Genomic DNA, 56,167 nt, shown 5'->3' with positions numbered 1-56,167 from the left:
GATTTCGCGGAAGGCATTCTGCCCCGGCAGCCAGACTTCGAGATCGTAGGTCTTGCGCGAGCCGAAGCCCATGTCGCCGGTGCAAAGCGTCATCGTGCGGAAATGCAGCCCAAGGCGCTTCAGCACCTCCTCCGCGCAGGCGGTCATCCGTTCATGCTCGGCAATGGCGCTCTCGGCATCGGTGATCGAGACGAGTTCGCATTTCCAGAACTGGTGCTGGCGCAGCATGCCGCGGGTGTCGCGGCCGGCCGAGCCCGCTTCCGAGCGGAAGGACGGCGTCAATGCAGTGAAGCGCAGCGGCAGCTTTTCCTGGTCGAGGATTTCCTCGCGCACCAGATTGGTCAGCGTCACCTCGGCGGTCGGAATGAGATAGCGGCCATCCGTCGTCTTGAAGAGATCCTCTTCGAATTTCGGCAGATTGCCGGTGCCGAACAGCGCTTCAGCGCGCACCATCAGGGGCGAGCTGACTTCGGTGTATCCGTGCTCACGGGTGTGGAGATCGATCATGAACTGGCCGAGCGCGCGCTCGAGCCTGGCGAGCGGCCCGGTCAGCACGGTGAAGCGCGAGCCGGAGAGCTTGGCAGCGCGCTCGAAATCCATGTAGCCGAGCGCTTCGCCGATTTCGAAATGCTCCTTCGGCGTGTGGTTCCAACGCGGTTTTTCACCGACGATGCGGCTGACGACATTGTCGTGCTCGTCCTTGCCGACAGGAACGTCGTCGAAAGGCACGTTCGGGATGCGCGAGAGAGCGTCGTTGAGTTCGGCCGTCAGCTGACGGTCCTCTTCCTCGATCGCCGGCAGCAGGTTCTTTAGTTCGGCGACCTCGGCCTTCAGCTTCTCGGCAAGCTCGCCGTTCTTCTGGGCCATCGCTGCGCCGATCTCCTTGGAGGCCGCGTTGCGGCGGGAGAGCAGATCCTGCGCCTTTTGCACGGCCGCGCGGCGCTTTTCATCGAGGGCGACGAGACTTTGGGCCAGAGGCTCCGCGCCGCGCTTGGCAAGGGCGGCATCGAGCGCTTCGGGATTCTCACGGATCCATTTGATATCGAGCATCGTCGTTCCAGGTCGTTGCAACAGAAATGACCCGGCCAAAGCCTGACCGGGCCTCGACCGGATGAGACGGCGTCATAAAAGGGCTTCCGGATCGCCTCAGACGCTGTCGGTCTTGGCAACGTCCGCGGATCCGGTTTCCTTTTCGAGCGCCTGCCGGGCACGCTGGCGCTCCACGAGTCGCGCCGCATAGATGGAAATCTCGTAGAGAAGGATCGTTGGTAGCGCAAGACCGATCTGGGACATCGGATCCGGCGGTGTCAGCACGGCGGCGACGACGAAGGCGAGCACGATGGCGAACTTGCGCTTCTCGGCGAGCCATTGTGACGTCAGCAGACCCACGCGGGCAAGCAGGGTCGTGATGACGGGCAGCTGGAAGACGAGGCCGAAGGAGAAGACCAGCGTCATGATGAGGCTCAGATACTCCGAGACCTTCGGCATCAGCGAGATCGCCACCTCGTCATGACCCGGCGCCTGCTGCATCGACAGGAAGAACCACATGACCATCGGCGTGAAGAAGAAATAGACGAGCGCAGCCCCCATCAGGAACAGGACCGGCGACGCGATCAGGAACGGCAGGAAGGCCTGGCGCTCGTTCTTGTAGAGGCCGGGCGCCACGAACTTATAGACCTGGGCGGCAATGATCGGGAAAGCGACCACCAGGCCGCCGAACATCGCCACCTTGACCTGGGTAAAGAAGAACTCCTGGGGCGCGGTATAAATCAGCTGGGCCTTCTCGACGTCGAGATGCGCCCATTCCACGGCCGTCTTGTAGGGGATGACCAGATAGTTGAAGAGATGCTTGGCAAAAAAGAAGCATACAATGAAGGCGATGAAGAACGCCCCGATCGACCAGATCAGCCGCGTGCGCAGCTCCATCAGGTGCTCGATCAGCGGCTGCGGCTTGTCTTCGATGTCACCGCTCATGCCTCGTCCTTCTTCTTCGTCTGCGCCGGCTTCTTCGGCGTTGCAGGCTTCCTGACTGCCGCGGCCCGCTTCGGCTTTTCCACCGGTAGGGCAACGGCTGCGGCAGCATCGACCTTGTCGGCAGCCTTGACGCGTGGCCTGCGCACGGCCTTCGGCTTGTCGGCGACGGTATCGGCCCGGGCAATCGCTGCTGCGACGGGCTCAGGCTGCGCAGGCGCCGGCACCAGGGGCGGCGTTTCCGGCAGGCTCATCGACGGCGTCGGGGCCGAGACGGCAGCCGGCGGCACTTCGGTCTTGTTTTCCGGAGCCGCAGTCGTCTTCTGCAAGTCGGCCTTGATCTCGTTGCCCATCTGGCGAAGCGGGTTCATCGCCTCGCGCAGGCTGTTGACCGGGTTGAGCTTCTGGGCGTCGCTGATCGTCTGGCGCACGTCGTCAAGCTCGGCTTCGCGCAACGCTTCGTCGAACTGCGCCCGAAACTCACCTGCGACCTTGCGGGCGCGCTGCGTCATCTTGCCGAAAGCGCGCAGCATCGGCGGCAAATCCTTGGGACCGACAACGACGATCAGCACGACCGCGATGACCAAAAGCTCGGTCCAGCCAATATCGAACATGCAAGGCTCCTGGACGGGAAGCGCGGGGGCTGCGCTTTTTCCCGGACTTGATTACTTCGTTTCGTCGGCCTTGTGATCGACGGTCTTTGCCGTTTCCGGCGCGTCCTCGTCCGTCATGCCCTTCTTGAAGCTTTTGATGCCCTTGGCGACATCGCCCATCAGTTCCGGAATCTTGCCGCGACCGAACAACAACAGCACGATGACCAGAACGATCAGCCAGTGCCACATGCTAAGAGAACCCATCACTCTAACTCCCTGTTTCGATGTTCCCACGATGTAAGGATTTCTAACACCGTTTCCAACATCAAGCCCTTTGAACTGCGCTTAATGTCACGGTATAGCCCTTTATGACAAGCCACTGACCCGTCGAAAAATCGTGCGCACCATTGTTTTCGTCATGCATGGCAAAAGCAAGACGAAGTCCTTCAATCGTCGGAGGTAGAACGCGGGGCAAGCAACCCCAGTTCTTCGAGATCCATCTGGGTAATGGGGTCTTCGTCCTCGGTCAATTCGTCGTTCATCGACGGCGAGGGAATATTGAAGTTCGCCGGGATACGGCCAGACAGCAGGCCCGCTCCCTTCAATTCTTCGAGACCCGGCAGATCGCGCAATTCTTCCAGGCCGAAATGGTCGAGAAAATCGCGCGTCGTGCCCAAAGTCACCGGCCGGCCGGGCGTGCGCCGGCGGCCGCGAAACCGCACCCAACCGGCTTCCATCAGCACGTCGAGCGTGCCGCGCGAGGTCTGAACGCCGCGGATATCCTCGATCTCGGCACGCGTCACCGGCTGGTGATAGGCGATGATCGCCAGCACTTCTAGGGCAGCGCGCGAAAGCTTCTTCACCTCGTTGTCGTCGCGGCGGATGACGAAGGAAAGATCGGCGGCGGTGCGGAAGGCCCAGGCGCCTTCGACCTGGACAAGATTGACGCCCCGCGGCGCATATTGCTCCTTCAGGCGCAGCATGATCGCATGCACGTCGGCGCCCCTCGGCAGGCGCTCGGCGAGGAAAGCTTCGGAAACCGGCTGCGAGGAGGCGAAGACCAGCGCCTCGGCAGTACGCTCGGCCTCGATCTCGGCCTGCAGATCGCGGCCCTCTTCCTCGAAATCCTCTTCACCCTTCAGATCGATCAAGCCGGCCGCTCCTGTTCAACCACCTGCAGAGTCGCATGTTTCGGGCCGCGGCGCATATAGATCGGCTGAAAGGCTCCGTCCTGACGGATTTCGAGCTTGCCCTCGCGCACCAGTTCCAGCGACGCAGCGAAGGCGCTGGCGATCGCCGTGACGCGCTCCTCGGGCGCGGCGAGATAACGCAGCAGATAATGCTCCATCGCCGTCCAGTCGCCGACCTCGCCGATCATCTGGGTGAGCAGCTCGCGGGCATCGGTCAACGACCAGACATTGCGCCTCTCGATCGTCACCTGGGTGATGGCGTGGCGCTGGCGCAGCGCCGCATAGGCGGTCAGGAGATCGTAGAGGCTCGCCACATAAGCCGACTGCTGCCGGTCGGGAATATGCTCGGGCGCGCCGCGCGCGAAGATATCGCGGCCGAGACGGTTGCGGTTGACGAGGCCTTCCGCCGCCTGGCGCATGGCTTCGAGACGTTTCAGGCGGAAGGCAAGCGTTGCCGCCATCTCCTCGCCCGAGGGGCCATCATCCTTGACCTGCTGAGGAATGAGCAGCCGCGACTTGAGATAGGCAAGCCAGGCCGCCATGACGAGATAATCGGCGGCAAGCTCGATGCGGATGCGCCGAGCGCTTTCGACGAACTGCAGGTATTGTTCGGCGAGCGCCAGCACGGAAATGCGCGACAGGTCGACCTTCTGGTTGCGGGCGAGATAGAGCAGCAGGTCGAGCGGGCCTTCGAAACCGGCGACGTCGATCACCAGCGCCGGCTCGTGGCTGGCACGCTCGGCGCCGTTGTCCTGCCACAGCTTGTCCATCGGCGTTGCCGCCTGCGGACGTTCCGAGCCCTTGACCGTGCTCACCACCCTGCTCTCCTACGATCACACCGACACAAACATCGCCTCGAATTCCGCCCTCAACTCCGCCTCATCGGCAGCATCCGGAGCGGCAAAGCCTGCTTCTACCGCTTTTGCGCGGGCAAGCGAAAAACCGGTGAGCGGCGGAACATTTGCCACGACATCCCGCATCTCGTCCATATGGCCATTGCAATGCAGCACGATATCGCATCCTCCTGCAATGATATTCGCCGCCCGTTCACCGATCGTGCCGGAAAGAGCATTCATCGAACTGTCGTCGGAAAGCAGCAGACCGCTAAAACCGATGTGCTCGCGGATAACGCCGTCGATCACCTTGCGCGAGGTCGTCGCCGGATTGCCAGGGTCGATTGATGTGAAGACGAGATGGCAGGTCATTGCCATCAACTCGTCCTTCATCGCGATGAAAGGCGGGAAATCATGGGCCTCCAGCTCATCGCGCGAGACGGTGACGACAGGCAGCTCCAGATGTGAATCGGCAAAGCCGCGACCGTGGCCGGGCATATGCTTCATAACAGGCAGCAAGCCGCCGGCCTTCAGCCCCTCGCCGGCCGCCCGTCCCATTGCGATAACCGTCTTTGGATCGCCACCATAGGCGCGGTCGCCAATGACGTTGCTGCTGCCTTCGACCGGCACGTCGAGAACCGGCAGGCAATCGACATTGATGCCAAGGTTCGACAGGTCGAAGGCATGCAGGCGCGACATCACCCAGGCGGCGCGCAGCCCGAGCGCCGGGTCGCGGCGATAGACATCGCCGAGCGCCTGGCCTGAGGGATAACGCGGCAGAACCGGCGGACGGATGCGCTGGACGCGACCGCCCTCCTGATCGATCAGCACCGGCGCATGCCAGCCGACGCTGTCACGCAGTTCGGCGACGAGATCGGTGATCTGGCCCGCTTCGGAGATATTGCGCCCGAAGAGGATGAAGCCCCAGGGCCGTTCGTCCCGGTAAAAGGCCTTTTCTTCGGATGTGAGGGCAAGGCCACTGCAGCCAAGGATCATCGCTTTTGATTCGGTCATAGAAGAATCATAAACAGCGGCTGGCCAAATGCGAGCAAGCGCGGGCGCGATGCACAAAAAAGAGCGGCGGGCCGATCCGGCTCGCCGCTCTCATAACTCAATGGCCGATGTTATTTGGAGATCAGGCAGCTTCCGCCCGCTGCGCGATACTGTTCGCAGAGCGCTGCGGCCTCATCCTTGGAGCCGACCGGGATGCGGACACGGTAGAAAGTGCCCTTGCCGGCGATATCGGCCCTGCGGATCTCATGGGCGCGGCCGCCAAGCACGCCCGCGAATTTCTTCGACAGGTTTGCATAAGATTTATTCGCCTCGTCCTCCGAAGGCAGCGAAGCGATCTGGAGGCCGTAGCCGCCTGCGGATGCGGCTTGCTGCGGCTGGGCGGCGGCCGGCGTTGCCGAGGCGACCTGCGTCGGCTTCGGCTGCTGCGCGGGCGTGCGGACATTGCCCTTATCGGTAACAGTGCTAACGACGTTGACAGGCTGATCGGCCGGGCGGGCGATCGGAACCGGGGCCGTATCGGCGATCGTTGCCGTCTTGACCGGCCGTACCGGCGCATCGACCGGTGCGGGATTTGCCGCCTGCCCATCGGCACTTGCGGCAGGCGACGGCTGTGCCGGCGCGGTTTGAACTGGTGCTGCAGAACGCGCATCGGCGGAAGCAATCTCGGCGCTTGCCGGGAAGCTCGCAGCCGATCCGGCAGCCGGCGGCGCAGACGGGGCCGACTGCGCCGTAACTGACGGCATCGGCTGAGGAGGCGGCGCCGGCTGGTCGACCGGTGCGGACTCCTCGCGGGCGACCAGTGTGCCGTCAGGCTTGACGATCATCGTGCGGACCTTGCGCGGCGAAACGGATGGCGTCTTGTCGGCGTCACTTGCAGAAGCGTCGTCGGCGTTGGCGTGGTTCGGCAACAGACGCGGATCCTCCGTCTCGCCAACTGCGGTCGGCGTGACCCGATCATCAGCGCCGGCGCTCTCGTCATCTTCCGGCAATGCTTCCGGCGTCAAGGTGCGCTGGACAACATCGACCGGCGCCTCGTCCGAGGAGACGAGCGCCTTCTGCTTCGGCTCCTCGGCAGAACCCGCAACGCGGTCGTAGACGGCCTTATCCTGGTTCGGCACCGTCTTACCGCCGGGATTTTCCGGAACGACCTTGACCGGCTCCTTGTCGGCCGTGATCACACGCGGCTCGCCGGAAGAGACAATGCCGAGCCCTTCGCCGTTCCAGACGGAGGAATAGACGCCATAACCGACGCCAGCGAAGACCACCAGCACGACGGCCCCGGCCAGCAGCCGGCGCATCGACCGGGCGCGGCTGAAATCAGCGGCCTGGCTTGCCGACTCGATATGGACCTCGGAGGTCTCCCGGCGTTCGACCGGCTCGCGCACGCTGCGGCGGAAATCCTCCTCCAGCGCCCGTTCGAAATCGTCGAGACCGTCGGCAATGGTCGGCTTGACCGGCGTTGCCGCAGCGGCAGCCATATTACGGGCGGACGCCGCCGTTTGGCGCGGTTTGGCCGGCTCGAAAAAGCTCGCAATCTCTGCATCGAGATCGAAATCGAAATCTGCGGTTTTCGCGATCGGAGCGGGCTGCTCGACCGGCGGCAGCGCCGGCACATGCATGTCGTCCACCGTCTCGGGACGATCCTCCGGATCGGAGATCATCGCCGGATCGAAGGGCAGATCTTCGGTCGATTCAGCGGCGGACGCCTCTGCGGCAGGTGCCCAGTTGAAAGCCGGAGCCGGAGCTGGGGCCGGCTGCTCGGAAACCGGGGCCGGCGCGGGCTGCGCCGGGACAGTGGCCTGCGGGTACTCAGGCGTTGCCTGCTGGGGCGCGGCGGGCGCCGGCTGCGCCTTTGGCCGCGGCGCAGGCTCGGCTGCTTCGGAAAAATCGAGATCGGCAAGTTCCAGCTCGATACCGGCGAGGTCCAGTTCGAAATCGTGGCCCGCGAAGGGATCATCGGCTTCCGGCGCGGGCTGCGGCGCCCGTGAATAGGCCGTTGCGACAGGTCGGGGCTGCGTGACCGCGGCAGGCTGTGGCTCGACCGGCCTTGCGGCTTCGGCAGCATAGGCAGGCGCCATTTCGATCGGAGCGGACAGGATCGGCGCGGGCGCGATCGCCTCGGGCTGGACCGGTGCGGCAGCTACCGGGGCGACTTCGACGGGAGCGGGCTCCGGCACAGCCGGCGCCAGATTGGCGCGCTGCAATACCGGGCGGGGCACAGGATAGCGCGAGACGTCGGCCAGCAGGTCGTCGACATCGAAGGTGCCGGCGGTATGCGGAACTTCAGGTCCGACCTCGGTCAGCGCGGCATCGGCCTGGATCTCGCCGTCGATGGCGGCTGCAAGATCGAAACCGGCGTCGGAGCCGAACTCTTCCAGATCATCCTCGACTTCAACGAATTCCTCGGCTTCAGCAGTTTCTTGCGGCGCAATTGCCTCATCGTGGCGATCGAGCTCGGCGGGGAAGCCGAACGACGGCGTCGCGGATTCGAACTCCTCGGGAGGTTCGACAGCGGCAACGGGCGCCGACTGCTCGATAACGGGCTCCGGCTCCGACGAGGCAAGATCGGCAACCGCTGCTTCAGCCATCGGTTCAGCGACTGCTTCGGTCGCAGGCGCAGCGACTGCTTCGGGGGCCGGCTCGACAACCGTCACCGGCTCCTCACGTTTCGGGGCGTGGAAATTGGCGAGCGGCAGCCTGATGCTCGCAGCCGACCATTGCGGGGCTTTGGCGGACTGCGCCAGCGAAGAGACCGGCGCCGTACCGATCGACAATTCGAGTTCCTCGATCAGGTCGCGGGCGCCGCCGAAAGCGGTTTGAGCTGGCACCTCGGAAACAGGATCGACGGACAGCTGCTGCGGACCGGCCGCCCAGTCGGCAGCGGCAACGTCCCAGTTCCTTGCCGAAGGCTGGGCAGCTGCTTCTGCGGCGACGGGACCAACGGAGACGGGCTCCGGAACATCCACGCTTACGGCAGCGGGAGAAGCATCGAGAATGGGCGCGACATAGTCTTCGGAAGCGACGCCGTCGGAGATCGGCTCGGCCGGCCGATCGAGTTCGGCCAGCGGACGTGGTGAATCGTAGCGATCGAATTCCCGCCCGAGCTCATCCTCCAGATCGAAGGCAGGTTCGCGCCGGGCGGCGTCGCTTACGGTATTCGCTGCAACACGCGGCTCGAAACCGACGATCCGGGCAAGTTCGGCCAACGGATCGTCGTCGGCAAACAGATCGTCTTTTCCGCGCGTATCATACGCAAATTGTTTCTCAGCCATGCCTATCCCACTCGCAAACGCCAACGCTCAAATGCCAGCGCATTGTGGGTAAATGGTGACGTTATCGCATTTCGTCAGGTGCGGCAGTGCCTGTAATGGCAAGTCCCGACTTCAAAACCGACGCGACGGCGTACACCAGCCCAAGTCTGGCAATACTTGATTCTCGGTTTTTATCATTAACAAATCGTAATTCCGGCTGATCTTTACCTTTGTTCCAGTGCGCGTGGAACGCACTGGCGAGGTCGTAGAGGTAAAATGCGATGCGATGCGGCTCCTGCGACTGGGCTGCCGCCTCGACGATACGCGGGAATTCGGCAAGCTTGGCGACCAGCTGCAATTCGGCCGGATCGCCAATGCCTGCAACGGCTTTCGCAAGATCCTCGGGCGAAACATCGAGGCCGGGAAAAGCCTCTCTTGCCTGCCGGAAGACCGACATGCAGCGGGCATGCGCATACTGCACGTAAAAAACCGGATTATCCTTCGACTGCTCCGTCACCTTGGCGAAATCGAAGTCGAGTGGTTCGGAATTCTTGCGGTAAAGCATCATGAAGCGGACCGAATCACGGCCGACTTCCTCGACGACGTCCCGAAGCGTGACGAAATCGCCCGAACGTTTCGACATCTTCACCGGCTCACCGTTGCGATAGAGCTTGACGAGCTGGCAGAGCAGCACCGTCAGCTTCGCCTTACCCTCCGAAACGGCGCGTGCAACCGCTTCCAGTCGCTTGACGTAGCCGCCATGGTCGGCGCCAAGCACATAGATCATCTCGTCGAAACCACGATCGAACTTGTTCTTGAAGTAGGCGACGTCGGCGGCGAAATAGGTATAGGAGCCGTCCGACTTGATCAGCGGCCGGTCCATGTCGTCGCCAACCTCGGTCGAGCGGAACAGCGTCTGCTCGCGATCTTCCCAGTCTTCAGGAAGCTGGCCCTTCGGCGGCGGCAGCGTGCCCTTGTAGACGTAACCCTTGAAGGTCAGGTCGTTGATCGCCGTGCGGATCGCCGCCGCTCCATTGGCATGCAGGGTGCGCTCGGAAAAGAAGATGTCGTGATGGACGTTCAGCGCCGCCAGATCTTCGCGGATCATCACCATCATCGCGTCGATGGTGCGATCCTTGACGATCGGCATCCATTCCTCTTCCGGCATATTGTGCAGCCGGACGCCGTAATCGGCGGCAAGCGACTGGCCGACGGGCACGAGATAGTCGCCCGGATAGAGACCCGACGGGATTTCGCCGATCCGTTCACCGAGCGCTTCGCGATAACGCAGGAAGACCGAGCGGGCCAGCACGTCGATCTGCGAGCCGGCATCGTTGATGTAATATTCCTTTTCGACGCCGTAACCGGCAAAGGCGAGCAGGTTGGCGAGCGCATCGCCGACGACGGCACCACGGCAATGGCCGACATGCATCGGGCCGGTCGGATTGGCCGAGACATACTCGACATTGACCTTGCGGCCTTCGCCGAGGGTCGAGCGGCCATAGTCGATGCCGGCGCCGATGATGGAAGTCAGCAGCCGCTGCCAATAGCCGACGGCGAGACGGATGTTGATGAAACCGGGACCTGCCACGGAAACATCGGCGACGTCGGCATCCTCCTTAAGCTTGGCGATGATGACGTCGGCAAGGGCCCGAGGATTGGTGCCGAGCGGCTTTGCCAGCACCATCGCGGCGTTGGTCGCAACGTCGCCGTGACTCGCATCGCGCGGTGGTTCGACTGCGATGCGGCCGAAATCGAGTTCAGATCGCTTTTCCCTGACCAGATCGATCTGTTCAAGGGCGGTTTTGATCCTGGCTTCGAAGTCGGTAAAAAGGTTCATCGCACTCTTCCATGCATAGGCTGTGCCAAAGGCGCTAATCGGCCTTCGGCGGGCGACCGCTGCCTATCGCAAATCCGGAGTGTGGTCAAACAATCGCCTGTGGGCACTGATCGCATAGGTGTCGGTCATGCCGGCGAGGTAGTCGCCGACATGGCGAGCCTTCGGCGCATCGGCGAGCCCCGCGATATGATCGACCCAATAATGGCTCTGCATCTCCTTGGGACTGGCCATGTAGGCGGCAAAGAGGTCCGTGACGATCTGGGCAGCACCGGCGCGGATGCGCATGATATCGGGATTGCGGTAGATGCGCTTGAAGAGCATAGCCTTAATCTGCCTGTCGGTTTCGGCCATCTCTTCGGAAAAGGTGGCGATAACCCGGTCGGCGCCGCGGATGTCGGCAGCACTCTCGGGACGAAGAAGGGCAAGGCGCTGCTGCGCGACGCCGATGACGTCCTCGACCATGCGGGTGATCTGGCGGCGCATGATCTCGTGGGTGAATCGGCTCGGTTCCAGATGCGGATAACGCCCCCTCACCTCCGCCATCAACTCGGCAAGAAAGGGAATTTCCTCCAGCATGTCGAAACTCAGATAGCCGGAGCGCAGGCCGTCGTCGATATCATGGGTGTTATAGGCGATGTCGTCGGCGATCGCCGCGACCTGGGCTTCCAGGCTGGCATAAGTCGCGAGTTCGAGATCGTGCAATTCGCAATAATCGAGGATCGGCTGCGGAACCGGGCCCCGCGTGCCGGCCCCTTCCGGCGTCAGCAACGGACCATTGTGCTTGACGAGGCCTTCGAGGCTTTCCCATGTCAGATTGATGCCGTCGAATTCGGCATATCGCCGCTCCAGCTTGGTCACAATGCGCAGCGATTGGGCATTGTGGTCGAAGCCACCATAGGGCAGCAGCACCTCGTGCAGCGCGTCCTCGCCGGTGTGGCCGAACGGCGTGTGGCCGAAATCGTGCACCAGCGCCACGCCCTCGGCCAGATCCTCGTCGAGTTTCAGGGCGCGGGCAAGCGCACGGGCAATCTGCGCCACCTCGATCGTATGCGTCAGCCGAGTGCGGTAGTGATCGCCGTCCTGGGCGATGAAGACCTGGGTCTTGTGCTTCAGCCGGCGGAAGGCGGTGGTATGGACAATGCGGTCGCGGTCGCGTTGGAAATCGGAGCGAGTCGGACTGCTGTCTTCCGGATAGAGACGCCCACGCGTCGTCCACGGGTCGGCCGCATAGACCGCCCTCTCGCTGCCGCCGAAACCTAAAGCTCGCCTGTCAACCGTCATTCTTCACCGTCATTCTGCCTGTTGCCGCATCTGCCCATTGACGCCGCGTTGCCCTCTTCATACCTATAGCCCGACGAAACGGCAAAGCGGTGTTCGCCGACCGCTTCGGCGCATCATGGCCTTTTCGCGAAGATCATGGTAAGTTCCTTTGATATCAGGCATTTGAACATTCGAGTGCCAAAACCCATTCTCTCCGGATCTTGACCCCGGCAGGAGGAAATATGACGGATACGAGTGTAACTCTTTCGGATGCCGCGGCAAAGCGTATCGCCGCCATCATCAGTGCTGAGGCCGGCAAGAGCGCACTGCGCGTTTCCGTCGAAGGCGGCGGCTGTTCGGGCTTTTCCTACAAGTTCGACCTTGCCGACAGCGCTGAGGATGACGACGTCGTCGTCGAAAAGAATGACGCGAAGGTGCTGATCGACAGCCTGTCGCTCATCTATATGGCAGGGTCCGAGATCGACTTCGTCGACAACCTGCTTGGCCAATCTTTTCAGATCAAGAACCCGAATGCGGTGGCAAGCTGCGGCTGCGGCACCAGCTTCTCGATCTGAATATCCGAACATACAGCGTTGTCCCCAACGACCGGCGGAAGAATTGCTTCCAGCCGGTTTATCGGCTTGTCCAGCGGCGAAAGACCGCGATAAAAGGAGCGCACTGAAGCGCGTCGCGATCTTTCAGATTCGCTTACCACGCTTTAGCTCTTTGATTTTCCGCGTGTCGTGAATCGCAAAAACCGCCGCACAGTTTTGCGCGACATGCCCTAGCGAACGGGACAGAGCATGAAGATCGCGACCTGGAACATCAACGGCGTCAAGGCGCGCATCGACAATCTCACACAATGGCTCAAGGATTCCGATCCCGATATCGTCTGCCTGCAGGAGATCAAGACGATCGACGAAGGCTTTCCCCGGCTGGAGATCGAAGCGCTCGGCTATCATGTCGAGACGCACGGCCAGAAGGGATTCAACGGCGTCGCGATCCTCTCCAAGACTTCACCTTTTGAAGTCAACCGCGGCCTGCCCGGCGACCCGCTGGACGAACAGGCGCGTTTCCTGGAAGCGGTGTTCACGCTGCCCGACACGCGCATCCTGCGCGTCTGTTGCATCTATCTCCCGAACGGCAATCCCGCCGACACCGAGAAATACCCCTATAAGCTCGCCTGGATGGAGCGTCTGAGGAGCTTTGCGGCCGAACGGCTGGCCTATGAAGAGATGCTGGTGCTTGCCGGCGATTACAACGTCATCCCCGAACCGCACGACTGCTTCGATCCCAGGGTCTGGGAAAGCGATGCGCTGTTTCTGCCGCAGACGCGGCAGGCATTCCGCAGACTTGAAAATCTCGGCTTGACCGATGCGGTGCGCGCGACGACGGACGCGACGCGTCTCTATTCCTTCTGGGATTATCAGGCAGGTGCATGGCCGAAGAACAACGGCATCCGCATCGACCACCTGCTGCTGTCACCGGAAGCGGCCGACCGGATGACGTCGGCGGCAATCGAAAAACATGTACGGGCCTGGGAAAAGCCGTCCGACCACGTACCGGTGATCGCCTATTTCGATTTCGCAGCATGACATTCCGAGCCCATGGCTGCGCGCGATGGAGATGCACCGTTGAATGCCGCGTGGCGCTGAACGGAAGCGTCAGTCGGAACCGCTCGCAATGGCGTGCGACAGCGAAACTGCCGTGCGACGGTCGGCCTCATTGGCAACCGAGAAGGCCTGCTCCTGCAGCGCCTCCATCCAGCTGCAATCCTTCGGCTTGCAGCGGTCGAGAGCGGCGGTCATCAGCGCGAGACCGCGGGCCGTCTGGCCTTCGTCGAATAGGATATTTCCGAAAATCGCCATGGCGCCGGGATGGCCACTCTTACGAGCCTGGTTCAGCCATTTTTTCGCCTGCTGCGGACTAGCGTTGCCGCCCTCGCCGGCCAGCATCATCTGCGCCAGCTGGAACTGTGCTTCGGGAACGCCGAAGGTGGAGGCCACCTGGAAATAGAGCTGGCGCGCCTGAGCGAGATCGATCTTGACGGGGCTGCCGGCAATACCATGCTTGTAGTAATTGGCGAGCGAGAGGAGCGCGTTGACGAAGAAGCCGGTATCTTCCGATCCGGGTTCGACACCCTGCTGGGCGATCTCACTGTAGATCTTGAAGGCTTCAAAATCGTCCTGGGTCACACCGTCACCGTCGGCGTACATGTTGGCGAGCGCCCAGCGCGAGCCGGTATGGCCTTTTTCGGCGGCGTATTTGTAGGCTTCGACCGCCTCCTCTTTCTGTCCGTTTTTGTAGGCCTTGAAGCCGAACTTGAACAGATCGAAAGGACCGGACTCCTTGCTGACGTCGCTCTTGATGTCGAAAGCGTAAACCGGGCCGGACAGCGATATTGCCACCCACATGCTCACCAGCATGAATTTGAACAGTTTGAACTCGGACGTTACCATTTCAACCGATTTCTTTCGTTCATCGCGCGCAGCCGGCGCTGACGCCGGGCATACCGCGGATGTGTTCTTTCAAGGCGAGCGATCCCGCGGTGAGCTCCATGGCCCCTTTGCCCGCGTCGCATCCAGCCCATAGGCCTTTTCTAAAAGGCCGAATTTTCAGCACATCATTCAGGACCACCCGGCTCCCGGCACGGCCCGCCTGCAACCTTCTCGGCGCTCTTTCGACGGGGGCGCCATCCGCCTTCCCGCCTTTATCGCATTCGTAATTACCAAATGTGACCAAACCGGTATCGGCATCTGCCGTTAAGCTCGCCTGCCTGTTCGAACGGGCAGAGAACGACGGCAATGGATGGATAGATGGCATGATCGTGAGGTCGAATTTATGGTCGCAATAGCCTTGTCCGGAAAGAAAAACGGCCGCAATCATGCGGCTGTCGCCACTTGCGCCGTATGATCTGCTGTTACCGGAAAAAAATCGACTCATGCTACTGATTACACGCACCGTAAGTCTGCCATCACCTCGCCCGCAAATACCGCTGCGCTCTCTTTGTGGCGGGAAATGGACAAATTCACCCCATCGCCACCATACGCCATTCATCGTAAAAAACTGTTGCTGAATCGTCACAAAACGAGACCAGAAAATAACATGATTAATGGGTGCACATAAAGAAGAGCCCGGCAGTGCCGGGCTCCTCAATTCTTCAAAACGTGGAATTAGAACTTGATCTTTATGCTTGTCGACAGTGCAGCGACCAGATCATCGTCAAAGGAATAGGAGACATCATCTCCGTATGTGACGCCATTCCGGGTCACAGCACCAGACGAACCGCTCGTCAACACGCCCACGGCACCTGCAAAGCGCCATTCGATATGTTCGGTCGGCGTATAGGCCGCACCGAGACCGAGCGTCCAGCTGTCTGTCTGCGCGCCATAGCCCTGGCTGGTGCCGCGATCCCATGTCAGGCTGACTGCACCGGCCCACTGCTCATTGAACTTGTGGCCGACGCCGCCGGAGATCGTCCAACCATCACGATAAAGAAGGTCGAGCGAGGTTAGACCACCCGCGGGGCAAGGCAAGCCGTTGGTCGGGCAGAATGCTACCGACTGCAGGACGCTCCAATTCGTCCATTTAACCGATCCGAATGCAAGCCAATCCGGAGCAATACCGCTTTGCAGCTTCAGCTCCAGCGAATCCGGCGCTTCGGCGGAACCGGAAACAGGTGTGACTAGGCCGCCATATAGCGGCACAACCGGAACCTGACGGAGATCAACAGTCCCGGACAGGTCATCGTACTTGACGCGACTGTTATAGACGAGGCTCGCACGCATCGCATATTCCGGAATCTCGTAAGCAAGACCGGCGCGCCAGCCCCAGCCGCTATCGTCGATATCCAGGCGACCGACGCCGGTGCCAGTCCCGAGCAGAAGCGGAAGCGTTGAAACCAGACGTTCCTTGAAGCCTTCGACTTCCTGATAAAAAGCGCCGCCAATGAAGCGAAGCTGCCCAGGGCCGACATCAAAACGATAGGAGCAGGTGCCGCCATAATTGCGGGTTTTGATCTCTGTCTCAATGTTATCGTTGGCGCCGGCCCAGTTCACGCCGGGGTCGGTATGTGCGCCGAAGGGCTCCGAATAGTCAACGAGGCAGTCGACTGCATCGCCAAAACCAGCCTTAAAACCAATATAGGGGATGGTGTAATTTGAGGTATCGTCAGCCGTGTCTGGACGGCTGTTCAGATTGCCGCCTCCTGTCAGTATCGACGTATTCGTGTCTCGGACATCCTTCAGCTTGCGCTGCGGCGTGACGTAGGTCACGCCCGACTGAAACGAGAAAGGCGACGTATCGAACAGCTGATCGATGTTATAACCGCCGCGCTCCAGGCCGCCGGCAAAGGACGGCGAGGCAAGCGACGAAAGAAGAACGAGCGACGTTACGCCCTTGGAAAACATACGCGATGCCATTGTGTCTCCCCCACTCCAGCAATTGATGCACGCCACTTTAGTAAGCGTTCACTCGACATGGCAACGCGCCCCACGGCGGCGCTCCCAGGCATTGCAGTGGCTAACTTACGTAAAGAAATTGACGGACACGTCAAAAAATCTGGTTAATAAAATTTTATTCTAGAGCTATCGATTTTGAGGTGGGCTTTTGGGTTTTCATTCCAAACATTGCAGAAGCTGTATCAATCCGACAACAGTGGCAGTTTTCACCAAATGGATAGTCGTAAAGCCAAAATCCACAGGCTCAGCGCCTCAAATCAGCCGCGCTCCACACCGAATCAAGCGTGCCTCACACGACAAAAGACGCGCCCGAAGCGGGCGCGCCTTTGAAATAACTTACCAAAATCGACAATGAAATTTATCCGGCTTCGCTGACCCTGGAAAGCGCGGTTTTCAAGCTGGCGATCTGCCCCTTCAACTCATCGAGACGCTCGCGCTCGGCCTCGACCACCTCGGGGTTGGCATTGGCGACGAACTTCTCGTTGGAAAGCTTGCCATTGATGCGGGCGATTTCTCCGTCCATCTTGGCAATCGCCTTTTCCAGGCGCGCTTTTTCGGCAGCAAGGTCGATCAGATTGCCGAGCGGCAGGCAGACGGTGGCTTCGGCGACGACGATCTGGGCCGCGCCCTTCGGCGCATCGTCGGAGAGCGATATTGCTTCCACGCGGGCAAGCCGCTTGATGGCGGCGTCGTGGCGGAACAGCCTTTCGCGCGTGAGATTGTTGGCCTTGACGACGACCAGCGGTGCGGTCGCCGACGGCGGCACGTTCATTTCGGCGCGCACGGAGCGGATGCCGGAGACGAGATCGATCAGCCAGTTGATCTCGTCAGCGGCTGCGTCATCGGCATAGGACGGCGCCGGCCATTCGGCATGGCAGACCAGCATGTCGCGTTCCTTGCCTTCGCCTGCGGTATGCGCCCAAAGCTCTTCGGTCATGAAGGGCATGAAGGGATGCAAGAGCTTGTAGATCTCTTCGAGAATATAGGCGCTGCAGGCCTGGGCTTCGGCCTTGGCGCCCTCGTCATCGCCACTGAAGACCGGCTTCAGAAGCTCGAGATACCAGTCGCAGACTTCGTTCCAGACGAAACGATAGAGCGCGCCGGCGGCATCGTTGAAGCGGAAGGCTTCAAGCGCTTCCGTAACGTCACGTTCCGTACGGGCAAGCTCCGTCAGGATCCAGCGGTTGATGGTGAGCTCGGCGGCCTCCGGCACGAAGTGTGGATCGCTCTTGGCACCGTTCATCTCGGCAAAGCGCGTGGCGTTCCAGAGCTTGGTGCCGAAATTGCGGTAGCCGGCGATGCGGGCAGGATCGAGCTTCACGTCGCGGCCCTGTGCGGCCATGATCGCCAGGGTGAAGCGCAGCGCGTCGGCGCCGTATTCGTCGATCAGTTCCAGGGGGTCGATGACGTTGCCCTTCGACTTCGACATCTTCTGCCCGTTCTTATCGCGCACCAGTGCGTGAATATAGATCGTATGGAAGGGTTCGACGGGGTCGCCATTCTCGTCCTTCATGAAATGCAGGCCCATCTGCATCATGCGAACCACCCAGAACGGGATGATATCGAAACCGGTGACGAGGACATTCGTCGGGTAGTAACGCGCAAGTTCCGGCGTCTCGTCGGGCCAGCCGAGCGTCGAGAAAGGCCAGAGTGCAGAAGAGAACCAGGTGTCGAGCACGTCCTCGTCCCGGGTCAGGATCTCACCGGGCTTGAAGTTTTCGAGCAGGTCCTCGACATAGGCCTTCATCGGCCCTTCGTGCGAGAGGTAATGCTGGATCGCAGCCTGCAGCGCCTCTTCCTCGGTCTTTTCAACGAAGACCTGACCGTCGGGACCATACCATGCGGGAATCTGATGGCCCCACCAGAGCTGGCGGGAAATGCACCAGGGCTCGATGTTCTCCAGCCAGTTGAAATAAGTGTTTTCCCAATTCCTCGGAATAAATCTGGTTCTTCCCTCCCGAACGGACTCCAGGGCAGGCTGCCCCAATGTCTTGTTGTCGACAAACCATTGTTCCGTCAGCCGCGGCTCGATCGGCACGCCGCCGCGGTCGCCATGCGGGACCATATGCTTGTGCGGCTCGATCTTGTCGACAAGGCCGGCCTCTTCGAAGATCTCGACGATCACCTTGCGCGCATAGAAGCGGTCCTGCCCTTCCAGACGGTCCCAGGCGCCATGCAGCGCCGCAGGATTGTCGAGACCTTCAAGGAAATCTTCATTGTCCTTGATGGCAATGGTGCCATCGACGTTCATGACGTTGATCGCCCGCAGCTTCGCGCGCTTACCGACTTCAAAGTCGTTGAAATCATGGGCAGGTGTGATCTTCACCGCGCCTGTGCCGGCCGTCGGATCAGCATAGGAATCGGCGACGATCGGAATCCTGCGGCCGACGATCGGCAGGATGACGTGCTTGCCGATGATCGGCTTGTAACGCTCGTCTTCGGGGTTCACGGCAACGCCGGTATCGCCGAGCATCGTTTCCGGCCGCGTCGTGGCGACGACGATATAGTCACGCGTCTCGAACTCAGTCGGCTTGCCTTCCTCGTCGAAGGCGATTGGATATTGATAGGTGACACCCGGCTCGAGCGGATAACGCAGATGCCAGAGATGGCCCTTCACCTCGTGTTGTTCGACCTCCATGTCGGAAATCGCCGTCAGGAGTTTTGGGTCCCAATTGACGAGGCGCTTGTCCTTGTAAATCAAGCCTTCCTTATAGAGTGTGACGAAAACCTCGAGAACGGCCTGCGACAGGCCTTCGTCCATGGTGAAGCGCTCGCGTGACCAGTCGCAGGACGCGCCGAGGCGCTTCAGCTGGTTGAAGATCAGGCCGCCCGATTCTGCCTTCCACTCCCAAATCTTGTCGATGAAGGCTTCGCGGCCCATCTCGCGGCGGCCCGGCAGCTGCTGCTCCATCAGCTTGCGCTCGACGACCATCTGGGTGGCGATGCCCGCGTGATCCATGCCCGGCTGCCAGAGCACGTCCTTGCCGCGCATGCGCTCGAAGCGCACCATGATGTCCTGCAGCGTATTGTTGAGCGCGTGCCCCATATGCAGCGAACCGGTGACGTTTGGCGGCGGGATCACGATGGTGAAGGTCTCGGCCCCCGGTTTGGCGTTCGCGCCGGCGCGGAAGGCATCCGCCTCATCCCATTTCGCGGCGATTTTCGGTTCGACGGCAGCGGAATCATAGGTCTTGTCGAGCATTTTCTGACCAATTTCGAGGTTCGAGGATGGGCGTTTGTAAATAGGATGGCCACGGCCAAGTCAATAAAAAAGCCGCCCCGGAAACCGGAGCGGCTTTTCCAGGAAAAATCAATCCGATCAGCGGCGCGGGCCGCGCGCCACGCGCTCGATTTCCTCGCGCACCAGCCGTTCGACCAGAGTCGGGAGATTGTCATCAAGCCATTCACGCAGCATCGGTCGCAGCATGTCCTCGGCAATCTCGTCCAGCGAGCGGCGCTCGGCACCGTCGATCGCCGCGGCAAGCTCCTCGAAGGAGCGGCTGATCTGCAGACCGGCATCTTCCGAAAGCAGGGCCGGCTGGACCTCCTCGACAACGCTCGGCAGGAAACGCTCGGTCGACGAAGGAGCGGGCTCCAAAGCCGGCGGCGCAGTTTCGGCGGCAGCAGCGGCTTGCTCGGCGACGGCGACACGCGGTGTTTCGGTAAGCGTCGGTTCTGCCGGCTGTTGGACGGGACCAGAGGAAACGGGTGCTGCCGCAGCGGCAAAAACGGGCTGTGTCGGCTGCGGCTGTGGACTTGTAGCGCGCGGCGGCTCCGGCATCACGGCCGGCTGCGGCTCCGGCTGGCGGAAGCCGCTCGGAATTTCTCGCAAGGCTTGACCGGCCTGCACGGCGCTGCGCTCGGAGGCGGCGCGCACGCGGGCTGCGACATCGGCAAGCGACAGCGCGCGGGCCGGAGCTTCGGCCTCAGGGGCAGTGCCGGCCGAATTGGCGGCCACGAAACGCGGATCGGAAGAGCGCATGGCCGGTTCGGAAAACTCCACGCCGGCATAGGTGTCATCCACCGTCAGATGGATTTCGGAGCCGTTTTCGTCGTCGTCGGCGCCGTAAACCGGCGGCACGGAAGCTGAAATCGCCTTGCCGGCGCCGGGTTCATTGCTTTCGATGATCTGGCGGATGGAGGCCAGAATTTCTTCCATGGACGGTTCACGCGCTACACTTGGCTGAGCCATATCTATCCCCGTTATCCCAACACAACGATCGGACGGTGTGGAGCGTTCATCCGAATCACCACGACTTTAGAATACCCCAGACGCGAAAAAAATCATCGCGAATCAATTGAATGCGGCCATGCACAGTTTTGTTACCCAATGCTTGCCGCCGGCATTCGGAGACGACAGCCTCAGAATAAATGATGTTTGTGAAGGCTTTTCCGCAGCACTGACAAAAACGGGCGCCAATGGCGCCCGTCGCTCGAATCCAACTGGGAAAAGAGTGTCAGAAAACGAATTCGCGCGCCTTGGCGAAACCCGGCAGCGGCTTGACCGAAGCGTTGAAGAAGACGTTCTCCGAGATGGCGCCGCGCTCGGCGACGAAGACCTTGGCACGAGCGGCATTGCCGTGCCCTTCGACGGTGACCAGACGGCCGCCATCGCGCAACTGACCGAGAAGAGCGGCCGGAACCTCCTCGACCGCGCCGTTGACGAAGATCAGATCATAAGGGGCGCCGGCGGCGTAGCCCTTTTCGAGAGGGCCGGTCACAACCTCGACCTTGCCATAGCCGGCAAGCTTTGCCTTCGCTTCGGCAGCCAGCGCCTCGTCGCATTCGAGTGCAATCACCGAGCCAGCGATGATCGACAGCAGCGCCGATGTATATCCCGTGCCGCACCCGACCTCGAGCACGAAATCGTCTTTGCCGATGGCGGCCAGCTGCAGCAGCTTGGCGAGCGGCGAGGCCTCCATCAGGAAGCGGGCCGGCTTGCCCGGTGCGGCGGCCGATATTTCGACGTCGTTGTCGATATAGGCGAGAAGCTTTGACTTCTCCGGCACGAAAGCCTCGCGCGGCACCGTGAGAAAAGCTGTCAGCACGGAATGCGAGGTAACATCCGTGGTGCGGATTTGGGTGTCGACCATCTTTGCGCGCGCTGCTTCGAAATCCATCATGTCCTCTCGCTCTTGAAAAGCGGTTCCTGTCCCTTGTCTCTTAATCTCCGCCACGGATGCTTTCAAGGCTTGGCAACGGTCGGCGAAAAGAATCCGCCAGGCGGCTCTTTCGCGCCACACAGGAGGGCAAGGGCTGCAACGCAAGCGTGGAACGCCCTGCCCCTTCATGTTATGATTTGCAGCGGAGGAAATTAGGAGGAGCAGGCCAATGTCTGCGATTTTCGAATATTTTACGCTGTTCGATTTCCTTATCGTCGCAGCGCTCGTCGGCATCTTCTGCTGCGGGCTGCTGGACGGTGAAACGACCTGAGGAGATCGAGCGCCGAAGCAACTCCGGCGAAGCTTGCATGAAGCCCGCGACAATCCGAGGCGGGCGACGCGGTTGCGTGCGCTTGCCCTTAAAATAGTGCGGCCGAGCAATCGCCTCCAAAATCAGCGAGGTTTCGCAACTCTTTAGCAGCGATGAGGAGAAATTGGAGGCCTCGCCGGGAATTGAACCGGGGTACAAGGATTTGCAGAATTTATTCCGCCATTGTTTTCAAAGCGTTTTTTGCCGCCATGTCGCAGTTATGTCGCACTGAACAAGGTGTTTGCCGTTTGCTCCATTTCTTTCCCATCATCAGAACGCGGGAACAGATGCCCATAGACATCCGTCGTCATGACGATCGAAGCATGCCCTAGCCGATCCTGCACCATCTTCGCCGGCAGGCCGAGACAGCCATCCTCTTTGCGGTTGACCAGCCAGCTCGCATAGAAATGGCGGAGCGCGTGCAAGCCCGCTTACTTAAAAAGCAATTGCCTAATACGTGTTATTGACTTCGGCTAAGACGATAAGGGGTCCGAGTAGCAACGGAGCAGATAACCTACATAAGGATTTCACGCGTCATGCCCATCGGGGTTGATGGATCGCGCAGCGGTCGGAGTTCCCCGCTGGCGACAAAATCCGGCAGTGTGAATACGTATCGACAGAGCATGTTGATATGTTTGCCCGAGGGGCGACAGTTTATCGGCTAGAGGTGCACGGGTATTATGAATTTGGCGGCCTTTCCAACGGATTTGCGATCGGCTCCACATCAACGCATTAAACCCGGGTTTGTTGGAGCGGAAGCGGCGGCTGGAATCGACCCATTTCTGTCAATCGGAGCTAGTTCGTGGATTCCAGAAAGCTGCCGTTTATCACAACAGAGCGATGCCAGCTTCGCGCTATCGGCGCTGTTCCGGGCCCGACAGCCCCGGCGGCGAGGCAGGTTTTCCGCTTATGGGACCTATGCCGCACTTGGCCTTGGCAGCTTGCCCCGCGCGTTGGAAGAAACGGATTTCTGTGGCGATGCTTTCGCGGAACGGATCAGTTTGGTTGAAGTAGTCGCGGTCCAGACCGAGCTTTGCACCGTCTGCATCGCCCTCGTAATAGGTGCCGAACAAATGATCCCAGATCGGGAAATAATTGGCGAAATTCTTGTCGTGATGTTCCGGCACTCGGGAGTGATGGATGAAGTGGTCGCGTGGTGACTGGATCACGTATTTGCCAAACCATCCATGCCAGGGAATGGCACTGTGCTTGACCAGACCAATGGCGCCAAAGGTGATGGTCACGATGGCGAATTCGGCTGTTGGCAGGCCGATAAGCAGCGCCGGAACGACCATAATGGCCATGTTTATGGCCTTCTCCAGCGGATGCTCCCGCGACGAAGTCAGCGCGTTGAACTCTTCGGCTGCGTGGTGAAATTCGTGCAGCCGCCATAGTACCGGCAGCTGGTGCATCAACCGATGCTGCCAGTAGCTCAAGAAGTCTGACAGCACTAGGAACAAGAGAACATGTGCCCAGCCTGGCAGCCTCCGGGCAAGGTCCAGGTGGGGGGCATCCTGAGCCGCGCGGATGATGGCATAGGACAGACCAAATGATGCGAGCGCCGCGAATAGCGTAATCATTCCCGTCGCCTGAAGGACGAAATAGACGATGTCGGTGATTGTGGATTTGCTGCGTTCGAAGAAAACCCGACGGAACCCGGAATTGCCGAACCCCACATAGGTGAGTTCCACCGCGAAAACCGTCAGAACCAGGCCAATGGAAATGGCGAAACTGAGCGCCATTGCCCTACCATTCAGATAGTAAGTGCCGTAAAAAAAGCTTCCAAGCTTGTGCAGGCAGTATTCGACCAGCTCCATGGCCCTGCTCCAAACGCGAACTCGTACAGCTTAGTTCTGACGATGCGCTTTTGCCAGATTGCTCAAAGGACGATCGGGGCGTCCTTTTGATGTATTACCGGCGGTGGAAGTGCAGTCCCGGAGGCATGTAGGAGGGTCGAGGAGCACTACGAAAAGCTGCTGGAATTACATGGCCGGCCGAAAGGCTTATAAAAAGAACTACATAGGCACCGCCGATCGTAAGACCTCGGGCCGTGCTGAGATTTGTTCCACAGCAGCCGCTCGACACTTCGATGTGCGGCCCATCGCAACCCATAACCAGCCCCGTCCTACCTAAGGCGGGGCTTTTTTTGTCATTGGCGTTTCGGCAGAACATGGTCGATAGATCCGGCATCGACATTCCAACGCAACATCACCTTTGTCGTCGGCAAGGCGGAGAAGGTGGTCGATCAGAGCAGCTTCCAGTTTCGGGGCGCCGATGACCAGCTCGCGGCGATAGCGCTTCCTTAACGTTTTAGGGTCGATTTCTAGCGCGCGGCCGAAGGAAACGACCCGACAGCTCGACGCCATCATCGCGTCACTGGCGAAAAACAAGGTGTGTGAAAATATCGAAAGTGCCGGGTCGCGCGGAGCGTCGCTTTGGGAGCTGACCGGAAAATTGCCTCCGCACGACCCAACTCTAGGATGGGGTGGATCGCTAAGAGGAAGGCATTATGCGATCTGAAGGTACTGGCTTTCTCCCGCGATCCGGGGAGTTAACCATTATTGTCCCGATGCGGTTCCGGAGCTGGACAAAAAAACCCCGCCGCAGCTTAGAGGGTGGGCGGCCATCCCCTTTCGACCTCAGCCACACCAATCGTTGCTTCGCCTCGGGTTCCAGCTGCGAGCAATGCCTTCCGTCAGCAGCTTCTTCCCGATCTCCTCCCCGTTCATTCGATAGATGTTGACGGCGGATCGCGCCGCTGAACATCACCCTCAGGCATGTGCCGTGGAGCTGCCGGGAGCCAAATGTGCCTCGCGGGAAATTCGTTTTAATTGTTGGTAAAATTTTGTGGCACGCATGAATGGCACATGAAAGGCCCCGGAAGCCCGGAGCTTTTGCTAAGCCGCTGCTTTTCTTAGGGAATTTTTTGGAGGCCTCGCCCGGAATTGAACCGGGGTACAAGGATTTGCAGTCCTCTGCGTCACCACTCCGCCACGAGGCCTCACCTGTGACCGACATCGAAAAATATCGTGTGGTGGCCGCGATTTAGACCAGCTCTAGAATGAGCGCAAGACCTTTCATTCTGAATGTGATCCTTTTTTCATTTCCAATAGGCGTTTGCGGACAATCCTGCGTGGCCGGCTCTATCTTGGATGATGATAGCCGATTAACTATACACCAATAAAAGTCCGGCCTCTCGGCATCACCCCAAATAGTTACGATTGTAATGCGAACCGATTTGGTTGATCCCCATTTTCTGGGGAGAAATCATGCACGACGCGACATTCGGCGGGACCGCCAAAGACATCTTCTTTTCACTGCTTGCCACGCTCAAACGCATCTCGATGATCTATGTGAACGGAGGCAAGGAAGACGAGTGGGGCTATGCCCTCGTTACCGAACCTGTCACCGACATCAACACGAAGATGCCGATTACCGGCCACGTGATGCGCAAGGTCGTCGACGGCAAGTTTGTCCACCGCCAGATGACAGAGGAAGAGTGCGAAGATTTCGACGCCGGCCGATCCTGGTGAATTGCCTGCCACTCGGGACACGAAGAACCACCGGCGGCATTTGAACAAATTCCCAACTTGACTTAGAGCGCCTGCCCGCCATCTTATCGCCGTGGGAGGGATAGGAGCTGCGATGGAATGGGCTGCCCTCAAAGAAAGGCAGGGACGTGCGGCATATGATGTCGAGACCCGGGATCTCCACGTAAAGTTCGCTGGTTCCGCGCCGGTGAGACATGCGAACATTCCGCCACATGTCTACCAGAACCTTCTGGAAACGGACGATCCACACTTCTATTACCGGTATTATATCGCGCCATCGCGCGTCTCACCGGCCCGTCGACAACCGGTCTCGATGGCAGTCCACGGACTGAAGCTCGTTCTGCTTCTTGCCGCCTGCAGTCTCTTGACGGCAACCGAGCTCGATCAGGGCCATGGCGGGATTTTCGAGGAAAGCGAACTGCGATCGAATTAGAATCGCATTCATCCGGATGCATACAGATCGAACTTGACAACCGGACCTGCGTGATCAGCCAACGATGATACCGACGCTCTCAAGCGAGGTCCTGTGCTGGGAACGGAAGCGGCGATCGTCCCGACCACGATCGTTGCTGCCGTCGCGCTCGTTGCGGCCGTTAAAATTGCGATAGTTGCGAGGCCCGTTATAGCCGCCTTGGCCTTGATCGATGACGCAGCCTTCGGGGCGGCGGCAGATACCGCTTGCGTCAAAACCGCGACTGTCGACGGCCTGGGCCTCGGCTGATGTGGCTGAGACGATCGCTGCCACCGAGAAAACTGCAATAAACAACGGCTTCATATCCTCACCCGGATCATCGTGGTGCGTTTCAGCTCCATAAACCACCAATGCAGAAAACGATCCACGGTTCCCGCAGGACGTCTCCGGCGACCGCCGCTACCCGGCCGGCTTTCGCCGCCTGTGCCACCAGACTGCCAGCCGGCGCCGAAGCCGGCGGGCAATGGAAAGATCATGCGAGAGCACCAGGAGGCCAAGCGGCAGCATCCAGAAACCGAGGACCGGCAGGAAACCCAGCAAGCCACAGAAAACGAGGGCCGTGCCGATTGCCATCCGCCCGATGCGTGAGCGCGGCATGCCGATGCTGAAAGAGCCGAGCACAAGCCTGTGGTTTACGTGGTCGATACCGAAGCGCCCTCCCCGCCTTCTGCGCTTTTCGTTGCCCATTGTCTCTTGGCGATCATTCCTAATTGTCATTTCCCAGAGATGGGCACAGGCCGTCCAAATACAAGTTCATTTCATTTTTTTGAAAAAACCGCTTGGCAAATCGGGCAAGCATTTGTATTAGCCCACTCACACCGCGCCAAGCAGTGATCCCTGGTAGCTCAGCGGTAGAGCATTCGACTGTTAATCGACAGGTCGCCGGTTCGAATCCGGCCCGGGGAGCCAATTCTAGAAATAAGTGCCTGTTTGTTGAGCAATCCGAAGGCAGGCACTTACTTCGCCCGCTTTCCCTACCCACTTTTGCCAGCCGTTTTTCGTTGATCACGTCAAGCGAAGCGAATTGTTGCCTGATGGCGTGCGGATGAGGAACCGGCTGTCAGCGGTTATCGCTGAGGCGGGCGAAAGCATCAACGAACGAATTTTTGGGACCGGATCGAGCGCGAACAGGGCAGTCTCATTGGCCGCAGCTATCTGTCGGAGATGGATGGAGGTGCCTTCATCTGTCCCCTTTATTGCAAGAGCGAGAATCGGCAAAGCCGCCGGCCGGTGAGACCGGCGGCGCGCTTCCGTGGCATTGCCGACTAAAAATCGAAATACACGGTCACACCCGACTGATGACGATAGGGATAATAGTCGCGATAGCCGTAATAGTCGCGGCTGCCGTAATACCGCGGGCGATAGCACGAGCCGTAATACCGGCAGTCGCGGTAAGCGTACCGGTGTTTCTTCCAGTGACCATACGCATGTCTATTGCCGTGGCGACGGTGTTTGACCTGCTCGACGTCGGCGGTGTGCGTAGCTACCGCTTTCGACACGACAATCGGCGCGGCGTTTAGCGGCAGGGCGAAAGATGCAGACAAGACAATGGCTGCAAGCGAGGCAAAAAGCATCTTCATCGGCGCATCCTTTCAAGCCGCGATTCTGGGTTAATAAGCATTAACCTCCCATGAACGACGGCCCGCTCACAAAAAACACCAGCCGACGCGCCGCTGGTGTGGACGCTGTGATGCTCGAGCAGGCCATTAGTGTTCATGCTGTGCGCAGGCGACAGAACAAGCGCCCACGGGCAGTCAGCCGGCCGCGACTGGCTATCGACGCGGCGCGCACGCGCTGCTGGCATCTGTCGGATATAGATGCGAAAATGACACGCCCATCAAATTGGGCGTGTCGATTGACCGATCCGTTCCCCCGATGATGCGAATTACCAGGTCTGGCGATTGTACCAATCGTCAATGTCTCGCCGGGTACGGTCTTTCTCGTAGCCGTAGCGCTCCTGGATCTTGCCTTCGAGCTGATCGCGCTTACCGTTGATGACGTCAAGATCGTCGTCCGTCAGCTTGCCCCACTGCTCCTTGACCTTGCCTTTCATCTGCTTCCAATTACCTTCGACGCGGTTCCAATCCATGGCTTATTCCTCCTGTTGTTAGGATAGAGGAACGGAGAGGAGCGATAAGGGTTCCGCTTCGGCAAGTCGCCAACCATTGCAGAACCAGCGGGTGACAGGATTCGCCCTCGATCGCTCATGCCGCCGGAGGGCTCGATATCGGGTTCTATGTCCGCATCAGATTTGAAGCGGCGCCTGACCTAATAGCTGCACGAACGGCCGTCGCCGGGTCGGAAGCCGTCCGCGCAGGCCGGGTTCATGGAATCGCCCGGCTGGTATCCCGATGCCGAGCCATATGAATTTGGCGGTGTCGAGCAAGCTGAGGCAATGACAGACAGGCCAATTGCTCCGGCTGCTAAAAATGCTCGAAATCTGCTCATGGATGATTCTCCCATTCCGCTGCGCTCGATTAGCGAGAGCCGCTCCTTCGAGAACCACGGACGTGTTTCCCGGGGTCATCTTTTCCGAAATCGCTCTGCGCCTGAAGATATAGGCGCGCCTTTCAACGGACGTCAGCCCCAGCCGCTAAAATTCGTGCCAGTCGGGATAAATTTGCGTGCAATACGCTGATATCGCTGGCCGTTCCCCCGATATTACAAGATACCACGACGCAAACGACGCCCCGGAAGCGATACTGATTTCCGGGGCAAATTGACGAAGCGACGCCAACGTTCAACGGCATGCATTTGCCGCGTCGGGTTGTGTCGAGTTATTGCCGGAGGTGGGAGCCGGGTTGCCGGTGCCGCCGGCCTGCTGGCGCTGACAGTCGTTCGGATCGCCGCCGGAGCCGGTCGCACCGGTCGCACCGGCGCCGATAGTCGTATTTGCGCCGGCACCATTGGAGTTGGTGTTGCCGGAACCGCCAGTATCCGAACCAGACATGGTGCCGCTGCCGGAACCTGAAGCTCCGCTGCCGCTGCCCGATCCCGAGCCTCCACCTGATTGCGCCATTACCGACGTTGCCAGGCCAATCGTGATTGCTGTTACTGCCATCACTCTCAGAAGCATTGGATATCCTCCTCGCTGCTTCATTGCCGATAGGCAGCAAACAAAAGCCTCTAGAGATTGTTTCAGTTCGAAAGCGTACAGGAACGTCCCTGCGTCGCGCACCGCCTCGGTTGCTGACCGAACGGTCCGCGGAAAGGCCTTCATTCTTGACTCGGAGACCGATGAGAACATAATAGGAACATCGGCGAGGCGGCAGGTGAAAATCGGATTGAAAGCTCTGAAGGAGATAAAGGTCGTGCGTCCGCAGGCAGCCGAGAAATTGGCAGAAGAAACACTGAGAGAAGAAGTCGACGCAGTTGTCGCTTTTCACCAAGGGGACAGCCGTGCCGCCATTACGACGCTGCTGCTGGATTGCCATCATCTGCGACTTCAGCTTGCCCTGAGAGATAAGGACGTGAGCCGCGGCATGGCATGTGAACGGACACGTTTTGAAGGACCATGAGACATCGTCGCGGTATCGGCCTCGCGCCCCCTGATCGCCACGCCGTCGAAATCGAAAAGGCAACATTGGCGACGTTACCGGAGTGGTTCGTCATTTATGCCCGTTGCCGCGCATGTCGCCGCCAGACGTTTATCGACCGGCGGGATATTGCCCGGCGCTGCGGCCAGAACCTGTCTCTCGCCAGTCTGGCCAAACGCCTTCAATGCCAAGGATGCGGCAACCGCTCCGGCAATCTGCTGCTCCTTCAAATGCTGCCGCGCGATTGACAGGAAATCGCGCACGTCAAACCGACCGCTCTCACCGGCCGGGAACAAACGCTTTGCTTAAAAGTTGTGTGGCATCAACCACGTAACGTCGCCTTTGACAGGAGGTCTCTCATGGGTCGCGGTATTCTACTTTGGCTGCTCGGTGTTCCACTGCCTATCATCATTCTTCTGGCTCTGTTTATGCGATAGGAACGGATCATGTCGGTTTCAATAACAGATTCCGGAGAGGTTGCTGCTCCGGTCGAATCCTCCAAATCCGCCATGACATGGGGTCCCATCTTCGGTGGCGCAGCCGCCGCGATCGGAGTGACCCTCATCCTTCTGCTTCTGGGATCCGGGCTTGGGCTGACGATGGTGTCGCCCTGGTCAGGACAAAGCAGTTCGCTCGGCACGCTCGGCATCACAGCGGCGATCTGGCTCGTCGTCGTGCAATGGCTCTCCTCCGCACTCGGAGGCTATGTAACCGGCCGTCTGCGCACAAAATGGGCCGCCGTCCATACCGATGAGGTTTTCTTCCGCGATACCGCGCATGGTTTCATAAGCTGGGCTCTGGCAACGATCTTCGTCGCCGGCTTTCTAGCATCGTCGCTGACATCGCTTGCCGGTGCCGGTGCACAGGCGGTGGGATCGACCGCGCAAGCCGTAGGCTCGGCCGCCGGTACGGCAGCGGCATCGTCGGCAACTTCGCCGCTGGATCTTTCCACCGCCTATTTTACCGATGCATTGCTGCGTCCTGACCAGGCGCGTGCGGCAGCGACATCCAATGATGCTGCGGCAACATCGGAGGTCTCCCGCATCCTCCTCAATGGCGCTGCCGAAGGACAAATTCCGGATGACGACAAGGCCTATCTTGCCACCATCGTCTCTGCCCGGACCGGTCTTTCCGAAGCCGATGCGCGCGCCCGTGTCGATACGGTGCTGAAACGTATCGACGATGCCAAGGCCGCCACCCAGAAGGCTGCCGACGAGGCACGAAAAGCCGCCGCGACCACGGCATTGCTTGGATCCTTATCGCTTCTGGTCGGCGCTTTCATAGCCGCTGCGGCCGCGGCCCTGGGAGGTTCGCAACGCGACGCAGAGGAAGATCTCGTCGTCACTTCCCGGATCTGATGGATGCACCCATGGGGCGCAAGCTGAATGCTGCGCCCCTCAGTTGGATATCCCGGCTTTCCCGAAGTTGGATTATCCGCGACCATCCGGGCAACTGCCGCGCAAAACCAGGCCGCGTTTTGCGGTAACGACATGCAACGCGCCTTGGTTGATGGACACGGCCCCGATCTGCTCCATCTTCCCTTATACGGGCTGTGGAGAGCCGTATGCGCTGGCGCTTTCGACAGATTTCTGACCTCGCCGTATCATGGGCAGGGCATCATGTGCTTCCTGCCGCGCTGATCGCGTTCACAGCTATATGGACCGCGGTGGGTTTGATCTTTTCCTTTCCCCGGCAGTGGTTCTTGCTGACCAACATGGTGGGGACACTCATTACATTCTTCATTTTGCTGCTGGTGCAGCACTCCCAAAATCGGGACATGAAGGCACTCCACACCAAGCTCGACGAACTGATCCGATCAAGTGAGGCGGGGAACCATTGGATTGCGGCGGAGAAGAAAGATGTCGGCGCCATTGAAGACATGCGCCAGCAGCATCAAGATCAGATTTCGCAGAATCGCGCCTGAAGCAGTGCACCGCGTTTAGAGCGGCGTGCGTCCTTTCGGACGAGCCGATGCGCTAGCCGGACGCCTCTGCGGCGGATTTCTCCTCCGCCTTTTCCTCGACGCTTTCGGCCTTTTCTGCAAGCGTCTTGCTCATTTCCCTGAGCTCGCCCTCGTCCAGCTTTTCGATGCCGACGAATTTATTGGCGGCCTGACTCGTCAGAATGAGCTCGTCAAGCTTGGCCTGCAGAGCCTTTCCGTCACGGTTCTGGCTGTTCTGCAACACAAACACCATCAGGAAGGTGATGATGGTGGTCGTCGTGTTGATCACGAGCTGCCATGTTTCGGAATAGTCAAAATAAGGGCCTGATATCGCCCAGAGGAGGACGAGCATCAGAGCTGCGACAAAGGTGAACGGCCTTCCCGACAGCTCGGCGACGGCGGTTGCGAAGGATGAGAAGAAGTTGGATTTGTTCGACATTCGAGTAGGCTCCCGCAGCGTCAATGCTGTCAATCGACAACATCAACTCCAGATCCGGGCGGAAGTTCCTCATGCCGTCGAGGTCGATCCGGACCGTCTGCTCAATGCATGAGATTGCAGGTCAGACGCGTCGGATTCAACCTGATGAATCAGCGTTTCCGCGATTTGGCAACGGCCTGCTTCTGGTGGCTGAGGACCAGTTCGATCTGGACATCTTGTTGAAACTCCATCACCCGCTGGCCGACATCGCTCTCCGGCATTCCCGCGGCGAGAAGCTGATCGGCAAGCCTGCGGCACTCTGTCTTCCAGAATTCGATCGCGTCCGCGCCATGCCGGCGGCCGAGTTCCCGAGCGCAGCGCTCGACATTGGCAGTTCCGGTTGCGGAGGGAAAAGCAATAATCTTGCCGTCGTGAGAGGCGGCGGGGCGGCAGGTCGTTTCAGTGGCCATCGAACACAGGTTTCCTTTGATCCTATATGCTGTCTACGGGACGATGGTTAATGCTTTCTATTCGTTCGCCTCTTTCAATGGCCAGACTCTGCGTCACTGCCGTCAGATCATCGCATCTTCGGCCTTGACGCCGCCACGCCGATGCGCCGACAGTCCCCATCATGATCGACACATTGAGGCAGCAGAGACCACCGATGACGATAACCGCCCCCCGCGATTTCCTGAAAAGCCTGTTCGACGTGGCGGTTCGCGCCGCCGATCCGCTGACCGGCATCAAATCGCATCTGCCGGAGAAACCGAAAGGAAGAACCGTCGTGATTGGCGCCGGCAAGGGCGCGGCGCAGATGGCGCGGGCGCTCGAAAGCGCATGGGAGGGACCGATCGAGGGATTGGTGGTCACCCGATACGGCTATGGCTGCGAAACGCGCTTCATCGAGATCATCGAGGCAGCCCACCCGGTGCCCGACGCTGCGGGGTTTGCTGCCGCGAGACGGTTGATGGAAACGGTGAACCGGCTGACGGAAGACGATCTCGTGATCGCGCTGATCTGCGGCGGCGGCTCGGCACTGCTGCCCGCTCCGCCGGAGGGGCTGACGCTCGAAGACGAAATTGCGCTTAACGAAATGCTGCTTGCTTCAGGAGCGCCGATCTCGGCGATGAATGTGGTGCGCAAACATCTCTCCACCATCAAGGGCGGAAGGCTGGCGGCGGCGACGAAAGCGAGAGTCGTCAGCCTGATTGTTTCCGACATTCCAGGTGACAACCCGGCCCATGTCGCCTCGGGGCCGACGGTGCCTGACGGTTCAACACGGCACGAAGCGCTCGAGATTATCAGGCAATATGGATTGCAGCTGCCGCAGGCCGCGCTCGACCACCTGAACTCGCCGAAAGCCGATGCGCCGCGGCCGGACGATCCGGTATTCCTGCGGCACGAGCATCACATCATCGCCTCTGCCGGCGTTTCGCTGGCGGCGGCCGCCGCCAAGGCGAAATCGCAAGGGATCTCGCCGGCAATCCTCTCAGATGCCATCGAAGGCGAATCACGTGATGTGGCGCTGGTGCATGCGGCCATCGCCCGCGAGGTCCTGGGGCGGAACAGGCCATTCTCGAAGCCGGTCGTCATCCTGTCCGGCGGCGAGACGACGGTGACGCTGAGAGCCAAGGGCGGCAAAGGCGGGCGCAATGGCGAATTCACCCTTGCCATGGCGCTTGCGATCGATGGGCAAGACGGCATTGATGTGCTGGCTGCCGACACGGACGGCATCGACGGCTCGGAAGACAATGCCGGCGCCTTTGCCGATGGCGGCACGGTGAAGCGTCTGCGCGCCGCCGGGCTCGATCCGCGCCCGCTGCTCGCCGGCAATGACAGCTACTCGGCGTTCCAGGCGATCGGCGATCTCTTCGAGACCGGTCCGACCGGAACCAACGTCAACGATTTCCGAGCGATCCTCATCCGTTAGAGCCCATGAACGATTAACTGGCGATCAGGTCTTGATCCGCCCCTGCCCGACCAGCCAGCCGACTGATTCCTGCACCGCCTGTAGGGAGGTATATCTCGGTGCGTAGCCCAACAGGCGCCCGGCTTTGGCAATCGAGCAATTCGGGCTGCGGGCGATATGCTCCCATGTCGCTTCCGCATCCTCGGCCGTCTGGCCTTCGGCCCAGCGGTCGAAGGGCGAGAAGGTGAGCTTCGGCTCATGCCCGAACCATCGCGACATCGCCTCCGCATAGCCGCGAAGCGTCAACGCCTGTTCCGAAACCGCATGGAAACTCTCGCCGATCGATGCGTTCCAATGGGCGATCGCACCCATGAACATCGCTGCGACATCATCGGCATGGACATGATGAACGGTCTCCAGACCGAAATTGGGCAGCGCCAGAGCCTCTCCGCGGGCAAGGGTCGAAAAGACCTGCAGATTGAAATTGCCGGCCGGATTGAGCGGCGCCCATCCGGTGCCGACAATGTGGCCGGGATGGATGACGGTCGCCGGAAAGCCCCGGAGTCTTGCCTGCTGCAGCAGATAGGTCTCGATCGCCGCCTTTCGGATGCCATAGTCACCGAACGGAGACTTCGGCGCTTCCTCTCGTGTCGGCACGGCCACCGGATATCCATGTGTCCAGATCGTGCCGGTATGCAGGAAATGGCCGACATGCCCTGACAGCGCCGTCACCAGCCGCTCGGCGCTTTCCAGCGTGAAGCAGATCATGTCGATGACGACATCGGCTTTCACTCCCCGCACGGCCGGACCGAAATCACTCTCCCGCTCCATCTCTACCCGATCCATCTGTCGCTGATCGACGGAGGCCCAGGCGCGGTTTGCCGTGTAAGGCTTTGCCGCGCCGCGGCTGATGGTGACGACGTCGTGACCCGCCTCCACCAGACGGGGAATGAGATAGGTTCCGACGTGGCCCGTTGCCCCGATGACCAAAACGCGCATTGTCTTCCCTCCCGATGGCATGACGCGCTGCGACTATGCTGCGCCGTCCGGCGATCCTGCAAGCAGACTTTTCGCTGCGAATGGGGCAGGCCCGCTATTGGTTCCTGAAAACGAGGCAGGTGCCGCCATGCTTGCGGATCTGATTGCAGAGGTCGTTGGCCTCCATGCGTGTCTGCCGGGCGATACGGGCGGCATAACGCGGTCGAAAGCCGAAGCTGCGATCGCGCTGGCGCAAGATCAACGGCTGCTCCGCATTCAATGGCGCCGGTAGATCCTGCACGGCATCGCGAAACATCCGCCGGACCACCGCTATATCGGCATTCGCCGCAAGTTGAATGCCCCAGGGAGCCCAAATGCCCTCCTGACGCCAAGGCGTGTCCTTCAATATTCGGCTTTCGGCAAGCGCCACGCAGCCGTCAAGGAAGGGCTTGTCCTTGTCGAGCGGGACGGCCGCATCCTGAGGCGGATTGTCCTTCCACTCCTCGACTGTGTGTGCGGTGATCGCCATCACGTAGCCCCGCGTCTCGTAGGGTAACCTCCCTGACGTAAGATAAGTCGCAAGACCGTTTTCGCCGGCATTATAGGCGGCGGCGGCAAGGCCGAGATTGCCAAAACGGTTGCGCAGTTCGTCAAGATATTGCGCCGATTTCCTCAAGGCTTCCAGCGCCTGATAGCTGTCCTCGAGGCCGCGAAGTTTGGCCGTTCCAGGCATGAACTGCGCAATGCCCTGCGCTCCCTTGAAGCTGACCGCGTCGGGGCGAAAAGTGCTTTCGCGCCAGATGAGCCGAGCGAAATAAGCTGGCGGCAACCGACTGGCCTCGGCGAAATGCTCGATCGCATTGCAGAGGTCACGATTGAAACTCTCTTTGCGGATGCAGAGCCTCTCGCCCGATCCCGAGGCCGAGGGTCCCGAATAGAGACAGGCCGGCTCGGCAGCACTCTCTTCCGGCTGAGCTTTCGGCGTATCGATGACGGAAAATAGAAAACAGAGCGAAAGCAGGGCCTTCGCCGATCTCCTCAAAATGCCGGACTGACGCTTTCGCCCTATCATCGGATCTCAGCAGGTTAACTTCCATCGCGACGCTCATGTTAGATAACATCGATCAGGGCGCGAAGCTTCCCCATTTGGCAATGCGGCATGAAAAAAGCCGCCGGGCAATCGCCGCGGCGGCTTCGGGAACGGATTTGAAAGCCGTTTTCAGGCTGATGGCTGCTTCGTCTTCCTGAGGTAGGGCAGAACCGTATCGAAGGAGCCGAAACGCGCGATCGCGTCGTCGTTGGAAACGGCGGCGGTGATGATGACATCTTCGCCCTGATTCCAGTTTGCCGGCGTCGCCACCTGGTGCTTGGCCGTCAGTTGGATGGAGTCGATGGCGCGCAGGATCTCATTGAAATTGCGGCCCGTCGTCATTGGATAAGTCAGGATCAGCTTGATCTTCTTGTCCGGGCCGATGACGAAGACCGAGCGCACCGTCGCATTGTCGGCAGGCGTGCGGCCTTCGGAACTGTCGCCGGCGCCGGCCGGCAGCATGTCATAGAGCTTGGCGACCTTCAGGTCCTTGTCGCCGATCAGGGGATAATCGACGTCGAAGCCGGTTGCGGTCTTGATGTCACCCTTCCACTTGGCGTGGCTTTCGACCGGATCGACGGAGATGCCGATGATCTTGACGTCGCGCTTGGAAAACTCGTCGGCGAGGCCGGCCATGGCGCCCAGCTCCGTCGTGCAGACAGGCGTGAAATTCTTCGGGTGCGAGAACAGGACGGCCCAGCCGCTGCCGATCCAATCATGGAAGCTGATCGGTCCCTGTGTGGTGTCGGCGGTAAAATCGGGGGCAATATCGTTGATACGTAAGCTCATGGTCGGCCCTCCAAAGCCTTGTGTCCAATCTTATTCATCTCAAATCGAGGCCACAGGATCTGTCCGCCGGAAGCGGCCGTGAGATTGCGACTCTTTAATCGCACCCGCCGAAGGCAAATTTTTCCCAGCCCAGGATTTTAAGTAAGTCATATACCACGATAACCGAAGGCATGCTCTTTCGATTTCCGGCCTGCTGCGGCATTATTTTTCCGGCAGAGATGCGTGACGAAAGAGACGCGGGCGAAAGATCGCCTCCGCCAAAGCACACGACCAGCGCTGACCGTACGGTGACGATCGACCTCGTCGCCGAGCCCGAAACTGCGGCATTTGATTATTTTTTATGCATACCATTTTATGCACATTTTTCAGGCGAACACCTTGCAAAAATTGCTGCAGCGCGTCATAAATATACGAATGACGCATCGCGATCTGACAATTCTGGTGATCGACGAAAATGCCATACGCGCCTCCATCATCGAGGAAGGACTGCGCGAGGCAGGGCATGCGCGCGTCACCGTCGTGCATGAGGTCAACGGCATCGCGCGAACGATCGAAACGCTGATGCCCGACGTGATCATCATCGATATCGAGAATCCCAACCGCGACATGATGGAACACCTGTTCCAGCTGACGCGCACGGTCAGCCGCCCAATCGCCATGTTCGTCGATCGCTCCGATACGGCCTCGATCGAGGCCGCCGTCGACGCCGGCGTCTCGGCCTATATCGTCGACGGATTGAAGAAGGAGCGGGTCAAGCCGATCCTCGACATGGCCGTCAGCCGCTTCAATGCCTTCAGCCGGCTGCGGCGCGAACTCGCCGATGCCCGCTCGGCGCTTGAAGAACGCAAGCTCATCGAGCGCGCCAAGGGCATACTCATGAAGATGCGCGGCCTCTCCGAGGAAGAGGCCTTCGCCCTGCTGCGTCAGACGGCGATGAACGAAAAGAAGAAGATGTCGGAAATCGCCCAGAGCGTTGTCACCGCCGCGGGGCTTTTGATGTAATGGCCGACTGTGCGAATTTCCGGAGGAAACCGGAGTGGATATGATGACGAAGACCGCCAATTCCGGCGGGCTGCCCTTGCCCGCACGCGTGAACAACGAAGGCCCCAAGGTGCTGCGAGCCGGGTTCATTCCGCTGGTCGACGCATCGATTCTGATTGCGGCGGCAGAATTCGGTTTTGCACGGAAAGAAGGCCTGACCCTCGATCTCGTCAAGGACGTTTCCTGGGCGAATGTTCGCGACCGCCTGGCGTTTCGCCAGTTCGACATCGCCCATATGCTTTCGCCGATGCCGGTCGCCTCGATGATCGGCCTCGGCTCCAACCCATCGCCGACGATCACACCTTTTTCGTTGGGGCGCGGCGGCAACGCCATCACCCTATCGGCCCGGTTCTTCGAGAGGATGCGCGAGGACGCGCGCCTGCCGGAAACGGCAGGCGCGCTCGACAATGCCCGCGCCCTGGCAATGACATTGGCGGCAATGAAGGCGCGCGAAGAGCCGCTGCCGACCTTCGGCGTTACCTATCCTTTCTCTTCCCACAATTACGAATTCCGTTACTGGCTGGCGGCGGGCGGCATCGATCCCGACAACGACGTCAAGCTCGTCGTCGTGCCGCCGCCGATGACATCAGACGCGCTGGCGGCCGGTGCGATCGACGGGTTCTGTGTAGGCGCCCCGTGGAATATGGTTGCCTCGGAGCGTGGGCTCGGCCGCATCGTCGCCGCCAAGCAGGATATCTGGCCCTCGGCTCCTGAAAAGGTGATCGGCATGCGGCCGGATTGGGCCGAAAGCCATCCCGAGACCGTTTCCCGATTGATCGTGGCGCTCGACGCTGCAGCGCGCTGGTGCGACCGCCCGGACAATCACGACGCGTTGGCGGCCGCCCTTGCCGATCCCCGTTACATCGCCGCCCCGGTAAACATCATCCGCAGCGTTCTCGCCGGCGAATTCAACCTCGATGCCAGGAGCAACCGCCGCGTCATCCCGGATTATTTCCAATTCCATTCCGGTTTCGCCAACTATCCGAGGCCGAGCCATGCCCTCTGGATTTACAGCCAGATGATCCGCTGGGGACAGGCGGAGACCAGCCTCAACAAGGCACGGGCCGCCACCTCCGCCTATCGCCCGGATCTCTATCGCGCAGCTCTGGGCGACAACAACGCGCCTGTTGACGCCGATATCCGCGTCGAAGGCGGCGAAGAGAACGATCGCTTCATGGATGGTCGGATCTTCGATCCCGCAGAGCTGCCGGATTATGTCGCGGGCTTTGCCGTCAGGAGCACCCTGCCCTTCTTCTCCGGCAACGACGAAACCTGATGCCATGCCGGCCTGCACAAAACGCCAGCACGGATCGGCACTCACCCTATCGCAACGCACAAAAGATTTGCACCTCTGCAGCTGCTCGAAAAACAGGCAAAGCTAAAATCTCCCTCGAAAAGCTTTTATTTCAAAGACTTGAGTAACACGTAGAAAATTGGCACGCGGTTTGCATTGCTTGTATTGCACGGATCAACGGCGATCGGGGCAAAATGGGCACACGCAGGCGCTCATCAAGACACGGGCTACGTTGCGACATGCAGAGCAAACGGTAGCCGATCAAATTCAGCAACCCGGTGTTCGGATTGCTTTGAGGTAGAAAGGCCGGAAGGCCAATGATTGGGCGTCCAACGGCGGGCGCCACCAGCAAAGCCGCTGATCAGGATATTCGCGCGCCTCGTGCAAGCGCGTCCTGACCAGCGGCTTTTTGTTTTAACCCCCAGCAATGGATCGGCACGACCTTGTCGGGCCACGGAGAAGCTATGTCTGCCATTGAGAAAGTGCAGCCCATGTCAGCCGGCGAACCAGCCAAAGCACTGTGGATCTCCACTGTGGCCTTCACCCTCTGTTTTGCGGTGTGGACGATCTTCGCGATCATCGGCATCCGCATCAAACAGGAACTCGGGCTGAACGAGGCCGAGTTCGGCCTGCTGATCGGCACGCCCGTGCTCACCGGTTCGATCGTGCGCATCGTTCTTGGCATCTGGACTGGGCGTTACGGCGGTCGTCTCGTCTACACGCTGACGATGCTTGCCGCGGCAGTGGCGACGTTCCTGCTTTCCTACGCCCACACCTACACTCAGATGCTGATCGCCGGCCTCGGTGTTGGCCTTGCCGGCGGCTCCTTCGCAGTCGGCGTCGCCTATGTCTCGCCTTTCTTTCCGGCCGAGAAGCAGGGCACGGCGCTCGGCATCTTCGGCGCCGGTAACGTCGGTGCGGCCGTCACCAAATTCGCGGCCCCCTTCGTTCTGCTCGCCTGGGGCTGGCAGGCGGTTGCCGAGATCTGGGCCGTCTGTCTGGCGCTGATGGCAATCGTCTTCTGGTTCACCACGACCGATGACCCGGCTTTCCGTCTGCGCCGCGAACGCGGCGTCGCCTCCAAGAGCCTGGCCCAGGAATTCGCGCCGCTGCAGAACGTTCAGGTCTGGCGATTCTCGCTCTACTATTTCTTCGCCTTCGGCGGCTTCGTCGCCCTGTCCTTGTGGCTGCCGCGCTATCTCGTCGGCGTCTACGGCTTCAACCTGGAAACGGCCGGCATGATCGCGGCCGCCTACTCCATCCCAGGCAGTATCTTCCGCGCCTTCGGCGGCGTACTGTCGGACAAGAAAGGCGCGCGCAGCGTCATGTACGCGATGTTTGCCGTGTCGGCTGTGGCCACCCTCATCCTTTCGCTGCCGGCCACAGCGATCACTCCGGTCATTTTCATCGTCGTCATCTTCGTGCTCGGCTTCTTCATGAGCCTCGGCAAGGCCGCCGTCTACAAGCACATTCCGGCCTATTACCCCGACAGCGTCGGCGCCGTGGGCGGCATCGTCGGTATGATGGGCGGGCTCGGCGGCTTCATTCTGCCGATCGCCTTTGGCCTCCTCAAGGATATGACCGGCCTTTGGTCCAGCTGTTTCCTGCTGCTTTTCGCGATCGTGGCGATCTCGCTCATCTGGATGCACCTGTCCGTCAAGCAATTGTCGCGCCAAGGGCACCCTGCGCCCGTGGCTGCAACCTGATCCAAGGACTGTAAATATGACTGAAAAACTGGTTATCATCGGCAATGGCATGGCGCCCGGGCGCATGCTGGAGCACCTCTTCGAGCGGGCGCCCGGACGCTATGAAGTCACGATCTTCAATGCCGAGCCGCGCGTCAATTATGACCGCATCATGCTGTCGCCGGTTCTCTCCGGAGAAAAGGACTACGAGCAGATCATCATTCACGGTGACGGCTGGTACATCAAGCACGGCATCACGCTCTACAAGGGCCACAAGATCATCAACATCGATCGCGCCGCCAAGACGGTCACTTCCGACCACGGCGTCACCGAAAGCTACGACAAGCTGGTGATCGCCACCGGCTCCGTGCCCTTCATCATCCCGGTTCCCGGCAAGGATCTGCCCGGCGTCATCACCTATCGCGATCTCGACGACGTGCAGGCCATGCTGCTTGCCGCCCAGTCGCGCGAAAAGGCGGTCGTCATCGGCGGCGGCCTGCTCGGCCTCGAAGCGGCGGCCGGCCTTGCCCAGCGCGGCATGGACGTCACCGTCCTGCACGTCATGCCGACGCTGATGGAGCGCCAGCTCGATCCCGCCGCCGGTTATCTCCTGCAGAAGGCGGTCGAGGAACGCGGCATCAAGGTCATCTGCAAGGCCAATACCAAGGCGATTGTCGGCAATGGCAAGGTCGAGGGCATCGAGCTCGACGACGGCCGCATCATCCCGGCAACCCTCGTCGTCATGGCCGTCGGCATTCGTCCGAGCGTCGGCCTGGCGAAGGACGCCGGCCTTGCGGTCAATCGCGGCATCGTCGTCGATGCCGGCATGCAGACCTCGGACGGCGATATCTTTGCGCTCGGCGAATGCGCCGAGGTGGGCGGCATGGTCTACGGCCTCGTCGCGCCGCTTTACGAGATGGCCCGCATTGCCGCGGCACATCTCTCGGACGACCGCACGCCTGCATTCGTGCATGCGGACACGCCGACCAAGCTGAAGGTCACCGGCATCGAACTCTATTCGCTCGGTGATTTCGCCGACGGCGATGACCGCGAGGAGATCGTCCTGCGCGATGCCAGCGCCGGCGTCTACAAGCGCCTCGTGCTGAAGGACAACAAGATCATCGGCACGGTGCTGTACGGCGAGACCGCCGACGGCGCCTGGTTCAATGATCTGAAGAAAAAAGCGACCGATATTTCGGAGATGCGCGAGACGCTGATCTTCGGTCAGGCCTACCAGGGAGGGTCGCCGCTGGACCCTATGGCGGCCGTTGCAGCCTTGCCGGATGACGCGGAGATCTGTGGCTGCAACGGCGTATGCAAGGGCAAGATCACCTCGACGATCACGAGCAAAGGGCTGACGTCGCTCGACGACGTGCGCGCCCATACCAAGGCCTCCGCCTCGTGCGGCTCCTGCACCGGCCTCGTCGAACAGCTGATGGCGCTGACGCTCGGCGACGGCTACAATCCGGCCGCCGTTCAGCCGATGTGCACCTGCACCGAACTCGGCCATGACGACGTTCGCCGCCTGATCAAGGCAAAGGGTCTAAAGAGCATTCCCGCGGTCATGCAGGAATTGGAATGGAAGACCTCCTGCGGCTGCGCCAAGTGTCGGCCGGCGCTCAACTATTACCTCGTCTGTGACTGGCCGGACGAATATGCGGACGACTACCAGTCGCGTTTCATCAATGAGCGCGTCCACGCCAACATCCAGAAGGACGGCACCTATTCCGTCGTTCCGCGCATGTGGGGCGGCGTCACCAATTCGAACGAGCTGCGCGCCATCGCCGATGTCGTCGACAAGTTCGAGATCCCGATGGTGAAGGTGACGGGCGGCCAGCGCATCGACCTGCTCGGCATCGAGAAGGAAGACCTGCCCGCCGTCTGGGCCGATCTCGGCAAGGCCGGCTTCGTCTCCGGCCAGGCCTATGCCAAGGGCCTGCGCACGGTGAAAACCTGCGTCGGCTCGGACTGGTGCCGTTTCGGCACCCAGGATTCAACCGGTCTCGGCATCCGCATCGAGAAATTCATGTGGGGCTCGTGGACGCCGGCCAAGCTGAAGATGGCCGTCTCCGGTTGCCCGCGCAATTGCGCCGAAGCAACCTGCAAGGATATCGGGGTGATCTGCGTGGATTCCGGTTTCGAGATCCATTTCGCCGGTGCAGCCGGTCTCGACATCAAGGGCACCGAGGTGCTCGGTCTTGTGAAGACCGAGGACGAGGCGCTGGAGCATATCGTGGCGCTGACGCAGATGTACCGCGAGCAGGCCCGCTACCTCGAGCGCATCTACAAATGGGCCAAGAGGGTCGGTCTGGACGAAATCCGCCGCCAGATCATGGGCGATGCCGAAAAGCGCAAGGCCTATTACGACCGCTTCGTCTTCTCCCAGAAATTTGCCCAGGTCGATCCCTGGTCGGAGCGTGTTTCCGGCAAGGACAAGCACGAATTCAAGCCGATGGCGACGATCGGCTATCCGCAGGCAGCCGAATAAGGAGATGAACATGAATTGGCCCAATGAAAACTGGCATTCGATCGGTGACATCTCCGATATCCCGCTGCGGGGCGCGCGCTGCGTAAAGACGCCGCAGGGCAAGATCGCCGTCTTCCGTACGGCCGAAAACGAGGTGTTTGCCATCGAGGATCACTGCCCGCACAAGGGCGGCCCGCTCTCCCAGGGCATCGTGCATGCCAAGGCCGTCACCTGCCCGCTGCACAATTGGGTGATCTCCTTGGAAACCGGCAAGGCGCTCGGCGCCGATGAGGGCGAGGTGCGGACCATACCCGTCCGCAACGAGGACGGCGCCCTCTTCATCGCGCTGGAAAGCCTGTTGATGGCGGCTGAATAATGGCGGCTGAGGTCAAGACCACCTGCCCCTATTGCGGCGTCGGCTGCGGCGTCATCGCCACCGTCGACGAGGCCGGCGCCGTCAGCGTCAAGGGAGATCCCGAGCATCCGTCGAATTTCGGCCGGCTCTGCTCGAAGGGTTCGGCGCTTGCCGAAACCATCGATCTCGACGGCCGGCTTCTTTATCCCGAAATCGTAGGCGCGCGCAGCGGCTGGGACGAGGCACTCGATCTCGTCGCCCGGCGCTTTTCCGAAACGATCGCCGAACACGGGCCGGATTCGGTTGCCTTCTACGTCTCGGGGCAACTGCTGACCGAAGATTATTACATCGCCAACAAGCTGATGAAGGGTTTTGTCGGCTCAGCCAATATCGACACCAATTCCAGGCTCTGCATGTCCTCGTCTGTGGCCGGCCATCGCCGCGCCTTCGGTGCCGATACGGTGCCCGGGAGCTATGAGGATATCGAGCTTGCCGATCTGGTGGTTCTGACCGGCTCCAACCTCGCCTGGTGTCATCCCGTCATCTACCAGCGGCTTGCCGCCGCAAAGGCGGCGCGACCCAACATGCGCATCGTTGTCATCGATCCGCGCCGGACGATGACGTGCGATATCGCCGACCTGCACCTCGCAATTCGCCCGGACGGCGACATCGCGCTGTTCATGGGGCTGCTTGCCCATCTCGCCACGAGCCCGGCGATCGATCAGAATTATATCGCTGCCCATACGGAAGGCTTCGGCGACGCTTTCGCGGCAGCAGCCGAGCTTGACATCAATGATCTCCTGGAACGGACCGGCCTGCCGGTCATGCAGATCCGGGAGTTCTTCCGCCTGTTCGAGACGACTGAGAAAGTCGTCACCTGCTACAGCCAGGGCGTCAACCAATCCTCTTCCGGCACCGACAAGGTCAATGCCATTCTCAATTGCCACCTGGCGACCGGCCGCATCGGCCGCGCCGGAATGGGGCCGTTCTCGCTGACCGGCCAGCCCAATGCCATGGGCGGGCGTGAGGTCGGCGGCCTCGCCAATATGCTTGCCGCCCATATGGCGATCGAGAATGCGGATGACCGCGACCGCGTGCAGCGCTTTTGGAATTCGCCGATCATCGCCGCAAAGCCCGGGTTGAAAGCGGTCGACATGTTCCGCGCGGTGGCAGACGGGCGCATCAAGGCGCTCTGGGTCATGGCCACGAATCCGGTCGTTTCGATGCCGGATGCCGACAACGTCGAAAGCGCCATCGCCGCCTGCCCCTTCGTCGTCGTATCGGACATTCTGAGAGAGACCGATACGACTCGGCACGCGCACGTGCTTTTGCCCTCGCTCGGCTGGGGCGAGAAAAACGGCACCGTCACCAATTCCGAGCGGCGCATCTCACGGCAGCGGCCATTCCTTGACGTCCCCGGCGATGCAAAGGCCGATTGGTGGCAGCTTGCGGAAGTCGCCCGCCGCATGGGATTTGCAGAGGCCTTCGATTTCGAGGCGCCGGTCGAGATCTTTGCGGAACATGCCGCCCTTTCCGCCTTCGAAAATGACGGCAGCCGCGATTTCGATATCGGCGCCCGCGCCGGTATCAGCGGCGGCGCCTACGACGAGCTGTCGCCCTTTCAATGGCCGCAGCCGGCAGGCGTCGTACCCGGCGTCACCCGCTTCTTCGCCGAGGGCGGCTTCTTCCATCCCGATGGCAAGGCGCGCTTCGTTGCGGTCAAACCACCGGCAACCGATCGCACCAATGCCGATTTTCCCTTCACCCTGAACACCGGCCGCATCCGCGACCAGTGGCACACGATGACAAGAACCGGGAAGAGCGCGCGGCTTTCCGCCCATATCGCCGAACCCTTTGCCGAGATCCATCCGCGCGATGCGATCGAGAACGGCATATCAAGCGCCGGCCTCGTCGAGATCGAGAGCCCCCATGGCAAAGCGATCGTGCGAGCGCTGGTGACCGACCGCCAGGCGCGCGGCGGTGTTTTCGCACCCATGCACTGGAACGACCAGTTCGCAGCAAAAGCGCGGATCGACGCCGTGGTCGCGCCGATCACCGACCCTCTTTCCGGCCAGCCGGCGTCGAAGAACGTTGCCGTCGCCGTTCGGCCCTTCCGCGCCAGCCATTACGGTTTCGCGGTCTCGGCCATCAAACCGGACAAACCCGACGCGGCCTATTGGGCGGTGGCGAAGGCTGCCGGCGGCTGGCGGCTGGAACTTGCCTTCACCGAGGCTGTCGAAGACTGGACGGCCTGGTGCCGGAGGGTGTTCGCCATTCCGGCCGAGATCGAACCCCTGGGTTACGCCGACCGGCAATCGGGCGATCTCAGGCTCGCCTTCTTCGATGGCGAGATCCTGCTTGCCGCGCTGTTTCTTGCGGGCGAACCGGTTGCCGTCGCACGCAACTGGGCAATCTCGCAACTCTCTGCCGTCCACGGCGATCTGAGGAAGCGCTTTGCGCTGGTCGCAGGCCGTCCAGGGGCCGGCAGACCGGATCCCGGTGCCACCGTCTGCTCCTGCTTCAGTGTCGGGGTCAACCAGATCGCTGCCGCGGTGCGCGGCGGATGCCACAGCGTCGAAGCGGTCGGCAAGGAAACGAGTGCCGGAACCAATTGCGGCTCCTGCCGCAGCGAGATCGGCAGGATCATCGATCGCTGTCTCGCCGCAGCCGCGGAGTGAATGCGCAACCGTCGATGCTGACGTCGGATGTCAGGCTGCGCTCGGGACGACAAGCATTTTATGGTCGGCTGAGATGCGGACCGCGATCTCGTCATAGGAAGAAATGGTCGGATGCGGCGTCTCAATTTTATGGTGATGGGTTGCCGTAACGACCATGACATCGGCGCCCGCCGCCTCGCCGGCCTTGATGCCGGCTGCGACGTCCTCAAACACCAGACAATCCCGCGTGCTGACGCCGAGGCGTTCGGCACCGAGAATATAACATTGCGGATCGGGCTTTCCGACCGTCACGTCCTCCGCCGTCACCATGAATCTCGGCAGAGGCAGGCCAGCCGCTTCCAGCCGGCGGCGGGCAAGACGCAAGGGCGAAGAGGTGACGATCGCCCAGCGATCCGGCGGCAACGAAGCCAGGAAGGCGGCTGCGCCTGGAATGGCAACGACATCGCCGACATCGGCAACTTCGGCCTCGGTCACCAGCCTTGCCTCGTGTTCGGGATTGACGCCCGGCAGGTTCAGCCGGGTGATTGTGTCAATGCCGCGCGATCCGTGCATCTTCGGCAAGAAGGCGGCGACATCGAGCCCATGGCGTCTGGCCCAGTCGCTCCATACACGCTCGGCGGCGAGAATCGAATTGAGGATGGTGCCGTCCATATCGAAGAGGAAGGCGGCATAAGACTTCTCGAAGCCGTGGGGCATCGGCGGGTACAAGGGCGTATCTCATTAAGGAGGAGTGTCGGATGGTCGTCGCTGGAGCCGATGAAACGGCAAATCGCTGCGTTTTGCAAGCCTGGGGAGGACAGCGACGCGGCATGCTTTAGAAAGCCGTGGTGCTCAAGGCGGTGATCAAGTCGCAGGAGAGGCGCAAGCCGATCCGGTCACGGCACAGTTCTTCGGCGCCGTGACCGGATCGGCGCGCAGATAGGCCTGTACTACTGATTTCCAGCGTTTCCCCATGCCACTAGAGGCAGGCTGCCGCGTCGGCCGTTAAGATTTACGCGCAACCATGCAAAGTGCACGTGCAGGTTTTTCAAAAAGATCGGAACAATGATTCCTGCAAGTGGTTACTCAGAGGTCATCCATGATGAAAATCAAAGGAGGATATCCTCATGACCAAATCCCTTATTGCCGCTTCGCTGCTGGCGATCGGCATGGCATCGTCAGCCTTTGCCCAGTCGAATCCGGATCCTGTCGGACCGACGAATGGCGGCTCGACCGATCCAAGTTCGGGTAATTATTCGTCCGATTACACCAACAGCGACAATGGCATGCACCCTGTCCAGGTCGCACCCGTCGATCCGACCACGACCCAGAGCATCCGACCGCCGCAGGCGATGGAATGCGCCGGCATGCCGCAGCAGGGGACCGGTGTCGATACGCGCGGCGGTGAGAGCGGCGCATCGATCAGCGAAGCCTGCCGCGAATACGACAACTGAGCAGGCAATCGCCCGCTTTGAAACATGTCGCGCAAAAGCGCACCACTTCGGAAAAGGCCGGTTTATGCCGGCCTTTTCATGTCGTGGCAGATAAAGACTGCCTCCGCAGAGGCTTTTGATCCGCGCGTTTCGGCCATTCCCGCGCCCTTGATCATTCCGCAGGGTGCGGCATCACCGGATGGTGACCATCCAGCGGCGGCCGTTGCCGCCAGCCAGTCAGATAGTTCATCAGTGGGAAATAAGCGCCATAGGGGAGCAGACGCGCCAGCTTCAACATCGTGGTGAAGCGTCTGGGGAAAGCGATCTCGAAAGCCTGCGATTTCAGCCCGGCGGCAATCTGGCGGGCAGCCTCTTCGGACGACACCAGCGCCGCCGGCATAGGAAAGGCGCTCTTGCCCACCGTCGGCGTGTCAACGAAGCCCGGGCTGATGAGCTGAATGCGGATGCCCATCTTGTCCAGATCGAATTTCAGGCTTTCGGCCATGTTGATCAACGCCGCCTTGGTGGCGCCATAGGCAGCCCCCGTCGGCAGGCCGCCATAGGCGGTGACGGAAGAGACGATGGCGATCTGTCCCTGCCCTTTCGCCTTCATATGGCGGATCGCCGGCAACAGACAGTTGACGACGCCGGAAAGGTTGACGGCAAAGCTGTTTTCGAAATCGGCGCGGTTCAGGTCTTCGGCATGAACCGGCAGATAGATACCGGCATTGAGGATCGCCATGGCGAGCGTGCCATGCTCATATTCGATGGAGGCCAGGACATGTTCCATGTCCTCGGCATCGGTGACGTCACCGTCGAGGACGATAATATTGCCGGAAAGACCGCTGGCTTCGGCCTGCAGCTCGACCAGCTTTTCGTGGCTTCTGGCGGTGACGGCGACCTTGTATCCTTCGCCGGCAAGCTTCAGCGCAAGCGCCCGGCCGATACCCGAGCTCGCGCCTGAGATCCAGACGATTCCATGTTCGGGGCGGGCGATGAAATTACTCATGACATGCTCCTCCGGCTCAGCCTGACCAGCACGAAAACAGGTCCGGAAGTTCTTTGCGCCTCCCGGATTTACGGCTCTATCACACCATTGTGGCTGCTTTCAGCCGATCAGGTCGCCGATCATCTGACGAAAGGACCCGGTCAGCCGGATCGGTCCGTCCGAAATGGCGAAGGCAATGCAAGGCCTGTCCTTCTCGGCAACCGGCCGGTGATCGACAGTTTCGTCGGCAATCGAAATGTCGCCGGGGCCGAAATGGCCGCGCGCATCGTTGAAAGCCCCGTCGAGAACGAGGATCAGCTCCACGCCTTTATGAGTGTGCGCCGGCAAAGCGCGACCAGGGCGGATCCACATCAGACGGACCTCGCAGCCGTCCATGTCGAGCGAATATTCCTTAAATCCGGGCAGCCGCCTGCGCCAGGGGACGTCCTCGACCTCGAAGCCGACAAGAGCGCGCAATGCCCGGGGGAACAGAGCAGTTTCGGGTCTGCTGGCGGCCTGCGGCTCAGAATCGGGAGAAATGGAGGAGAAGATTGCCGCAAGGCGCTGCTTTCGGTCGGCAATGGCGGCTTCCGGCGTGTTTTCCAGCGCCTCTCCGGCCAGCAGCTCTAGGGCGTTCACCAGGCTGCGATTGTCCAGCTTTATTTCCAGATGGGAGCGTATGAGCACGCGAGCCAGCTCGGGCAGGGAGCCGGCGACATAGTGCGCCATCAATGCGTCAATCGTGTCGATCTGCTCGTGAATCATGTCGGTTTTCGGCCACGCCCCACTGCCCGTGTTCCGTTGTCGCTTTGTCATCATCCGTACGGGGAAAGTCAATCTTCGGATCACCGCGGCACGGTGGGATCGCGGTCGCGCGCCATATCGGGCAAGGAAAGCGAAATTTTATCGTGACCGCCAGGGGCATGGAATAGCATTTCTTGCCAACACAGCCTTGTGAAGGGAAAAGACCGTTCCTAAAGTAAGAGTTCGAAAGAGGCAGATTCCATGACCTTCCATCCCTCCGTCCTCGAAGCAATCGGCAATACGCCCCTGATCAAACTCAAGGGCGCGTCCGCGGCAACCGGCTGCACCATTCTCGGCAAGGCCGAGTTCCTGAATCCCGGCCAGTCGGTCAAGGACCGTGCCGCGCTCTACATCATCCGCGATGCGGAGCGGAAGGGGCTGCTTCGGCCCGGCGGCGTCATCGTCGAAGGCACGGCCGGCAATACCGGCATCGGGCTGACGCTGGTCGCCAAGGCGCTCGGCTACCGCACCGTTATCGTCATCCCGGAAACGCAGAGCCAGGAAAAGAAGGACGCGTTGAAACTGCTCGGCGCCGAACTCGTCGAAGTGCCGGCCGTTCCCTACAAGAACCCGAACAACTACGTGAAGGTATCAGGGCGGCTTGCCGAGCAAATGGCGAAGAGCGAGCCGAACGGAGCGATCTGGGCGAACCAGTTCGACAATGTCGCCAACCGCCAGGCGCATATCGAAACGACGGCGCCGGAAATCTGGAACGATACCGCCGGCAAGATCGACGGCTTTATCTGCTCCGTCGGCTCCGGCGGCACGCTGGCGGGTGTGGCGGCCGGCCTCAAGGCCTTCAAGCCGGACGTCAAGATCGGCATTGCCGATCCCGACGGCGCCGCGCTCTATGAGTTCTATCAGAACGGTGCACTGAAATCCGAGGGATCCTCGATCACCGAAGGCATCGGCCAAGGTCGCATCACTGCCAATCTCGAGGGTTTCACGCCCGATTATGCCTATCGAATTTCCGATGCCGAAGCTCTTCCTTATCTTTTCGACCTCGTCGAAAACGAGGGGCTGTGCCTCGGCGGCTCGACCGCGATCAACATTGCCGGCGCGGTTAATCTCGCCCGGGATCTCGGGCCTGGTCACACGGTGGTGACAATCCTCTGCGACTACGGCAACCGCTACCAATCGAAGCTCTTCAATCCGGATTTTCTGCGGTCGAAGGGACTGCCCGTTCCGGGCTGGATGATTGGTTCGTCCGACATAGACGTTCCCTACGAGCCCGTGTGAGACCTCATGCGCGTCAATGCCCTCTATCGCGACGACTTCTATCTCTCCACGTGCGAGGCGGTCGTCACTGCCGTTCACGATGACGGGGGCATCGAGCTCAACCAGACCTGCTTTTATGCCACATCGGGTGGCCAGCCCGGTGACACCGGCCAGCTTGAACGCGCCGACGGCACCAAGATAGCACTCGGCCAGACGAAACACGGCGCCGGCAAGGATGTCATCATCCACGTGCCGCTCGAAAACGAGCCGCGGCCGGAGGTTGGCGAGACGCTGGTGCTGCATGTCGACTGGCCGCGTCGCTACCGGCTGATGCGTATGCACACGGCCTGCCACCTGCTGTCGGTCATCTGCTCCTATCCAATCACCGGGGCGGCGGTCGGCGAGGAAGAAAGCCGCGTCGACTTCGACATGAGCGAGACGATCGACAAGGACGAGGTCACGGCCAAGCTGATGGAACTGGTCGGCCAGAACCACCCGGTCTATCTGCAATGGATCACCGACGACGAGCTTGCGGCAAATCCTGATATCGTCAAGTCGAAGAACGTGCGCCCGCCGGTGGGGCTCGGTCGGGTCAGCCTCGTCTGTATCGGCGAGAACTCCTCGATTGACAGCCAGCCCTGCGGCGGCACACATGTCTCGGAGACGCAGGAAGTCGGTCAGATCCATATCGCCAAGATTGAAAAGAAGGGCAAGGAGAACCGGCGCTTCCGCATCCGCTTCGGCACGCCCGGCGAAGAAGCCTGACAAGGGGAGACCATAATGACTGAGAGCAAGAGCCGCTTCGTCGTTTCGGCCGAATGGCTGCAGGCCGAGCTCGGCAAGCCGGACCTGCGCGTGCTGGACGCCTCCTTCTACCTGCCGGCGCAGAAGCGTGACGCCGATGCCGAATATGCGGCCGGCCATATCCCCGGGGCCATCCGCTTCGATCAGGACAAGATCGCCGACCACTCGACGGCGCTGCCGCACACGATCCCCTCGCCCGATTACTTCGCCGCCGAAGTCGGCAAGCTCGGCATCAGCGAGAACGATCGCATCGTCGTCTATGACGGTATCGGCCTGTTTGCCTCGCCCCGCGTCTGGTGGCTGTTCCGGGTGATGGGGGCCAAGAACGTCTTCGTCCTCGACGGCGGTCTCGACGGCTGGAAGGCCGAGGGCCGTCCGCTCGAAACAGCGGCCCCCAACTATGCCCCGGCGACATTTACGCCTGACTTCGACGACAGCCGCGTCGTGACGCTGGATACCATGCGCGACATTGTCTCGAGCGGCGCGATGCAGATCGCCGATGCCCGCAGCGCCGGCCGCTTCGCCGCTACCGAACCCGAGCCGCGTGCCGGCATGCGCTCCGGCCATATGCCCGGCGCCCGAAGCCTGCCCTCCGGTGTCTTCGCCAACCAGGGTCGGTTCAAGTCGCTGCCCGAACTCAGGCAGACGATCGAAGATGCCGGGATCGATCTCTCCAAGCCGGTCGTCACCTCCTGCGGATCGGGCATCACGGCCGCGATCATCACGCTGGCGCTGGAATCCCTCGGCCACCACGACAACAAGCTTTATGACGGTTCATGGAGCGAATGGGGCAGCCGTGACGATACGCCTGTTGTCACCGGTCCACCGACGCCGGTCAAAGCCTGACCGCCATGGGAAAGACGCCCGCTTCGCTCAAAGCGCATATCACCCGTCTTGAAATGACGGCGCCGCCGAAGGCCAGCATGCCGGTGCCCGTCAATATACAGACGGCGATCATGCGTGCGCCTGGCATACCGCTGCCCTTCTACCGCTATCTCTACCGACAGGTGGGCGCGCGCTGGCAATGGGTGGACCGGCTGCGGATGAGCGACGAGCAACTGGCAGAAATGCTGAACGACAAGCGCAACAATATCAGCGTCCTCTACGTGAACGGCGCACCGGCCGGCTTCTACGAATATTTCTGCGAGGACGAGGAGACGATCGAACTCAGCCATTTCGGCCTGATCGAACATGCCCTCGGGCTCGGCATCGGCAAATGGTTTCTGCTGCAGGCGCTCTATGCCATCTGGGCGCTCGATCCGAAGCGCGTCACCACAACCACCAATAATCTCGACCATCCGCGCGCGTTGCAGCTCTATCAGATGTACGGCTTCTCCCCGGTCTCGACCGGCACCGGCATCGTCCGGCCGCTCAGCGACAAGGAACTGCTGGAGATCGCGCGGAAGGGCTGATGATTTGGGTTGCTGTTCTGGTGCATCTCTTTGCGTGCTGACCATCTCAGGTACCCAGGCTATGTAGTGAATGCCCCACCTCTCCTCTCTCATTCCTGTGCCCGTGACAGGAATCCAGCCACGGCGCGTCTGCGCCGTGAATGAAGCAACACTTCAAGGGAAGAGTCTATCGCACCCAAGGACTTGGGCGCACTGGATTCCTGTGACGAGCACAGGAATGAAGGAGGAAAGGTGCAAACTCCCATCAATTGTTGATGAGCCGGACCAAGTGGCAACACGCAAGAAACGGGTGGCTTGGACGGCGGTGCGGGCGCAGTTTCATGGCGATCACAAAGGAGATCTGCCATGACCGCCATTCGTTTTGCCGCCATGCCGACTGCCGATGCCAGAGTCCTCTGGAACGGCGGCCGCGACGCCTATGATAACCTGCCCGAGACAATGACATCAGACGGTGACGGCAATCCTTGCCGCCATTGCCTGCAGAATATCGAAGAGGGCGACGAGTTTCTGGTTTTCGCCTACCGGCCCTTCCCGGAACTGCAGCCCTATGCCGAGACCGGGCCGATTTTCCTGCACAAGCAGCCTTGCCGGCGTTACAGCGCCGAAGAGATTCTGCCGCCGGTGCTGACGACGAGTCCGGACTTCATCGTCCGCGGCTATGGCGAGAACGACCGCATCGTCTACGGCACCGGCGCGGTGACCGAGATCGCCAATATACCGGCCTATGCCGAGACATTGCTGGCCCGGTCGGAGATTGCCTACGTGCATGTGCGCTCGGCGCGCAACAACTGCTTCCAGTGCCGGATCGAGAAGGTACGAACGCCGGCCCTTGCGGAGACCGGCGCCCTTACCTAACCCGGAGTCAGGCAGCTTACGCTACGTTCAGTACACTCTCCGGCGCGAAGGCTTCGTAGCCGAGGGCTTCGGCGACCGGCTTGCTGGTGATGCGGCCCTTATGCACATTGAGGCCGTTTCTCAGGTGCTTGTCTTCGGCAATGGCGCGCAGGCCGCGATCGGCGAGCGCCAGCCCATGGACCAGCGTGGCGTTGTTCAGCGCGTGCGCCGAGGTGACGGGCACAGCGCCCGGCATGTTGGCGACGCAGTAATGCACTACGCCGTCCACTTCGTAGGTCGGATCGGAATGGGTCGTCGCATGGGAGGTCTCGAAGCAACCGCCCTGGTCGATGGCGACGTCGACGATAACGGAGCCCCTTTTCATGCCGGACAGCATTTCGCGCGTGACGAGCTTCGGGGCAGCCGCCCCGGGGATGAGCACGGCGCCGATGACGAGGTCGGCCGAAAAGACTTCCTCCTCCAATGCCTGGATGCTGGAATAACGCGTGTGGACACGGCCAGCGAAGATGTCGTCGAGCTGACGCAGGCGCGGCAGGGATTTGTCGAGGACGCTGACATCGGCGCCGAGTCCGGCGGCCATTCTGGCGGCATGCAGGCCGACAACGCCGCCGCCGATGACTGCGACCTTGGCCGGCAGCACGCCGGGCACGCCCCCGAGCAGGACACCGAGACCGCCATTGGCCTTCTGCAAGGCTGTCGCTCCGGCCTGAATAGACAGGCGCCCGGCGACTTCGGACATCGGCGCCAGCAGCGGCAGGCCGCCGCGCTCGTCGGTCACCGTCTCATAGGCGATTGCGGTGACGCCGGAGGCGAGAAGACCCTTGGTCTGGTCGGGATCGGGCGCCAGATGCAGATAGGTGTAGAGCAGCTGACCATCGCGAAGCTGCGCCCATTCGGAGGGCTGCGGCTCCTTGACCTTGACGACCATGTCGCACTTTTCGAAAATATCCTTGGCGGAGGCGGCGATCTTCGCGCCAGCCGCGGCATAGGCGGCATCATCGGCACCGATGCCGGCGCCCGCCTTGGTCTCGACCCAGACCTCGTGGCCATGCGCCACATATTCGCGCACCGAAGCAGGCGTTAGGCCGACGCGATATTCATGATTTTTGATTTCCTTCGGGCAACCGACACGCATTTCGCGTTCCTCTCTCTTTTGTCTCCGCGATCGCGGATCTCCTCTGCGACCGATCCAACCACCAAGGCTGCGAAATGTCCTTGCAAAGACGGTTTGCGCAGACGCGGTTTTTCGGTGATTATTGCGTCTTCAACTGTTATCTTCGAAGGTTCTTCGAATGGCCGATCTCGACACCATCGATCTTGCGATTCTGAAGGTTTTGCAGGCCGATGCCCGCATCACCAATGCTGAGCTCGCCGAGAGGATCGGGCTTTCCCCTTCGGCCTGTTCGCGCCGGCTCGACATTCTTGAAAGAAGCGGCGTCATCGACGGCTACCATGCGCGGCTTTCGCACAAGGCGCTCGACTACAAGATGATCGCCATCGTGCATATTTCACTCTCAGGCCAGTTCGCCAAGACGCTGGCGGAGTTCGAGTCGGCGGTGAAGCTCTGCCCCAACGTGCTCGTCTGCTACCTGATGTCGGGCGAATACGACTACATCCTTAGGGTCGCCGCCCGTGACCTCGAAGACTATGAGCGCATCCATCGCGACTGGCTGTCGGCCCTCCCCCATGTGGTCAAGATCAATTCGAGTTTCGCGCTCAGAGAAATCATCGACAGGCCGAATGTGGGGCTTTGAGGCCTTGCTTATTTTCCGAATGCCTGACCAGACTTTCGGCGCGCGCGGGCATCTCCCGCTTATTGGCATGTCATGAAATCGAAGACCCACGGTTATATTTTCGCCCTGCTGGCGCTCACCATCTTTTCGTTGCAGGACGCCATCTCCAAACACCTGGCATCCACCTATCCGCCGATCTTCGTGACGATGATCCGCTACTGGGCCTTCGGGCTTTTCACAGTCATTCTCGCTTCGAAGATGCGCGGCGGTCTCAAGGCGACGGCCCGCACCAAACGACCCGCCTTGCAGGTGGCGCGCGGCTTGCTGCTTGCGGTTCAGGTGGTTCTGGCCATCACCTGTTTTGCCGTGATCGGCCTTGCCCGTTCACAGGCGATCTTCTCCGCGACGCCAATCCTGATCGCACTGCTGGCAATGCCGATCCTCGGCGAGCGAGTCGGATGGCGGCGATGGGCGGCAATCGGCGCCGGGCTTTTCGGAGTGCTGCTGATCCTGAAACCGGAAGGTGATTTTTTCGACCTGAAGCTGCTTCTCGCCGTCGCTTCCTGCTTCAATTTCGCCTTCTACGTCATCGCCACACGGCTCGTCAGCCGCGACGATTCTTCGACGACCAGCTTCTTCTATACCGGTGTCGTCGGCGCCGTCGCGATGACGCTGATCGGGCCGTTCTACTGGAGCTGGATGTCATCAGGCGACTGGGGCTGGATGGCGCTGGTCTGCGTGACCAGCATTTCCAGCCACTATTTCCTGATCCGCGCCTATGATAGTCTCGATGCGGCCGCCGTTCAGCCGCTGACCTATCTGTCCCTCGTCTACGCTTCGATCATCGGCGTG

Annotated in this window: 54 protein-coding genes, 2 tRNA genes and 1 pseudogene (2 of these 57 only partly in view); 23 read left to right on the top strand and 34 right to left on the bottom strand. The window is 60.6% G+C overall.

Annotated features, from left to right (window positions below):
- The 10 genes from serS to AMK02_RS09205 all read right to left on the bottom strand — a co-directional run.
- Positions 1–1,050: the 5' portion of a serine--tRNA ligase gene (gene serS / locus AMK02_RS09250; protein ID WP_064802117.1), read on the bottom strand. It extends 234 nt beyond the left edge of the window; 1,050 of the gene's 1,284 nt are visible here — the first part of the coding sequence; the start codon lies at positions 1,048–1,050; its stop codon lies beyond the left edge, outside the window.
- 96 nt (positions 1,051–1,146) lie between these two features.
- Complete coding sequence (gene tatC, locus AMK02_RS09245) at positions 1,147–1,974, bottom strand: twin-arginine translocase subunit TatC (protein ID WP_064802115.1); 828 nt, start codon at positions 1,972–1,974, stop codon at positions 1,147–1,149.
- Entirely contained in the window at positions 1,971–2,585 is a 615-nt protein-coding gene (tatB, locus tag AMK02_RS09240; RefSeq protein WP_064802113.1) for a Sec-independent protein translocase protein TatB, read from the bottom strand. Before tatB ends, tatC begins: the two co-directional genes overlap by 4 nt.
- Before the next feature lie 51 nt (positions 2,586–2,636).
- On the bottom strand, positions 2,637–2,828 hold the full coding sequence (locus tag AMK02_RS09235) for a twin-arginine translocase TatA/TatE family subunit (RefSeq protein WP_011425113.1): 192 nt from the start codon (positions 2,826–2,828) through the stop codon (positions 2,637–2,639).
- A gap of 182 nt (positions 2,829–3,010) precedes the next feature.
- On the bottom strand, positions 3,011–3,715 hold the full coding sequence (gene scpB, locus AMK02_RS09230) for an SMC-Scp complex subunit ScpB (protein WP_064802112.1): 705 nt from the start codon (positions 3,713–3,715) through the stop codon (positions 3,011–3,013).
- Positions 3,712–4,569 (bottom strand): segregation and condensation protein A, encoded by an 858-nt coding sequence (locus tag AMK02_RS09225; protein ID WP_064806099.1) that lies wholly within the window; start codon positions 4,567–4,569, stop codon positions 3,712–3,714. Before AMK02_RS09225 ends, scpB begins: the two co-directional genes overlap by 4 nt.
- A gap of 18 nt (positions 4,570–4,587) precedes the next feature.
- A complete protein-coding gene (nagZ, locus tag AMK02_RS09220) occupies positions 4,588–5,601 on the bottom strand; it encodes a beta-N-acetylhexosaminidase (RefSeq protein ID WP_064802110.1) in 1,014 nt (337 codons plus the stop codon).
- A 110-nt stretch (positions 5,602–5,711) separates the two neighbouring features.
- Positions 5,712–8,873: an SPOR domain-containing protein gene (locus tag AMK02_RS09215; RefSeq protein ID WP_064802108.1), complete on the bottom strand. Its 3,162-nt coding sequence runs from the start codon at positions 8,871–8,873 to the stop codon at positions 5,712–5,714.
- Between the two features lie 61 nt (positions 8,874–8,934).
- Entirely contained in the window at positions 8,935–10,692 is a 1,758-nt protein-coding gene (argS, locus tag AMK02_RS09210) for an arginine--tRNA ligase (RefSeq protein ID WP_064802106.1), read from the bottom strand.
- Between the two features lie 63 nt (positions 10,693–10,755).
- Positions 10,756–11,973 (bottom strand): deoxyguanosinetriphosphate triphosphohydrolase, encoded by a 1,218-nt coding sequence (locus AMK02_RS09205; RefSeq protein ID WP_064802104.1) that lies wholly within the window; start codon positions 11,971–11,973, stop codon positions 10,756–10,758.
- Between the two features lie 221 nt (positions 11,974–12,194).
- Here AMK02_RS09205 and erpA point away from each other — a divergent pair, with 221 nt between their 5' ends.
- On the top strand, positions 12,195–12,527 hold the full coding sequence (gene erpA, locus AMK02_RS09200) for an iron-sulfur cluster insertion protein ErpA (protein WP_064802103.1): 333 nt from the start codon (positions 12,195–12,197) through the stop codon (positions 12,525–12,527).
- A gap of 228 nt (positions 12,528–12,755) precedes the next feature.
- Positions 12,756–13,547, top strand: coding sequence for an exodeoxyribonuclease III (gene xth / locus AMK02_RS09195; RefSeq protein WP_064802101.1), 792 nt, complete (start codon positions 12,756–12,758; stop codon positions 13,545–13,547).
- Positions 13,548–13,616: 69 nt separating this feature from the next.
- On the opposite strand, the gene exoR is transcribed toward xth, so the two are convergent.
- The 9 genes and pseudogenes from exoR to AMK02_RS09150 form a co-directional block, all read right to left on the bottom strand.
- The gene (gene exoR, locus AMK02_RS09190) at positions 13,617–14,411 is read right to left on the bottom strand and encodes an exopolysaccharide production regulator ExoR (protein WP_064802099.1); all 795 of its coding nucleotides are present in this window, start codon (positions 14,409–14,411) and stop codon (positions 13,617–13,619) included.
- Between the two features lie 19 nt (positions 14,412–14,430).
- A complete protein-coding gene (locus AMK02_RS09185; protein WP_237358340.1) occupies positions 14,431–15,036 on the bottom strand; it encodes a hypothetical protein in 606 nt (201 codons plus the stop codon).
- 89 nt (positions 15,037–15,125) lie between these two features.
- Positions 15,126–16,373: an OmpP1/FadL family transporter gene (locus AMK02_RS09180; RefSeq protein ID WP_064802097.1), complete on the bottom strand. Its 1,248-nt coding sequence runs from the start codon at positions 16,371–16,373 to the stop codon at positions 15,126–15,128.
- 397 nt (positions 16,374–16,770) lie between these two features.
- Positions 16,771–19,614 (bottom strand): valine--tRNA ligase, encoded by a 2,844-nt coding sequence (locus tag AMK02_RS09175; protein ID WP_064802096.1) that lies wholly within the window; start codon positions 19,612–19,614, stop codon positions 16,771–16,773.
- 117 nt (positions 19,615–19,731) lie between these two features.
- Positions 19,732–20,604, bottom strand: a complete 873-nt coding sequence (locus tag AMK02_RS09170) for a PopZ family protein (protein WP_064802095.1) — start codon at positions 20,602–20,604, stop codon at positions 19,732–19,734.
- Positions 20,605–20,869: 265 nt separating this feature from the next.
- On the bottom strand, positions 20,870–21,535 hold the full coding sequence (locus AMK02_RS09165; protein WP_176439476.1) for a protein-L-isoaspartate O-methyltransferase family protein: 666 nt from the start codon (positions 21,533–21,535) through the stop codon (positions 20,870–20,872).
- 567 nt (positions 21,536–22,102) lie between these two features.
- A pseudogene (locus AMK02_RS09160) lies at positions 22,103–22,312 on the bottom strand (site-specific integrase); the annotation flags it as partial.
- 426 nt (positions 22,313–22,738) lie between these two features.
- Positions 22,739–23,701: a sterol desaturase family protein gene (locus tag AMK02_RS09155; protein ID WP_064802093.1), complete on the bottom strand. Its 963-nt coding sequence runs from the start codon at positions 23,699–23,701 to the stop codon at positions 22,739–22,741.
- 1,110 nt (positions 23,702–24,811) lie between these two features.
- Positions 24,812–24,885: transfer RNA gene (locus tag AMK02_RS09150), tRNA-Cys, on the bottom strand.
- Between the two features lie 268 nt (positions 24,886–25,153).
- On the opposite strand from AMK02_RS09150, the gene AMK02_RS09145 reads away from it, so the two are divergent.
- Complete coding sequence (locus AMK02_RS09145) at positions 25,154–25,417, top strand: hypothetical protein (RefSeq protein WP_064802091.1); 264 nt, start codon at positions 25,154–25,156, stop codon at positions 25,415–25,417.
- Between the two features lie 112 nt (positions 25,418–25,529).
- Complete coding sequence (locus AMK02_RS09140) at positions 25,530–25,868, top strand: KTSC domain-containing protein (RefSeq protein WP_064802089.1); 339 nt, start codon at positions 25,530–25,532, stop codon at positions 25,866–25,868.
- A 54-nt stretch (positions 25,869–25,922) separates the two neighbouring features.
- On the opposite strand, the gene AMK02_RS09135 is transcribed toward AMK02_RS09140, so the two are convergent.
- Both AMK02_RS09135 and AMK02_RS09130 read right to left on the bottom strand, forming a co-directional pair.
- Entirely contained in the window at positions 25,923–26,210 is a 288-nt protein-coding gene (locus tag AMK02_RS09135) for a hypothetical protein (protein WP_064802087.1), read from the bottom strand.
- A 96-nt stretch (positions 26,211–26,306) separates the two neighbouring features.
- On the bottom strand, positions 26,307–26,624 hold the full coding sequence (locus tag AMK02_RS09130) for a hypothetical protein (protein WP_064802085.1): 318 nt from the start codon (positions 26,622–26,624) through the stop codon (positions 26,307–26,309).
- A 117-nt stretch (positions 26,625–26,741) separates the two neighbouring features.
- Between AMK02_RS09130 and AMK02_RS09125 the strand changes: the two genes are divergently transcribed.
- Positions 26,742–26,816: transfer RNA gene (locus tag AMK02_RS09125), tRNA-Asn, on the top strand.
- A gap of 356 nt (positions 26,817–27,172) precedes the next feature.
- Here AMK02_RS09125 and AMK02_RS09120 read toward each other — a convergent pair.
- The 4 genes from AMK02_RS09120 to AMK02_RS32080 form a co-directional block, all read right to left on the bottom strand.
- Positions 27,173–27,487: a hypothetical protein gene (locus tag AMK02_RS09120; RefSeq protein ID WP_064802083.1), complete on the bottom strand. Its 315-nt coding sequence runs from the start codon at positions 27,485–27,487 to the stop codon at positions 27,173–27,175.
- 305 nt (positions 27,488–27,792) lie between these two features.
- A complete protein-coding gene (locus tag AMK02_RS09115) occupies positions 27,793–27,996 on the bottom strand; it encodes a CsbD family protein (RefSeq protein ID WP_009986102.1) in 204 nt (67 codons plus the stop codon).
- Positions 27,997–28,175: 179 nt separating this feature from the next.
- Positions 28,176–28,355, bottom strand: a complete 180-nt coding sequence (locus tag AMK02_RS32085) for a hypothetical protein (RefSeq protein WP_082240285.1) — start codon at positions 28,353–28,355, stop codon at positions 28,176–28,178.
- 292 nt (positions 28,356–28,647) lie between these two features.
- Complete coding sequence (locus tag AMK02_RS32080; protein WP_237352969.1) at positions 28,648–28,857, bottom strand: hypothetical protein; 210 nt, start codon at positions 28,855–28,857, stop codon at positions 28,648–28,650.
- Here AMK02_RS32080 and AMK02_RS32075 point away from each other — a divergent pair.
- From AMK02_RS32075 to AMK02_RS09090, 3 genes are all read left to right on the top strand, one after another.
- Entirely contained in the window at positions 28,856–29,425 is a 570-nt protein-coding gene (locus AMK02_RS32075; protein WP_237358339.1) for a hypothetical protein, read from the top strand. The two genes, AMK02_RS32080 and AMK02_RS32075, sit on opposite strands and share 2 nt — an antisense overlap.
- Before the next feature lie 464 nt (positions 29,426–29,889).
- Complete coding sequence (locus AMK02_RS09095) at positions 29,890–30,801, top strand: hypothetical protein (RefSeq protein WP_064802077.1); 912 nt, start codon at positions 29,890–29,892, stop codon at positions 30,799–30,801.
- A gap of 206 nt (positions 30,802–31,007) precedes the next feature.
- Positions 31,008–31,367, top strand: coding sequence for a low affinity iron permease family protein (locus AMK02_RS09090; RefSeq protein ID WP_064802075.1), 360 nt, complete (start codon positions 31,008–31,010; stop codon positions 31,365–31,367).
- Positions 31,368–31,419: 52 nt separating this feature from the next.
- Here AMK02_RS09090 and AMK02_RS09085 read toward each other — a convergent pair whose 3' ends face one another.
- Together AMK02_RS09085 and AMK02_RS09080 are read right to left on the bottom strand one after the other, a co-directional pair.
- Positions 31,420–31,824 (bottom strand): low affinity iron permease family protein, encoded by a 405-nt coding sequence (locus AMK02_RS09085; protein WP_020921112.1) that lies wholly within the window; start codon positions 31,822–31,824, stop codon positions 31,420–31,422.
- Positions 31,825–31,973: 149 nt separating this feature from the next.
- Complete coding sequence (locus AMK02_RS09080; protein ID WP_064802073.1) at positions 31,974–32,273, bottom strand: DUF6074 family protein; 300 nt, start codon at positions 32,271–32,273, stop codon at positions 31,974–31,976.
- A gap of 194 nt (positions 32,274–32,467) precedes the next feature.
- Between AMK02_RS09080 and AMK02_RS09075 the strand changes: the two genes are divergently transcribed.
- A complete protein-coding gene (locus AMK02_RS09075) occupies positions 32,468–33,733 on the top strand; it encodes a glycerate kinase type-2 family protein (protein WP_064802072.1) in 1,266 nt (421 codons plus the stop codon).
- A gap of 24 nt (positions 33,734–33,757) precedes the next feature.
- On the opposite strand, the gene AMK02_RS09070 is transcribed toward AMK02_RS09075, so the two are convergent.
- The 3 genes from AMK02_RS09070 to AMK02_RS09060 all read right to left on the bottom strand — a co-directional run bounded on the left by AMK02_RS09070 (position 33,758) and on the right by AMK02_RS09060 (position 36,569).
- Positions 33,758–34,711, bottom strand: coding sequence for an NAD-dependent epimerase/dehydratase family protein (locus AMK02_RS09070; RefSeq protein WP_064802070.1), 954 nt, complete (start codon positions 34,709–34,711; stop codon positions 33,758–33,760).
- Between the two features lie 94 nt (positions 34,712–34,805).
- Positions 34,806–35,762: a lytic transglycosylase domain-containing protein gene (locus AMK02_RS09065; RefSeq protein WP_064802068.1), complete on the bottom strand. Its 957-nt coding sequence runs from the start codon at positions 35,760–35,762 to the stop codon at positions 34,806–34,808.
- Positions 35,763–35,909: 147 nt separating this feature from the next.
- The gene (locus AMK02_RS09060) at positions 35,910–36,569 is read right to left on the bottom strand and encodes a peroxiredoxin (RefSeq protein ID WP_064802067.1); all 660 of its coding nucleotides are present in this window, start codon (positions 36,567–36,569) and stop codon (positions 35,910–35,912) included.
- A 414-nt stretch (positions 36,570–36,983) separates the two neighbouring features.
- Here AMK02_RS09060 and AMK02_RS09050 point away from each other — a divergent pair, with 414 nt between their 5' ends.
- From AMK02_RS09050 to AMK02_RS09025, 6 genes are all read left to right on the top strand, one after another.
- Positions 36,984–37,571 carry an ANTAR domain-containing response regulator gene (locus tag AMK02_RS09050; protein WP_011425077.1) on the top strand — a complete coding sequence of 196 codons (588 nt, stop codon included), beginning with the start codon at positions 36,984–36,986 and terminating at the stop codon, positions 37,569–37,571.
- Positions 37,572–37,605: 34 nt separating this feature from the next.
- Positions 37,606–38,886, top strand: a complete 1,281-nt coding sequence (locus AMK02_RS09045; RefSeq protein WP_189637007.1) for a CmpA/NrtA family ABC transporter substrate-binding protein — start codon at positions 37,606–37,608, stop codon at positions 38,884–38,886.
- A gap of 482 nt (positions 38,887–39,368) precedes the next feature.
- Positions 39,369–40,610 carry an MFS transporter gene (locus AMK02_RS09040; protein WP_064802063.1) on the top strand — a complete coding sequence of 414 codons (1,242 nt, stop codon included), beginning with the start codon at positions 39,369–39,371 and terminating at the stop codon, positions 40,608–40,610.
- Positions 40,611–40,626: 16 nt separating this feature from the next.
- Positions 40,627–43,077, top strand: coding sequence for a nitrite reductase large subunit NirB (gene nirB, locus AMK02_RS09035; RefSeq protein ID WP_064802061.1), 2,451 nt, complete (start codon positions 40,627–40,629; stop codon positions 43,075–43,077).
- A gap of 10 nt (positions 43,078–43,087) precedes the next feature.
- Complete coding sequence (nirD, locus tag AMK02_RS09030) at positions 43,088–43,432, top strand: nitrite reductase small subunit NirD (RefSeq protein WP_064802059.1); 345 nt, start codon at positions 43,088–43,090, stop codon at positions 43,430–43,432.
- Positions 43,432–46,089: a nitrate reductase gene (locus AMK02_RS09025; protein ID WP_064802056.1), complete on the top strand. Its 2,658-nt coding sequence runs from the start codon at positions 43,432–43,434 to the stop codon at positions 46,087–46,089. Before nirD ends, AMK02_RS09025 begins: the two co-directional genes overlap by 1 nt.
- Before the next feature lie 30 nt (positions 46,090–46,119).
- Here AMK02_RS09025 and AMK02_RS09020 read toward each other — a convergent pair whose 3' ends face one another.
- Positions 46,120–46,785, bottom strand: coding sequence for an HAD family hydrolase (locus AMK02_RS09020; protein WP_064802054.1), 666 nt, complete (start codon positions 46,783–46,785; stop codon positions 46,120–46,122).
- Between the two features lie 410 nt (positions 46,786–47,195).
- On the opposite strand from AMK02_RS09020, the gene AMK02_RS09015 reads away from it, so the two are divergent.
- Positions 47,196–47,522 (top strand): hypothetical protein, encoded by a 327-nt coding sequence (locus AMK02_RS09015; protein WP_064802052.1) that lies wholly within the window; start codon positions 47,196–47,198, stop codon positions 47,520–47,522.
- 151 nt (positions 47,523–47,673) lie between these two features.
- Here the strand turns inward: AMK02_RS09015 and AMK02_RS09010 are convergent, their stop codons facing one another.
- Both AMK02_RS09010 and AMK02_RS09005 read right to left on the bottom strand, forming a co-directional pair.
- Entirely contained in the window at positions 47,674–48,510 is an 837-nt protein-coding gene (locus AMK02_RS09010; RefSeq protein ID WP_064802050.1) for an SDR family NAD(P)-dependent oxidoreductase, read from the bottom strand.
- Between the two features lie 99 nt (positions 48,511–48,609).
- Positions 48,610–49,254: a ChrR family anti-sigma-E factor gene (locus AMK02_RS09005; protein ID WP_064802048.1), complete on the bottom strand. Its 645-nt coding sequence runs from the start codon at positions 49,252–49,254 to the stop codon at positions 48,610–48,612.
- Positions 49,255–49,494: 240 nt separating this feature from the next.
- On the opposite strand from AMK02_RS09005, the gene AMK02_RS09000 reads away from it, so the two are divergent.
- From AMK02_RS09000 to AMK02_RS08980, 5 genes are all read left to right on the top strand, one after another.
- Positions 49,495–50,532, top strand: coding sequence for a cysteine synthase A (locus tag AMK02_RS09000; protein WP_011425067.1), 1,038 nt, complete (start codon positions 49,495–49,497; stop codon positions 50,530–50,532).
- 6 nt (positions 50,533–50,538) lie between these two features.
- On the top strand, positions 50,539–51,276 hold the full coding sequence (locus AMK02_RS08995; protein WP_064802046.1) for an alanyl-tRNA editing protein: 738 nt from the start codon (positions 50,539–50,541) through the stop codon (positions 51,274–51,276).
- A gap of 15 nt (positions 51,277–51,291) precedes the next feature.
- Positions 51,292–52,161 (top strand): 3-mercaptopyruvate sulfurtransferase, encoded by an 870-nt coding sequence (sseA, locus tag AMK02_RS08990; protein ID WP_064802044.1) that lies wholly within the window; start codon positions 51,292–51,294, stop codon positions 52,159–52,161.
- A 5-nt stretch (positions 52,162–52,166) separates the two neighbouring features.
- Positions 52,167–52,727, top strand: a complete 561-nt coding sequence (locus tag AMK02_RS08985) for a GNAT family N-acetyltransferase (RefSeq protein ID WP_064802042.1) — start codon at positions 52,167–52,169, stop codon at positions 52,725–52,727.
- A 345-nt stretch (positions 52,728–53,072) separates the two neighbouring features.
- The gene (locus tag AMK02_RS08980; protein WP_064802040.1) at positions 53,073–53,582 is read left to right on the top strand and encodes a DUF1203 domain-containing protein; all 510 of its coding nucleotides are present in this window, start codon (positions 53,073–53,075) and stop codon (positions 53,580–53,582) included.
- A gap of 16 nt (positions 53,583–53,598) precedes the next feature.
- On the opposite strand, the gene ald is transcribed toward AMK02_RS08980, so the two are convergent.
- A complete protein-coding gene (gene ald, locus AMK02_RS08975; RefSeq protein ID WP_064802039.1) occupies positions 53,599–54,717 on the bottom strand; it encodes an alanine dehydrogenase in 1,119 nt (372 codons plus the stop codon).
- Positions 54,718–54,874: 157 nt separating this feature from the next.
- Here ald and AMK02_RS08970 point away from each other — a divergent pair, with 157 nt between their 5' ends.
- Together AMK02_RS08970 and AMK02_RS08965 are read left to right on the top strand one after the other, a co-directional pair.
- A complete protein-coding gene (locus AMK02_RS08970; RefSeq protein WP_064802037.1) occupies positions 54,875–55,336 on the top strand; it encodes an Lrp/AsnC family transcriptional regulator in 462 nt (153 codons plus the stop codon).
- Between the two features lie 72 nt (positions 55,337–55,408).
- Positions 55,409–56,167, top strand: partial view of a DMT family transporter gene (locus tag AMK02_RS08965; RefSeq protein WP_064802034.1) — the 5' portion only. 153 nt of this gene lie beyond the right edge of the window; the window shows 759 of its 912 coding nt (coding positions 1–759); it begins with the start codon at positions 55,409–55,411; its stop codon lies beyond the right edge, outside the window.

The sequence above is a fragment of the Rhizobium sp. N731 genome (genome assembly GCF_001664145.1).
Lineage (GTDB): Bacteria > Pseudomonadota > Alphaproteobacteria > Rhizobiales > Rhizobiaceae > Rhizobium > Rhizobium esperanzae.
The sequence above is the reverse complement of the archived record's forward strand: the minus strand, read 5'-3'. Positions and strand labels throughout refer to the sequence as shown.

Excerpts from the sequence above, each read along its gene's own strand:
- tatC (WP_064802115.1), bottom strand. The coding sequence starts at position 1,974 with ATGAGCGGTGACATCGAAGACAAGCCGCAGCCGCTGATCGAGCACCTG.
- tatB (WP_064802113.1), bottom strand. The coding sequence starts at position 2,585 with ATGTTCGATATTGGCTGGACCGAGCTTTTGGTCATCGCGGTCGTGCTG.
- AMK02_RS09235 (WP_011425113.1), bottom strand. The coding sequence starts at position 2,828 with ATGGGTTCTCTTAGCATGTGGCACTGGCTGATCGTTCTGGTCATCGTG.
- nagZ (WP_064802110.1), bottom strand. The coding sequence starts at position 5,601 with ATGACCGAATCAAAAGCGATGATCCTTGGCTGCAGTGGCCTTGCCCTC.
- AMK02_RS09215 (WP_064802108.1), bottom strand. The coding sequence starts at position 8,873 with ATGGCTGAGAAACAATTTGCGTATGATACGCGCGGAAAAGACGATCTG.
- argS (WP_064802106.1), bottom strand. The coding sequence starts at position 10,692 with ATGAACCTTTTTACCGACTTCGAAGCCAGGATCAAAACCGCCCTTGAA.
- AMK02_RS09205 (WP_064802104.1), bottom strand. The coding sequence starts at position 11,973 with ATGACGGTTGACAGGCGAGCTTTAGGTTTCGGCGGCAGCGAGAGGGCG.
- erpA (WP_064802103.1), top strand. The coding sequence starts at position 12,195 with ATGACGGATACGAGTGTAACTCTTTCGGATGCCGCGGCAAAGCGTATC.
- xth (WP_064802101.1), top strand. The coding sequence starts at position 12,756 with ATGAAGATCGCGACCTGGAACATCAACGGCGTCAAGGCGCGCATCGAC.
- exoR (WP_064802099.1), bottom strand. The coding sequence starts at position 14,411 with ATGGTAACGTCCGAGTTCAAACTGTTCAAATTCATGCTGGTGAGCATG.
- AMK02_RS09180 (WP_064802097.1), bottom strand. The coding sequence starts at position 16,373 with ATGGCATCGCGTATGTTTTCCAAGGGCGTAACGTCGCTCGTTCTTCTT.
- AMK02_RS09175 (WP_064802096.1), bottom strand. The coding sequence starts at position 19,614 with ATGCTCGACAAGACCTATGATTCCGCTGCCGTCGAACCGAAAATCGCC.
- AMK02_RS09170 (WP_064802095.1), bottom strand. The coding sequence starts at position 20,604 with ATGGCTCAGCCAAGTGTAGCGCGTGAACCGTCCATGGAAGAAATTCTG.
- AMK02_RS09165 (WP_176439476.1), bottom strand. The coding sequence starts at position 21,535 with ATGATGGATTTCGAAGCAGCGCGCGCAAAGATGGTCGACACCCAAATC.
- AMK02_RS09155 (WP_064802093.1), bottom strand. The coding sequence starts at position 23,701 with ATGGAGCTGGTCGAATACTGCCTGCACAAGCTTGGAAGCTTTTTTTAC.
- AMK02_RS09145 (WP_064802091.1), top strand. The coding sequence starts at position 25,154 with ATGCACGACGCGACATTCGGCGGGACCGCCAAAGACATCTTCTTTTCA.
- AMK02_RS09140 (WP_064802089.1), top strand. The coding sequence starts at position 25,530 with ATGGAATGGGCTGCCCTCAAAGAAAGGCAGGGACGTGCGGCATATGAT.
- AMK02_RS09135 (WP_064802087.1), bottom strand. The coding sequence starts at position 26,210 with ATGAAGCCGTTGTTTATTGCAGTTTTCTCGGTGGCAGCGATCGTCTCA.
- AMK02_RS09130 (WP_064802085.1), bottom strand. The coding sequence starts at position 26,624 with ATGACAATTAGGAATGATCGCCAAGAGACAATGGGCAACGAAAAGCGC.
- AMK02_RS09120 (WP_064802083.1), bottom strand. The coding sequence starts at position 27,487 with ATGAAGATGCTTTTTGCCTCGCTTGCAGCCATTGTCTTGTCTGCATCT.
- AMK02_RS09115 (WP_009986102.1), bottom strand. The coding sequence starts at position 27,996 with ATGGATTGGAACCGCGTCGAAGGTAATTGGAAGCAGATGAAAGGCAAG.
- AMK02_RS32085 (WP_082240285.1), bottom strand. The coding sequence starts at position 28,355 with ATGAGCAGATTTCGAGCATTTTTAGCAGCCGGAGCAATTGGCCTGTCT.
- AMK02_RS32075 (WP_237358339.1), top strand. The coding sequence starts at position 28,856 with ATGGTGCCGCTGCCGGAACCTGAAGCTCCGCTGCCGCTGCCCGATCCC.
- AMK02_RS32080 (WP_237352969.1), bottom strand. The coding sequence starts at position 28,857 with ATGTCTGGTTCGGATACTGGCGGTTCCGGCAACACCAACTCCAATGGT.
- AMK02_RS09095 (WP_064802077.1), top strand. The coding sequence starts at position 29,890 with ATGTCGGTTTCAATAACAGATTCCGGAGAGGTTGCTGCTCCGGTCGAA.
- AMK02_RS09090 (WP_064802075.1), top strand. The coding sequence starts at position 31,008 with ATGCGCTGGCGCTTTCGACAGATTTCTGACCTCGCCGTATCATGGGCA.
- AMK02_RS09085 (WP_020921112.1), bottom strand. The coding sequence starts at position 31,824 with ATGTCGAACAAATCCAACTTCTTCTCATCCTTCGCAACCGCCGTCGCC.
- AMK02_RS09080 (WP_064802073.1), bottom strand. The coding sequence starts at position 32,273 with ATGGCCACTGAAACGACCTGCCGCCCCGCCGCCTCTCACGACGGCAAG.
- AMK02_RS09075 (WP_064802072.1), top strand. The coding sequence starts at position 32,468 with ATGACGATAACCGCCCCCCGCGATTTCCTGAAAAGCCTGTTCGACGTG.
- AMK02_RS09070 (WP_064802070.1), bottom strand. The coding sequence starts at position 34,711 with ATGCGCGTTTTGGTCATCGGGGCAACGGGCCACGTCGGAACCTATCTC.
- AMK02_RS09065 (WP_064802068.1), bottom strand. The coding sequence starts at position 35,762 with ATGATAGGGCGAAAGCGTCAGTCCGGCATTTTGAGGAGATCGGCGAAG.
- AMK02_RS09060 (WP_064802067.1), bottom strand. The coding sequence starts at position 36,569 with ATGAGCTTACGTATCAACGATATTGCCCCCGATTTTACCGCCGACACC.
- AMK02_RS09050 (WP_011425077.1), top strand. The coding sequence starts at position 36,984 with ATGACGCATCGCGATCTGACAATTCTGGTGATCGACGAAAATGCCATA.
- AMK02_RS09040 (WP_064802063.1), top strand. The coding sequence starts at position 39,369 with ATGTCTGCCATTGAGAAAGTGCAGCCCATGTCAGCCGGCGAACCAGCC.
- nirB (WP_064802061.1), top strand. The coding sequence starts at position 40,627 with ATGACTGAAAAACTGGTTATCATCGGCAATGGCATGGCGCCCGGGCGC.
- nirD (WP_064802059.1), top strand. The coding sequence starts at position 43,088 with ATGAATTGGCCCAATGAAAACTGGCATTCGATCGGTGACATCTCCGAT.
- AMK02_RS09025 (WP_064802056.1), top strand. The coding sequence starts at position 43,432 with ATGGCGGCTGAGGTCAAGACCACCTGCCCCTATTGCGGCGTCGGCTGC.
- AMK02_RS09020 (WP_064802054.1), bottom strand. The coding sequence starts at position 46,785 with ATGCCCCACGGCTTCGAGAAGTCTTATGCCGCCTTCCTCTTCGATATG.
- AMK02_RS09015 (WP_064802052.1), top strand. The coding sequence starts at position 47,196 with ATGACCAAATCCCTTATTGCCGCTTCGCTGCTGGCGATCGGCATGGCA.
- AMK02_RS09010 (WP_064802050.1), bottom strand. The coding sequence starts at position 48,510 with ATGAGTAATTTCATCGCCCGCCCCGAACATGGAATCGTCTGGATCTCA.
- AMK02_RS09005 (WP_064802048.1), bottom strand. The coding sequence starts at position 49,254 with ATGATTCACGAGCAGATCGACACGATTGACGCATTGATGGCGCACTAT.
- AMK02_RS09000 (WP_011425067.1), top strand. The coding sequence starts at position 49,495 with ATGACCTTCCATCCCTCCGTCCTCGAAGCAATCGGCAATACGCCCCTG.
- AMK02_RS08995 (WP_064802046.1), top strand. The coding sequence starts at position 50,539 with ATGCGCGTCAATGCCCTCTATCGCGACGACTTCTATCTCTCCACGTGC.
- sseA (WP_064802044.1), top strand. The coding sequence starts at position 51,292 with ATGACTGAGAGCAAGAGCCGCTTCGTCGTTTCGGCCGAATGGCTGCAG.
- AMK02_RS08985 (WP_064802042.1), top strand. The coding sequence starts at position 52,167 with ATGGGAAAGACGCCCGCTTCGCTCAAAGCGCATATCACCCGTCTTGAA.
- AMK02_RS08980 (WP_064802040.1), top strand. The coding sequence starts at position 53,073 with ATGACCGCCATTCGTTTTGCCGCCATGCCGACTGCCGATGCCAGAGTC.
- ald (WP_064802039.1), bottom strand. The coding sequence starts at position 54,717 with ATGCGTGTCGGTTGCCCGAAGGAAATCAAAAATCATGAATATCGCGTC.
- AMK02_RS08970 (WP_064802037.1), top strand. The coding sequence starts at position 54,875 with ATGGCCGATCTCGACACCATCGATCTTGCGATTCTGAAGGTTTTGCAG.